This is a genomic window from Bacillus sp. EB106-04-02-XG92, assembly GCF_058791995.1.
Genome location: NZ_JBYTEA010000007.1, coordinates 1 through 52079, shown reverse-complemented (window position 1 = coordinate 52079; position 52079 = coordinate 1). Strand labels below are relative to the sequence as shown.

The following is a 52079-nucleotide window of genomic DNA, read 5'->3' as shown; positions in this document are numbered from 1 at the left end:
GGTTTCCTCCGTTTCCGTTATCTGTCCCCGTTCCGCCTCCTGGGTTTCCTCCGTTTCCGTTATCTGTTCCCGTTCCGCCTTCTGGGTTTCCTCCGGTGTTATTATTATTCTGTTCTGTCTTTTGAATGATAGGCTTTTTAACAGTGTTTACTAGCGGCATGATTCCATACTGCGTTTGATTAACTACATTTTCTACCTTGCTATTTTCTGTTTTTGTTCCTTCATTCTCTTTATTTGGTTCTTCTTTTTTAGGTTCTTCTTTTCCGGTACTGGTTTCTTTCTCGTAATTACCATTCAATTTCCATTCCCACGTTACTGGAGAGAAAACATCTATATTGATACTTGGATCTACTAACTTCACATGAAGGCTAATTTTCAAATCTCCCTCATTACGTGCTGATATTGCAACTGCTCCGTTTTGCAAGAATTCACTTGTACGGTCCACACCATCAATTAATAGTGAATCTGTACTACCATATAACTCAAAGCCACTAGGAATAGTTATATTCATAGTTTGCGAAGAATCCATTCCAATTACTTTCGCTGTATCACTGAATGTAATTCCATCTTTAGCCAAACTTTCTTTTACTTCTTTAATTGAGTTTCCTAAAGATATTTTATTGACTGGATTATAATTAAAATTATTTTCTTTATTATATTTATTCGTAAATTGGATTACGTTTTTCAGTTGTAATTTCGTTACATCAGGCAAATCACTTTGAACGATTTCTTCCATATTCATACTAGGCAACTTTGTAATTAAATTTTCAATTTGTTGCTTGATACGAATATCTGGTTGTTTCATTAACGAATTTATAACTACTTCGTGTTGTCCATCATTTGATATAGACTTTTGTAATCGTTTAAGGATTGTCGCTTGTATGTCACTCTCTAATTTCCCTGCAAGTTCTGTATCATATTCTGACACTTGCTTTTTTACATCTGTTAAATATTTTTGTATTGCTGAAGCATCTGCTAAAATATTAGGATCTTTCTCTGAAAGCGTAAATTGATTTGCGATAATTTTATTTGCAGATTCCAATGCGCTTAACTGCTTTAAAGTATCCCCTGAATTCATATCGCTCATATACTGATTAAATTGATTTGTAAAATTATTTGCTAACAGATTATTATCAGTTTGCATTTTTTGAAAGTTATTAAATCCTTCTAAATACGTATTATTAGATTTATTCCCTTCATCTAAAGCTTGACCAAACCCTTTTAAAACATCTTGGAATCCTTTAAAACTATTAACAGAAATACCAGTGTAATCTTGTACCGTTTTAAATTGATTTGTGTAATTCGCTAACGGGCTATGTACATCTTTTTTATACATAGTCGTTTGATTAGTCCCTTTTTCAATTATTTTACCTATATTATCTTGTGCACCTTGCAACTTACCGATAATACTTGCAAAATAAACATCGATGATTTGCTTATTAAAATCTTCTAAAATAGCAGAAGCTGTATTTTCTGCCTCAGCTTTCAAATCTTTATTTCCAGTTGCATTTACCTTGTAATTTAATGTTAATTTTTCTGGAAGTTCTGAATCAATCGCAACAGCCTTTCTTGAAAAATCGTTAGGTATTACAATCATCATATTGTAATTATTATTTTTCAAGCCACTTTCTGCAACCCCGCGACTCACTACGTACCATTCTTGTTTCGTATTTTTATTTACATTTTTAACAAATTGATCTCCAAACGCTATTTTATTACCTTCAAATACAGTACCTTGATCTTCATTTACCAATGCAACTGTCATTTTGGGCGTGGTGTTCTCATTTGCTTTCTTAACATTTTGGTTTAACGCTAAATAGGAGACCCCTGTTGATAACACAAGAGCTAAAATAATAAACAACAAGATGCTCCACTTGAACTTTTTCACTACTTATCACTCCTGCGACTGCGAGTCTATTAAGTTAAAGACTTCGTATCTTACTCTAGTTTTAAAGTAATTTAGCCATACAACAGATCGTTGCATGGCTAAATTATATAGTTCTTTTTTATCTGTCTTATTGTAGACCGAAATTACGAGAAAGATCTTCGTCATGTCTTGCAACAGCTTCTGCAGTTTTGTTAAGCTGCATATTAATTTCTTGTAATAACTGTGCGAAGTTTTGTACTTTTGGCTTTAATTGATTGAACTGTTGATCAAAACCTTCGAAAGCACGACCTTCCCATTCTCCTCTTAATTCATTTTGTAAGTTTTGTAGTTGACGTAAAATGTCCTCAATTTGATTTGCACCTTGTCCATATCGAGTCGCTTTCGATTTAAGCTCCTCTGGTGACATGCGAATTTGTCCTGCCATGAATAAATCCCCCTTAAAATTTAAAAATAGTAAAATTAACCAAAAATCAATTCTACAAATTGATTATATCAATAATTTATAAATTTCTAAATAAAAAAATGATATTTTTCCAAAATTTCTCTTTTACTATAAAAACATTATATTATATAATACTAATTTACTTATTTTTTAAGCATACTCTATAAATCTACTATTTTATTTCTAATCAAAATTTTTCAATGCTTTTTCATATTCAGGAAAATGGAATACTATCTCATCATTTATAATTAATACATCAATGTTTTATCCTATTTCATTTATGTAAGTTGATACTATTTGTAATGCTGGATACACCCCTTATAAATACGAAATATATTCTCTTTCTTTTTTCATTTTTCTTTTCTCCCACCCACAATATTGTTCTCACTTCAAAGTCATAATTACCTGCCTTTCAACAAAACCAAACTCTTCGTACATCTCTTTTGCAAAATTTCCAGCGAATACATTCAAACGAATTTCTGAATAATTCTTTTGTAATTCCTTAATACCAGCCTCCATTAATTTTCTTGATAATCCTTTCCCGCGGTACTCTGGAAAAACATACAATTCGTATATAAACCCTAGTTTTTCATGAGAAAAATAGTCCGTATTTTCCCCTATTAATATCCATCCCATCATTTTGTTTTCTTCCTTAACGACTAGATAATATGCTCCCTTTTCCACTATTGGCTTTGTAATTTCAATCGCTTTCTCTATACTTAACCGACAATTCCCTCTTGTCCCTTCAAAAAGCGATTGAGCTGCATATTTTAATATTTCATTTGTATCTTCTTGATTTGCCTTAATTATCACTTCTCACAACTCCCCGGCATTAATATTGCTCGTTCAAGTTCCTCCGACTCAATCACAATTGCCATCAATCCCTTTTCCGTACTCGTTTCATGAAATTCGCCCTTCTCCCAAAACACAGCTTGTCCCGCTTTCACCTTCACTTTTTCTTTATCTTCCCCACATACATATCCTTCGCCGTCCACAATAAGAAGCAGTTGCGATACAACTGCTTCATGATATCCAATTATTCCATTCTCTCGTAAATGCATAGCACCAATATGTACATTTCCTGTATGTTTTAATATTTTCGACATTATGAAATTAGATTGAAATGCTAATATGTGTTTTCCTACTTTTTCACTAAAATCAAATATCTTCATTTCTAGTCCTCCTTATACATATAAAACCATCCTTACGGTCTGCATCATATGTCCTTCAAAATCTTCTTCAAATTCCTCTAATTGTGCAAAACCTTTCGCTTCATAAAAACGTTTTCCTTTTTCATTCGCTGCTTCTACATGAATGTATAATTTTCGAATTCCTTTTAATGCCGTTAACCCTTTTTGTAATAATGCACTTCCTATCCCTTTTCCTTGCTGATCTGGTAACAAATAAATCGCGCCTAATTCTGCTTCGTTTTGTAATCTAACAGGAGAGAAATTTGCAAAGCCAATAACTTCTCCTTCTTCTTCCGCAACGAATAAATGTGTATTTTCAAGACGATATTTCATTTTTTCATCAGAATAAGCCTCATCTAAGAAACTGTCTTGAATCTTTCTCGGGATAATTCCTTCGTATGTATCGTGCCAAGCTATTTTCGCTACTGATTGTACAGCGTGAATATCTTCTTGCTTCATTTCTCTAATTACATATGTCATCTCGTTGTCTCCATTCTCTTTAACTTATATTCTGCTAATATACTAGAAGAAATGGCAGAACCATTTTCATAATTTACCTTAATTAATTTTAATTTCTCAGTGCTTCCCATTCTTCACGAATCATTCCCATTCGAATAGAATCATAGTACGTCCCGTTATAATAACGACATTTTCGCATTCTACCTTCTAAAGTCATTCCTATTTTCTCAGCTACTTTCATCATTCGTTCATTGCCAGACCAAGTCGTGATTCCTACTCTACCAATCTCCATATTTTCAAATAGTAAATCTCGATATAACGTTAACGCTTCTGTACCGTATCCACCATTCCAGTAATCTGGATTATAAATAACAATTCCCATCTCCAACCAACGCGTCGGTTTATGCTCCCAATAAAATCCGACCGTACCTATAATTTGTTCGTTATGTTCTATAATTAAATTAGATAGAGGTTCTTCTTTTAAACGCGTTTGCATCCTCTCTTTATAAGACGGATATTCTTGCATTGAAAACGGAAAATATGGTGCATCCCATTTTTTCCATTCTGGATTCTCTTCTTTAAATACGAGACCCCATAATGTTTTTATATCTGATTCTTCAATTGTACGAATTGTAACTTTATCCCCTTTTACTATTACGTTTTGCATAATTTCCTCCTACACTCCTCTTTATTTCATATATAATTATAATATTTTTTCAGAAAAATCAAAACAAATATTGATTATAAAAAAATAGAAGGCTCCATACCTCCTATTTCATCGTTTCTATCTCAACTAAAATCCCTTTCTCTATCCATCCTTCTATTCCACCTCTTTTAACTAAATCATATCCTGGAATATCAGATATTACGATTACTCTAACATCATTAGAGATTGATAGTTTCTTTATTTTTTCCGAGTGTAAGCGCTCCAATCATTCTCTGTATTATTTACAAAAAAATAATTCAACGACATAAATTATAAACCTTTCTAAATGAAATAGGTTCTATATATTATGTCATATAGAACCTTTCCTTCTTTATAATTCTTTATAAAAAGAAAAACTTACCTTATCATAGCCTTCTCTTTCATAAAAGCGGTGAGCTTCTAATCTAGGAAACGCTGATGTAAGAGCGATGGACTCACATTCGTTTTCTTTTCCCCAGTTCTCTATATAGGAGAGTAATACATTCCCATACCCTTTTGAACGATGTGCTTCTGCTGTAACAAGGTCATATACAAAAACATGTTTCTCATTATAAAAATTCGTACAAATCGCTACACCGGCTAGACTCACAACTTCATCCTCTTCATTACGTAGCGAAAACAGTTTATAATTTTCTTCTTTCATTTTTTGAAATAAAGAACTCGCTTCTTCTTTTGATAGTTTTGTTCTTAACTGCTGTAATACGGGAAATACATCATGTAAATCCACTTCTGTTACTACTTCTTTAATATGCATTATGCTTCTCCCCTTACTATTTATAAAATTTTCTAAATGTTATATCATCATTATAGAAAGCAACTTCCCTTAGCTTAAGTGACAGTTCTATTCTTTTTTATAAGGCCAGTTTAAAAAGGAGCGTCTATACATGGATCTGACTATCCCATTAGTATTACAAAGTAAAACACCCATTTACTTACAAATTTATCAATATATAAAACGAGAAATCTCTCATGGGTCACTACTTGCCGGTACACGCCTACCTTCTCACAGAAATTTAGCTATGCAACTTAATGTGAGCCGTATTACAGTTGAATCTGCTTATCAACAATTACTAGCTGAAGGATATGTAGAAAGCAAACCGAAACGCGGGATTTTTGTTGCCAATGTCGATATTGATGTCATTCAAAAGAAACAGCAAATTACGTCAAACAGTGCTAATAATAAAGAAAACGAACAATATGATTATGATTGTAGCCAAGGGCTTATTGATCAACAAGCTTTTCCGATAACAAGCTGGAAAAAAGCATTACAGGAAACTTTATTTCAATATGAAAATGAATTATTTGCTAAAGAAGATCCACAAGGTGAGCTCATTCTACGAGAACATATTTCAAAGTATTTATATCATGCTCGCGGGGTACATTCTTCGCCTGATCAAATTATAATTGGAGCAGGTACGCAGCCTCTTCTTTGGCTACTAATTCAACTACTTGGTTCAAAAAAAGAATACGGAATCGAGAATCCTGGGTTTCACCGTATACCTGCTATGATTCAAAGTTCTAATCTTCCCGTTCACCCTATCCCTTTAGATGATAAAGGTATTCATATTTCTAATTTACGTGAATCGGGTTCTAATGTAGCGTATGTCACTCCATCTCACCAATTTCCACTTGGAATCATAATGCCGTTATCTAGAAGACTCGAGTTATTAAAATGGGCGGATGATTGTAAGGGCTATATTATTGAAGATGATTACGACGGGGAATTTCGTTATATAGGAAAACCTATCCCTTCTTTACAAGGACTAGATTCAAATGAACGTGTTATTTACATGGGAACTTTCTCGAAATCTTTTTTACCTTCTTTACGAATGGGATATATCGTTTTACCACCTCACCTTTTAACAATCTATAAAGAACTTGGTGGTATGTTTAAACAAACAGTTTCTATGCTGCAGCAACTTACCTTTTCCACCTTTATTCAAAATGGTGATTGGGAACGTCATATTAACCGAAGTCGTACGTTATATAAAAGAAAACATATTTCTTTAATTAAATGTATTACAAACGAGATGGGACATAACGTTCATATACTAGGTGAACAATCCGGACTCCATATTGTACTTCACGTTCATAACGGGATGAACGAACAAGAACTTATTCGTGTAGCTGCAAAAGAACGCATTAAGTTATACCCTCTCTCCACATACGATTCTGTTCATAATGTAAAGGACGATTCTTATGTATTGCTCGGTTTTGGTAGTATTCCAGAAGATCGTATCAAAACTGTTGTCCAACTACTGAAAAAGGCCTGGTTTCCTAAATAAAAATAGCTCCACGCAAGTTATACTTACGTGGAGCTATTTTTATTTACTATTTTTCTGATTTCGCAGCCCTTCCTGGACGCTTAACACCAGTTGTTTCTGTTGAATAAGAAGCTTCAATTATAGCAGTTGGATCTACAGAGAGAACGAGATCTTTCATTTTTGGATAAATGAAACGGTTTGTAATACAGTAAATGATTCTCTTATGTTCTCCTAAAAAACCACCTTCTCCATGTAGATACGTAACGGATAATTGCAATTCTTTCATAAGTAGATCGCCAATTTCTTTATTTTTACCAGAAATAATCATAACGCTCTTTCCTTGATTAATACCATCTAATATGAAATCAATCATCTTCGTAACAATATAGAAAATTGCTAATGAGAACATCGCTTGTTCGATTGAAAATAAAATCGCTACAAATGTGAAAATAACTGCATTTACAGCAAGTAAAAATGTACTAATCGGCACTTTAAAATGTTTGTTCATCCAAACTGCTAACATTTCTGATCCGTCTATTGCTCCGCCCATTTTTACTACGATCCCTACACCAACACCAAATAGGACTCCTCCATAAAGAACAATTAACAATTCAGAAGTTGTAATTGCTGGAAATGGTTTTAAATAGATTAATCCGAGTGTTGTAACTACATTTGCATAGGATGTACGGATAAAGAACTTCTTTCCCATTACTTTTGCAGTAAATAATAAAATCGGGATATTAATTCCTAAGAACACCCCGTAAAGCGGTAATCCAGCAACTTTATTTGCCATAATAGCAATAGCCGTTACCCCGCCATCTACTAATCCATTAGGAGCTAAAATAAGCTCTAATGAACCGGCTACAATAATCGATCCAATCGTTAATAATATGTATTCAAATACTCTTTTCATCCATTACCCCCAAAACTTATATATTTTCTTAGTATTATTTTAACGTAATTTTACTACTAATTCAAAGATATGAGTTTATATACACAAAAGTTTCACCTTTACAGTGATTTTTTATGTAATTTATTTATAAAAACACACTTACATATTACAGTAAGTGTGCTCCAAACATTTATTTAAGTTTTGAGTATGAATTCATTTTCATTTTTAAGATTTCATCAACTGCCCTATTATACCCACCAGCATTTCGAAGTGACTCTCCAACTTTACGACTATTTTCCTTAAACGTTACATCATACATTACTTTCCCTACAGCTTCACGTAACGATTCAGAAGTTAATTCTTTACGATTAAGCCTTATTCCAGCTCCTACTTCACTCACTCGTTTCGCAACTAAAGGCTGATCTCCTGTTACCGGAATTACAACTAACGGAACACCGTAATATAGCGCTTCACTTGAACTATTCATACCACCGTGTGTCACGAATACATCAGCATACTGTAATAGTTCTAATTGCGGCACATAATTAAACAACCTAAAGTTATTTGGAATATTTTCAAATTGACTTATATTTATCTTTTTACCAACAACTAAAATGACTGTCGCTTCTACATCTTTAAACGCTTCAAAACATTTTTCATATAGCTCAGGTTGTTCATTAAAAACTGTTCCCATAGAAATGAAAATCAATTTTTTATCTTTTAAATCTTCCATAGGAAAGCTGCCTACTTCTTTACGCGTAGCAATTGATGGGCCGACAAACTTATACGATTCATCGAATACATCTGAACGCGGCTGATATTCCTTTGAAGTATATACAATCGTAATATCACCAGGGTGGTTCATAATATCATACATACTATTACATTTCATTCCATACTGTTTGTTCCATTTTTCCATTCCCGCTAAACAAGATTGATACAATGGATTCGTTTCATCTACTTTTCTTGATTCATGTTCATCGTTAAAAGTAATGTATTGATTAAAAGCAAACGTTGTACAAGAAGAAACGCTAGGTAATTTTAAAACATTAGCTATAATACGTCCTACTGGAAAATGATTATCATATATCAAATAATCGTACTTTTCCCCTTTTGTTTCTTCTACAATTTGAGTAACAATACGTTCTGATGCTTCCATCATATGAGACAGCATCGTCAAAGGACTCCCACCTTCATTTACTCGCTCCATAATATTAATTTGAGAGAGGAAATTCTCAAACACTCGGAATTGTGCACCTGTTGCTTCAATCTTCTTTCTATAATCTTCAATACAATACGAAACAACTGTCTCCCCTCGCCGAATTAACTCACTTACAATAGCTAAAGTCGGATTTATATGACCTTCTCCAGGGAAATTTATTACGAGTACGTTTGCCATCATATTCTCTCCTATCTAATATTATTAATAATTAATTATATTAATTAATTTAAAACTATTATAAAGGAATCTATTCTATCTCTTCACACTTTTCTCTTCATTTTATTATTGAGAAATATTTTTCATAACCTACATTGTAACTCTCATAAAAGAACACTTAACTCTTCATTTACTGAAAAATAAGAGATTTACATTCGGGTATTTTTATAGATTTATTAACAGGAAATTATTTTGATAATTCTCACAAAAATAGAAAAATATAATTTACACACTGATTTCTCACCATGAATGTATGTAAGTTCAATGCTATTCCTATCATTATCCACTTGGAACATATTCTGTTATATAATGAATTTATAGAATTTACAGAAAAAGTAGTGACTTCATGCTACAACATCTATTCACTTCACCTATTTTATCTGTTCAAGCTTTACACCCAGGTTATGAAGACCATGCAAGCGATGTGTTTCTCGTCCGAACAGAAGATGCTGAAGTCATCGTTCGTTCTTCTAAAATGAATGAAGAACCAAATAATGATTTTTGGTGGGGATGCAAAAAACTATTTGGAATTGATCCAAGGAATGTCCATCATTTAGAAGCAGTTCATACATTGCTGCAAGAATATACGAATCTCCCCATCCCAACAATATTAGAAAAACATATTTTAAATGGCCGTGAATTCGTTGTGGTCGAAAAGTTAACAGGTAGTACAGTTCAATCTTTTATCGGACAACCAGATTCTGTTTTAATTAGTCTCGGAAAAGGGCTTGCAGAAATACATAAATGTAATGCCGATTATATAGGAAATCCATCATGTACTTTCCAAGTTCCACTAGAAGAATTTAAGTCTCACATATTAAAAGTCAGTAAAGAGCTTGTAAATATGTTTTATTCCGATAATGAAAGCATACAAAATGCATTTCCTACTTTCGAATCACAACTTTCTTCCTTACCAGCACCAAAGGAATCAACGCTCGTTTTAATTGATATGGACCCTACTCAGTTTTTATCAGATGGTACAACTATTACAGGTTTAGTAGATACAGAAGCTTACGCAGTTGCTCCCCGGGAGTTTGATTTTATCGGCTTAGAATATGTGCTTACAAAAAAAGAAGCTCGCGCTTTTAAACAAGGATACGAAACCGTTATGCCCATTCCTCATCTTGTAGAATGTAGACGTCCCTATCGATATTTGTACCGGTTATTATCTGTTCAGGGCAGTGTGGAGTTAGAAAAGTGGCTAAGTCATCCAGCCTATTTTTAAATAAGAATGAGAGGGATTATGAAATGAATATTGAACAAAAACAATCTTTAACAGCGAACGAAATTCAGCAAATGAAAGATTTAGCTCATATTTGCAGCCAATACGATCAAATTGATTACTCTTCAGATTTATATGTAAACTTTTTAACCGCTCGCAATAATGAAGATATATATGATTTTCTATTTTATGATAATACTCAATTAATTAGTGCATTAAGTATGTATGACTTTGAAAGACCGACAAAACTAGAATTAATAGGGTTTGTTCATCCGGACTATAGGAAACAACATATAGGCACCACTCTTTTACAATCTGCAATGAAAGAAATACGAAAAAGAGAGGCAGATGAAGCACTTCTTATTATGAATGGGGATTCTGCTTCTGGGAAAGAATTTGCAAAGCGTATGAAGTTACCTTATTTATATAGTGAATATAGTATGGAGTTCAAAGCAAAAGAAGTGCAAAAACCAACAAAGAATACTATACAGCTCACTCTTGCATCTTCAGAATCACTTCTTGATCTTATTGACCTTTCCAGTCAAGCCTTTGGAGATTCAGTAGAAAATACCTCTATATGGTTACAAAAAATGATGAATTCACCTTCTCATCAAGTATATAGTGCTCTTATCGACGAAAAAGTGATAGGAACGATTACAGTTTTTAAGCAAGAGCAATCTACTATACTATCAGGATTCGCCGTTCACCCTTCATATCAAGATAAAGGGTACGGAAAAGATATTCTTAGTTATATGGTACATACCCTTATTACAGAAGGAATTTCAACAATTGAATTAGACGTCGAAACGAAAAATAAAAATGCTTTAAAACTATATACACAATGTGGTTTTGAAATGAAAACAAAGCATGACTATTATAATATAATGAATCTTGAGGTGAATACATATGTGTAAAAAAATAATTTATTCTGATTATGATATTTTTGCAGACATCTATAATAAACATTGGGGACATTTTGCTGAACAGTCCTATCTTCTTTTGGAAAAACTCGTTTTACAATATGCACCACCACATTCTCATATTTTAGATCTTTGCTGCGGGACTGGTCACCTTACTAAGAAATTAATTGATAATACTTTTGTAGTAACTTGTATAGATGGTTCTGCTCAAATGATTGAATACGCACGTCAAAACGCGCCAGACGCAACCTTTATCGTCGATGATGCTCGTTATTTCAATATAAATGATCAATTTCACTATGTTATCTCTACTGGCGATAGCTTAAACCATATTTTAAAATTAGATGAATTAAAAAATGTTTTTCATAATGTTTACTCCGTATTACATAGCGAAGGTATATTCGTATTTGATATGAATATGGAGAAAGGTTTTCTTGAAAATTGGGTTGCTTCGTTTCATATTTCAGCGGAAGAATATGTCTGTACGATTGATTCTACATATGATAATGAAAATAAAAAAGCAGTAATGAACTTTATACTATTTCAGCATGACATAGATACTACTTGGACGAGAAGTGACTTTTCTTTTGAAGAAGCTTGTTATACCAATGAAGAAATAATATCTTCGTTGGAATCTGTAGATTTTAAAAACATTCAACTACACGGTACAAATAGAGCATTTTTCATTTGTCAAAAATAAAAAAACTGAATCATAACGATTCAGTTTTTTCTTAGTATATTTACGATAGCAGCCGTTTCATTATTTTCTTTATAAACTCGCGGAATTCTTCTGTCTAACATACATGTAACTTCATAGTTAATTGTACCTAACATATCCGCTACTTCTTCCACCGCAATTTCTTCTTCACCTTGTGTACCGTAGAATACTACTTCGTCTCCTACTTGTACTGGCATTGCTTTTGAAACGTCTAACATGAGCTGATCCATACAAACACGTCCAATAACAGGTACTCGAACTCCATTTATTAATGCATGCCCTTTATTAGATAACTGACGATTATAGCCATCAGCATAACCAATTGGTACAGTTGCAATCCATTCTTCACCAGTCGTTACATACGTATTCCCATAACTTACACCACGATTCTTCTTCGCATGTTTAATATGAGCAACTTTTGATTTTAACGACAACGCAGGCTGTAAAGAAACGACTGCATGATCTACCTCTTTTGAAGGATACATTCCATAAATTCCAATACCTACACGAACCATATTTTGAAATGTATTGCTAAGTTCCATCGATCCTGCACTATTTGAACTATGAATATATGGAATATGAATTCCTAATTCTTTTGCTGCATTGACAGCTTTCTCAAATAAACTTGTTTGCATATTCGTATAGGATTTATCAATTTCATCTGCCGTAGAGTAATGTGTAAACATTCCTACTACCTCTACATACTCCATACGGTTTAATTCTTCTAAAAATGGTTTAACCTCTTCTTCTTGTAAACCGATACGACTCATTCCTGTATCAATTTTCACCTGAATTTGCGCTTTCTTTTGAAGACGGTTTGCGATTTCATTTATACCTTGTAAATCTTCACTTCTATAAACAGTCATCATAACGTCATATTGAATTGCCTCTTCCGCAGCTGCTACTGATGTATAACCTAAAATTAAAATCGGCACGTTAATTCCTGCTTCTCTTAACTCTATCGCTTCATCTACAAATGCAACTGCAAGCTGATTTATTCCTGCTTCAATAGCAGCTTTCGCAACTTCAACTGCCCCGTGGCCATACCCATTTGCTTTTACAGCAGCCATCATTGCAATATTTTCATCATTCACTCGTTTTTTAAATTCTTTTACATTATGTTTTACTGCATTTAAGTCAACTTCAACAATTGTATCTCTTCCATATTTCAAACTCATTGGTCTAACTCCTAACTCAATAATTGCATTCCATTCTATTTCACGTTTCATATGACCTTTTACAATATAATACTTTTCAATATGCTAGTCAAACTACTAGAATTTTCGGAATTTTAAGTATGATATAATACCCTTAAGAAATTATTATATACGGAGATGAGGAGAATTACAATGTTTGTAGAATCTGCCTTGCATCAACTTAAAGTTGCTGTTGATACTTCTATTCAAATGTTTAACCAATATAATGAAGCCGATTTAAAAATACAGCCCATTCACGCAAAGCGATCTGTATTTGAAATGTGTGCACATCTTTCTCTTATTTGCCATGCAGATCTACTCATTTTAAATGGTATTACAGAAAAACAACTACATACTTTCTATAAAGAACAAACACCCGAAACAATTACGCAAATGCAACAAACGATGATACAGGGCTACGATTTACTTTCTAAAACTTTTTTATCCTATTCCAATGAACAATTAGCAGAAATTAAGACTGCTTATTGGGGTATTTCTTATTCATGCTTTGAATGGTTGCTTGAAATTGTTGCGCACTTTTATCATCATCGTGGGCAAATTCATATTTTACTATGTGAGCATATGAAAGATCCTAACATACCTTTATTTCAATAAAGGTATGTTAGACAACATGAAATTTCTCTAAGGCACACAAAATACCACCTTCGCTCGCCTTCTTTGTAACGAAATCAGCTCTTGTTTTTAACTTTTCTCCGCTATTCCCCATCGCAATACCTAATCCTACATACTGCAACATCTCAATATCATTTCTACCGTCACCAAAAGCAATCGCTTCTGATTTACAAATATTTAAATGCTCCAATACTTTTTGAATTGCAGTTAGCTTCGATACTTTACTATCTTCCAATACATTTATCACATAACCATGAAAACGTTCGAATGTAAGCATTGGATACTTTTCAATAAATTTTTGAGATTCCATTTCATCCGCATACAGACATAAACAATAAATCTCTTTAGACAAATCCTTGCTTTTTTCAGGGTACTCCTTTAAATGTAACGTCTCGCTAAGCGCTTGTATTACACGCTCATTATTTGAAGCTATTCCGTTCATTGCAAAACCTTCAGTAAAATAAGAAATACTGTGACCATGTAATTCTGCAAACTCTGAGATATCATGAACGATTTCACTTGAAAGTACCGATTTATGTATAACAGTTTCTCCACACTTAATATGCGCACCATTTGCTGAAATAATTGTATGTATGCCCATCTCTTTAAATTGCGCGCATAAGCTATATGGTCTCCCTGTTGTAACAACTACGTGAATCCCTTTTTCTATTAATCTTTGTATCGCTTCTTTTGTACTTTCGTGCATACTTCTGTCAATCTCACTTAAAAGAGTACCATCAACATCAAAGAACACTACTTTATACATTGATCTTTACATCCCGTCTAAATGATTCTTATCATTAATAAAATGTACCGTTTTTTGTTCGCCATCCATTTCAAGTAAGCTGATTCCCGTATCTCCCATTTTAAAATAATAATCCATTGAAATGGGCATTTTGAAAAACGCACGTAATAGGCTATTTATTACACCGCCATGTGCAACAATAGCAATTCGTTCATATGTATTCTCTGTCACGATTTTAGAAAAGATTCCTTCTATTCTCATTCTAAATTCAATAAACGATTCCCCGTTTTCATAACGATCATGCAGAAACTTTGGCTCTGGATATTTCTTTGCTTCTTCAAATGAAAGACCTGCTTGTACTCCATTATTGAACTCCATTAATTCCTCTTCTAATTGAATTGGACACCCAATTCCTTCCGCTAATGTTTCACCCGTTTCACAAGCACGTTTTAATGTACTTGCCCAAATGAAATCTGGCGGAAAATCTGCTTTCACCTTCCGTACAAGCCTTTGCACTTGTTGCCTTCCCTTTTCTGTTAATTCAAAGTCAGCTCGTCCTTCATGTACGTTTAAGATATCAGCTTCTGATTCTCCGTGGCGTATTAGTAGTATTTGCATGTATTCTCCACTCCCCTGTTCAATATCCATAAAATCTCATTATACCATATTCTTAATCTTCCGAAACAAAATAGCTTTCTATAACAGTTGTTCAACTTAACATTTCCAAGCAGTCTAAACTTATTATTCTTTCAAACGGGCCATACAAAAAAGTCCTATCCATAGTAGCAAAGATGCTACTATTTTTTATTCAGCTCAAAAATAAAAAGAGAAACGGCTTACCATTTCTCTTTCCACTCTTATTGTTCGTTTGGTGTATCTGACGAAGGCAATCTCTTCGCCTGTTTTTCTTTAAAAATTTCTCCAATTGCCCCGAGAGTACCAAGTGTTTCAATTGCATTAGATGGAATAAAGACTTTATTTGCTGGCCCTTTCGCAACCTCAATCAATGATTCAAATGATTTATAAGCAAGTACACGCTCATCTAAATTCGCTGCACGAAGTAATTCAATTCGATTTTGTTCTGCTTTTGCAATTTCCTCAATCGCTCTCGCTTCCCCTTGCGCTTCTAATTCTTTTGCTTCTTTAATACCTTCCGCTTCTCGAATACGTGCTTCTTTATCCCCTTCAGCCATTAGGATTTTACTTTGCTTTTCACCTTCAGCACGAAGGACTTTATCTTGTTTTGCGGCTTCCGCTTCTAATATGATTGCACGTTTATTACGCTCTGCTTTCATTTGTTTTTCCATTGATGCTTGCACATCTTTCGGCGGATTAATATCAACAACTTCAACACGTTCAATACGAACGCCCCATTTTTCTGTTGCTTCATCAAGTGCTAAGCGAATTTCTGTTGAAATTTTTTCACGACCTGATAACGTTTCATCCAGTTCCATCTTACCAATGATTTGACGCATCGTTGCAGAAGTAATGTTACGAACACCATATTCATAATTCGAAATACCATATGTCGCAAGTTCCGGTTCCACAATTTGATAGAAAATAATTGTATCAATCTCTACTTGTACATTATCTTTCGTAATTACCTTTTGCGGTGGTACATTCGTTTGTTGAATACGTAAGTCATGGTATACACGAACTCGATCTACAATCGGGATTAATAAATTTAATCCTGGCTGCATAACACGTTGAAACTTACCAAATCTTTCAACGACTCCAACTTTTTGCTGTGGAATAATTTTAATTGTTAACGCGATAAATGTAACAACAATTAGTGCGAAAATAATGGTTAATGTTAATCCTACTACCATATTTATTCACTCTCCTTTTTTACTTGTAATATAGTACTATGCCTCTTTATAACAATAACTTTTTCTCCAGCATCAATTGGATCATCTGCGGTAGCTGTCCAAGTATCTCCATCCACCTTCACAATACCATTCGCCTTATTTGTAATCGCTTGCATGACAGTCCCTTTTTTACCGACTAGCATATCTACCGTATCTGTAAAACCTTTTGCTTCTCGAAAGTTTTTTGAAATTCTTTTCGTAAAGAAAGTCAATGTTAAACTTACAATCGCACCGACAATAACTTGTAACAGTAGTGCTTCGGGAGCAAACAAAGCTATTAGACCTCCGACAACAGCCCCAATTCCAAGCCAAAGCATATAAAATGTAATCGACAACATTTCTGCAATAAATAAAATACCAGCTATTATAAACCATATTACCCAAGCAGCCATATGCAACCCTCACTTTCTTTCTCATTTTCTATATGTATATGAAGAAAAGAATGGTTTATCCGCCCTTTCTAATACGTGGGCGCTTACTACGAGCTATTGTACATATTCACTGTTATAATGAGTATTATTAAAATACTATATTAATATATTCTTCATTATACATGAAAATTCCTTTCAAAAAGTGACAAAAAATGAAATTCTTCCGAAAATTTAATTTTCAAATTATAATTATTTTAAATACTGAAATATTATTTTTAGGAAGGCGGTGTGCTTATTGCAAAATCGTTCATTAACTTACTATTTAGGATCGAAAATATGTATTACTCTCGCTGACATCGTATACATCATGATTATTACAACCCATATGTATATCACAACAAAATCAGCTACATTAACTGCTCTGTTTCCATTACTCCAGGTCATAACTAATCTTATAGCAAATACATCTGCACCACTTATCATGAATCGTTTTTCATCTTATTCATTACTTTTTACACTACAATGGACAAAAACAGCTCTCTTATTTTTATTAATGATATTATTCCCATCCCTGTCCACAAACATTGTATCGCTATTCATTTTCATTTTTTTCATTTCATTATGTAGTGGCTGGAGCGCTCCATTACTTTACGGTATTCTACCGCGCCTTACACCACAAGAAAATTTAGTAAAAGTAAATAGTGTTTTTTCCTTTTCCACACAAATTGCGCAAGCCGCTGCTTATTCATTTACAAGTGTTATCGTTCTCCTTATCGGCGCTACCTCTACACTCATGATGAATAACATTTTGATGATTTTTGGATGTATTGCACTACACGTTTCATTGCGTTCCATACATAATGAACGAGTAATAGAGCCTTCTTCTTCAAAAGGTGCTGCTTTATTGGAAGGTTGGAAACTCTTATTTCAAAACCCATCTCTCCGTACCGTCACATGTATGGACTTAATGGAAACTTTTGCAGGGACGATTTGGATTGGCGCTATTACGATGGCTTATGTAACGACTGTCCTTCATAAAGGAGAAGAATGGTGGGGATATATTAATACAAGTTATTATGTCGGAACATTAATTGGAGGAATTTTAGCGTGGAAAATGAGTACATACATTCAAAATAATTTAATACGTTCTATGGCGATAGGCTCTCTTCTGTTTAGTATTCTTACATTTTTATATGGTATGACGAGTAGTGGGTTTATTGCGCTATTCCTATGTGTTCTAATGGGTCCATGTTATCAAATTAGAGATATCTCTCAAACGACCGTGCTACAAACAAGTGTCGCTCCTACTTTACTATCAAAAATGTATACAGCTCATGGTGCACTCCTCTCGACAGCTTCTGGTCTTTCTATGCTGAGTGTTGGCATTATTACCGATTTGTTCGGTGTTCGTACGATTTATATTCTCGCTTCACTCCTTATATTGTGCTCTGCTTGTTTATCATTTAACTTATTAAAATATGATAAGACAAAACAAAAAACATTTCACTTTAATGAACAAAATAAATAGGACAGGATTTCCTGCCCTATTTATTTTATTTATGATAAGTTAGGAGATTTCCGATGCTTTGTCGCTTGTTCAAAAGCGTATGCGAGTTTAATTAAAGTCCCCTCCGAAAAAGCAGTGCTTGCAAGCGTAACTCCAAATGGTCTCCCGTTATCCATATATCCCGCTGGTATCGCTATAGATGGATAACCTGCTTTCGCACATATAGTGGATCCGATATAAGAAGGGAATAGAATTGCATCAAGATTATATTTTTCCAATGCAAAATCAATACCTTGTTCTTGTGAAAAATATATATCTTCTAATCGTGCATTTAAATATTCTGGAGTCCTTAACGTATTAGGAAAATCTTTTCTTCTCTCCAACTTAGTTTGTCCATATTTCAAAGCTCGTTCAGCTATGTTTTCATTAAACGCCATTAACTCTGAAATAGAATGTACTGGCATAGTAGAAGGTAATTTAGAAAGATAGTTATCTAAACTATGCTTTAGTTCATAAAGCGATACTCCCCAGCTCCATTCTCTATGAAAAGACGGAATATCAATATTTTCTACTACTGTTGCTCCCTCACTACGCAATACTTCAATCGTTTCCTTAAACAATTTTTCATCATACTCACCAGTTTCATAATAATCTTTTGGTGCATTACTATATACTCCAATCTTTGCTCCATGTAAACCGTTAACATCAAGATATTTTGTAAAATCACGTTCTGCTATCCCTTCACTTTTATGAGTAGCTACATCTTTCTCATCTACTCCAGTTAAACTCCCTAGCAAAATAGCTGCATCTGTTACTGTTCTAGCAAATGGCCCCGCTGTATCTTGCGAATACGTAAACGGAATAATACCTCTACGACTAATTAAACCGACAGTCGGTTTAATACCTACTACAGAGTTTTGAACAGCTGGACTTAAAATAGAACCATCTGTTTCAGTTCCAACAGATACTACTGTAAAGTTAGCAGCAACTGCTATCGCAGATCCTGTACTTGAGCCTCCAACAAACATGTCATCCTCACCTGTACCGTAAGCGTTTATTGTTTGTCCACCTCTTGCACTATATCCAGCCCACATTTCAAAAGACATTGCATTTGCTAATTCTGTCATATTTGTCTTTCCTATTATGACTGCTCCTGCTTCTCGCAGTTTCGTCACAAGAAATGCATCTTCACTACTAATATTTTGTTCTAAAGCAATCGTGCCTGCGCTTGTATGCATGGAATCATTCGTCTCAATATTATCTTTAAGTAAAACAGGTATACCATGTAATGGACCTCTTATACCTTTTATCTTTCTTTCATAATCTAACGCTTCTGCAATAAAAATAGCGTCTGGATTGATTTCTAAAATAGAATTAATTTTTGGTCCATCTTGATCATACTTTGCGATTCTATGAAGATAATACATAACTAATTCTTTTGAAGATAATTGCCCAGCTTCCATTGCTGCTTGTATATCATGAATTGTTAATTCTTTTTTTAATTGTGCATTAAATTGAATCTCCATCGTCACTCTCCTTCTATAAAGTGAAACTTTAATCAGTGGGGGTTTTCTTCATCCCCCACTGATTATTAGTTGAACCAATCGGACTTTTATGGGCAGTTGATCCCCCACCTAACTTCTTTGCTTTCGCTGCATTTTGAGGTGGAGGTCTTACTGCCCATTAAAGTGGGATAAAGCCTTTTATTGATTACATGTACCTATTCGTTTTCATTTTCTCCGCTCCTCGCATATACAACTACAATCCCTTTAAAAGAATTCAATTTACCAGTGTAAAAACCTTTTATTTCCTGAAAAATAAAAAAAGTCTGAAATGAGTTCACCTTCGCTTCAGACCCAATTATTACTGCACGTATACTTCTTCTAACAGATGTAAAAACTCCCCTTGTTTCCCGGCTAATTCAGGACATTTTGCAATATCAATCCATTCGTAGCAAAATACTAAACCTTCATCTTCCTCACCGGCACTTACAATATGTTCCCACGTATCCTTTACATCTGTTAGTAATGTTACGTGAAAAAAGTGACGTTTTTCATATTCCTGTTTGTCCTTCACATGTATAATATAATCTGCTAGAAAACGCTCTATACATAAATGACGTAATCCAGACTCTTCTTGTACTTCACGTAAAATCGCTACTTCTAACGTTTCCCCTTCGTCAACCGTCCCCCCTGGTATTTGTATACCAGCTTCAGGTATATCACGATGTTTAAAAACAAGTAATTGCATAACTCCCTCTTTTTCTCTTGTCACATATGCGTGTACTTTTTTCTTATATAACATCGTCATAATCCTTCTCTCCCCTCAATTGTTCACTCTGTTACCTCTTCAAGCGTCAGTTGATTTTCATATAAATATGTAGCTTGTGGATTTCCCACATACCTCACGTGCCATGGTTCAAATCGATAGCCCGTAAGAGATTCTTTCTCTTTTGTATATCGAATAACAAAACCAAATTTATGGGCATTTTCAGAAAGCCACTGCCCTTCTTTCGTTTCACCAAAAACGGTCTCTAACTGAAACTTAGCAGATTGAGATGTAATATCCATAGCAAGCCCTGTTTGATGTTCACTCGTTCCAGGAACTGCACTAGACATCGCTGTTTTTGCTTCTCCATCTTGTTTTTTGTACATCGTATTTAATGCTTTTTGTCGATCAAAAGATCTAAATCCAGAGACTGCAAATAAGAAAATGCGCTCCTTATCAGCTTGCTGAAACATTTCCTCTAGCGCTCCTGCTGCTTCTTTCCTCATTTTTTTCTTTTCTTGATCACCTTCACTTGAGTAGCGCACTTTCGGAATAACTAAATCTGGCGGTCTGTACCCATCTGGCAAACGCCTACTTTTATTCACAAGGACAAGCATCGAATTCGGATTACTAATTACTGCAATATCACCATCCATATTCGCAATCGTTTCTTTTGCTTTCGGAAATATATTATTTACATTTACCTCGCGCGCCTGCTTATCCTTATACATTTTATAATTGATTCCTGCTACTCCAACAATAAGTACCATCGCTACGATACCAAGTAGTGTCCATCTTTTTTTCATATAACGACCTCTTATTTTAATAATTTGGCCATTTCATACTCATCGATATTCTCTCCATCGATAATAAGAGAAGCTCTTTTGACACCTTCTTTCTCAAATCCAGCTTTTTTATATAGTGCCTGAGCTCTTGTATTGTGGGCCATTACCGTTAATTCTAAACGCCATACATCATGTAATCTTGCCCACTTCTCAGCCTCTTTAAACAACCTCGTGCCAATACCTCGCCCGCTATACTCTTGCAAAATACCAATTACAATACTTGCTACATGTCTCTTTCTTTGAATATGATTTCCATTCACTAAGATAAACCCTACTATCCTCTCTTCTTCAACTGCTACCAATATCGTTGCATACTTATTTTCTATAAAGCGATGAATCATTTTTTCTTGTTGCTCGGCTGTAAATTTTCTTTCTCCTGGTTCGTATAACATAAATTTCGTTTCTTCGTCTAGTTGCTTACTTAATTGCAAAAATGGTGCTGCATCTTCTATTTTGATCTCCCTAATCACTTCAATCACCCTACCAGTTTTAGAATAAAAAGTTTTCCTTGTAAAAAGATTTTCTCTACTTTCTCGAAAATCCCTTTGTAAATCCCCCAGTATAATTTGACAAATTTCGATATTACTATAACATCGATAAATTATGTCTTTTCTGTGACGTCTCATCAATTACAAAAAAACGTAAGCACTACACTTACGTTTTTTCAGACTCTCCCACTCATTTTTGTTTTACTTTACCCATTCACCTTTTCGGCCTGCCAGAAATATTCACCAAACGCTTTAGCAAGTGCATCAATCGATCGATTTAGTTCTTCCTCTGTATTATCTACACCACCAACTTCAATTAATATTGCTTGCCCTGACAAATCTTGATTATAGACTCCATTGCCTGTTTGGAACCCTTTTTGAATGACACCACGACTAACTCCTGGATATTTCTTATTAATTGTCTCGTGTAATGCCGTTGCTAATTGTAAATTCTTTTCATAGTTTTTATTTCCTTTTCCTATTACGAAAGCAAGCTTTGCATATGATTTATCTCCAATTGTTTTTGTCGTTACATTTTTCCGAGCACTATCACGATGTAAGTCAAAGAAGTATTGCAGTTCTTTATTGCCAGTCATTGCTTCTTGTACAATTTCTCGTGACATTTTATAAGAACTATTACTATTTAATCCTTTACTAATCAACTTTTGACCGACATCAGTCTTGTCGTTAGTAGCTCCAATCCCTTCACTTGCTAATTGTTCACGAAATCGGTCGCCGACTATTGAAATATTCGTTACGGAACTTGTCGCTTTATTCGGATTTGGATCATTTGTTAAATTCAATAACGGCAAATAAGATTCCCAGCTATGCGAATGATAAATAAATGCAACCTGGCGTTTTCCTGTCGTTTGAGCTGGTTGCTTTTTCTCTTTATTCGTATCCTGCTTTTGAGCCTGTCCACCTTCTCCAGTCCGTTCTTTTACTACTTCTTCAAGTGGAACGCTCGACTCTATAGGCAAGTTAGAATAATTTGTTCCTTCACCCGCAATAACAATTTCTGTATCGTACTTACCGAAACCAGGTAACTCTTTGCCGACAAAACTGCGTACATCGTTAAAACGAATATTCGTAGCCATAGAAAAGAGAAACGAAGAGATTGAAAAATCTTGATTTAAATTTCGATATTCCTGTGTAAAATAATGATTCTCTTTCCCAAGAACGTACATGTAACCATTCATCGATAACTCATTTAACCAATTATATAAATACGTTGACTTTGTCTCTTTCATAGAGGTTACCATCATACTAATAAGAAAAAAAGTCGCTAGTACTGTAGCAATAATAAATAATACTAACTTACGTACACTCGTGAATTTCACATAAAAAAAGCCTCGATTCATACTATCACCTCTCTATTTCAAGTTATGTACAAGCTCTAGAGAATAGACCGTCTAAATTCCGGCTATATTGTTAATGAGGTGAAATGAATTGAAGCTACTAATAGGAACATTACCCATTGTACTATCATTTATTTTTTATTGGCTCGCTAAGCATCCTACAGCCCGCGTTGTGTTACATATTTCAGCGTACTTAACACTTTATGTACTCGGTACAATTATTTCTATTCATATATATGATGTTTTAATGCAAGATTTAGTTTTTATGACAAGCATTCATGGAATTTTATTAAATCCATTTTTTCTTATTTCAGGAGCATATATAGGGATATACACCTTATACCTACTTTTGTCTTACATTATTAAAAATATAAAAAATGGAGCGTAATGAAATGCGACCACCGTTCATCTGTCATAACTGCAAAAAAAGAATTACGCGAAAGAAAGATCTTATTACTACCACATGGTACTTCCGCTTTTATGTATTTCATAGTGATTGTTTTAAACGACAGCAAGTTTTCATCTCACGATTTATCCCTGTGAATACACTTATTAATTTCTTTCTTATTATATATGGGCTGATTGTTGGTAACATTCTTATGACTGCAGAGCCATCTATCATTTGGCTTATTTTCTTACTTCCAATTTTATATCGGTTTCTTTCATATTATTATGTTGAACGTTTTTTCTCTAAATGAAAGTTAGACTTCCCTCTAGGAATACTTAAACATTCCCAATCATTTTCTTTTAACATTTTACCGACATAAATCATTTGGCCTATGTGCAAAGCATAATGAGAAATTTGTCTTTCAATTGCTTGCATAACAGTTTGCGCTTCACCGCGAATATATACCGTCTGTAATAAATGTTCCGGCGTTAGCATATTCATCGTTTTAAAAACATATTCCCATCCTTCATGCCACGCTATGAGAACCTCTTCCTTAGAAGAATAACCACCTTCAAATTCAGCATCTCGGTTACGATCTACTTTTTCACCATCAGATGTTAAAAAATCCGTCCATCTAGAACGCATATTACCGTGCAAATGCTTAATTATAATTGCTATGCTATTTGTTTCTTCATGAGAAGACCATTCAAGCTGTTCATATGATAATTGTGACAGCACCCGTTCCCCTTGTTTCTTTGTTGCTTCAAAATTCGAAATGGCACATTGTAAATATTCTCGTCCGATATCCATGTTACCCCTGCCTTTACATTAACTAATTTTTGTTCCATTTGGTAATTCCATATTAGGCTGAAGCAATACTACATCACCCGCTTCAGGTACTCCGCCAAGCACAAGTACTTCTGATTTAAAACCAGCCACGCGCTTCGGTGGAAAGTTTACAATTGCAACGATTTGTTGTCCAACTAAATCTTCTGGATTGTATCTTTTTGTAATTTGAGCACTTGACTGCTTACTTCCAAGCTCTCCAAAATCAATTTCTAGTTTAATCGCTGGAACTCTCGCTTCCTTGAATTCCTCTGCACGTGTTACCGTTCCAATTCTTACATCCAAATTTAAAAAATCTTCAAAATTAGCCATTTTTTCATTCCTCCCAATTATTACTTAGACAAAACAAAAAAATTCCCTTTTAAAAAAGAAAGGCGCCTAAGCACCTTTCTTTTGCAATTCACTTGATTCATTTGATTTATAGAAGAAGAAACCGAGAATCCCGCCAATACATGATGGGATTAACCATCCTATTCCTTCTTTATATAATGGTAACATTTGTAGTACGTTAGAAATCGCGTCAATTTTAATATTTGCACTTTCTAAACCGTTAAAGAAACTAATTAACAATGCACCTAAAATAGCTCCAATATAAATGGTATTACGCTTTCCAATCCATTTATGGAAGTAAGAAAGTACGATTAATACGATTGCAACTGGATAAATGATCATTAACACTGGTAATGTAACTGCGATTAATTGTGTTAAACCTAGGTTAGATACAATTAAACTAAACACACAAACCATTGTTACAATCGCTTTATGCGAAAGTTTAGGGAATAAATTTGTAAAGAAGCCCGCACAAGCTGATGTTAATCCAACCGAAGTTGTTAAACAAGCAAGGATAATAACGAGCCCTAATAAAATTTTACCACTTGTTCCATATAACTCATTTACAACATTCGTTAAAATAAGTCCACCATTCTCTGATACTCCAAGTGATGTACTTGTTGAACCAAGATAAGCAAGTGATAAATAAATTAACGTTAAACCAAGTACTGCAATAATACCTGATACTACTGTTATTTTTGCAATTTGACTACTTTCTTTTATTCCTTTAGAGCGAATAACTTGTACAACGACAATTCCAAATACAAGTGCACTAATTGCATCCATCGTTAAATATCCTTGAATAAATCCACCAAAGAAAGCATTTTCTTTGTAAGCTGCTAGCGGCGCAGCCGGTTCTCCAATTGGATCAATAATTGCCTTTCCGACAATTACAGCAACAATCAATACTAACAATGGTGTAAGAAATTTCCCGAACCAATCCACTAATTTAGATGGATTTAATGATAAATACCACGTTATTCCGAAGAAAATTATAGTGAAAAGAAATAGCATGTACCACTCGGAAACCAGTGCCTCTGATAAAAATGGCTTCATACCCATTTCAAATGAAACGGCTCCAGTACGCGGAATCGCGAAAAATGGTCCAATTGCTAAATAACTAATCAATGGGAAAATAAACGCGAATAAAGGGTGAACTCTAGAAGATAGCGCTTTCAAGTCCCCCTCTACAAACGCGACAGCTGTTACAGCTAATAGGGGTAATCCGACTCCCGTTACTAGGAATCCAATTGTAGCAATCCAAACATTCTCTCCAGCTTGTTGCCCTAAAACTGGTGGGAAAATTAAATTTCCTGCTCCTAAAAATAGTGCAAATAACATTAAACCAATTGCTACCGTATCACCTGGCCTTAAACGTCCCTTCATACTTTTCATTTGCATAGCACTTTTTCATTGTTTATCTTTATTTTCACAATATGCTATGCATCCTCCTCTCTGCTCAAGCTGATAAAATATGCCCCTTACAAAGCAGTGTCTTTCTCCATAATTTCTCCATTCCCCTTATTCTTACTCCAACTATTTTTTTGATTTTTTTGAATATTTAACTCATTAGAGTGGTATTGCGTGGAGTATAGTTGTCAGACCTCTTTGTTTTTATCACACATATAGTAACATATTTAGTTGAAAAATAAAAACATATTTTCAAATTGATTTTTTTGAAAATCAAAATTATCTACTTTTTTTATTCTTTTACACAAATTTTGTTACAATCTCAATTTTTACCTCATCATTATTTTTAAATAATTTTATACACGTAACATGCAAAAGCCATCCAACATAATTAGATGGCTTTTGCATGTTACTCTATCGTTTCAATTTCACGTGGATTTTTCATCTCTTCCACATATACAACTCTAAATCCGTGATCTTCTAAATCTTTCAATAACGTCTCTAATTCATCGTCGTTAAACTCTTCTCCTAATGTAAACATAATTCTTCGAACTAATAAGGCATCATTATCAAAAGTCATCAAACTTTGAATACCTGTATATTTTTTTAATACAGTGGATAATTTTTGAATGGCCCCATTATAATCCTGCGTCCCAATCATGACAGAATATTTACTAGAATGAACGCCCCAAGCATCTTCTAATAACTCGAAAACTTTTTTATGTGTTAAAATTCCAAGAAAGATTCCTTTTTCATCAACTACTGATAAATAAGGTAATTTTTTTATTGTAAAAAATACTTTAAAGAACGAAGAATCTTCTCTAACATAACCTTCTTTATCGTTTAATAATTGTATGACGCTCTCTTCCAGCGAACCTTTATATTCTAAAATATCTACTTTGTATACATTCCCTAAATATTTCTCTTTTTTTTCATCTAAAACCGGTACACAACGATAACCAGTTTTATTTAAATGCTCCAGTGCCTCCCCTATTGTAATTGAACTTGAGCAAAATAAAACTTCCCTTTTCGGTACATAATTCCCTTTAATCCTCATAAACAGCCTCCTTATGTTAAAATACTTTCTGTGCCATAACTATATTATATTTTCAGAAAAAAATAAATAATTTATTTTACTTTTCTGAAAATTATTCATTTTCTTGTCATAATTTATTCACGTTTCATTCACTTATATCCCGTACAATACTAAACTTCTTTAAGAAAAATATATTGTAACTTACGCCGAAAAAAGCTAAAATAAGAATAATAATTTTCTGAATATTCAAAGAGTAGGTGATTACATGTCTTTATTGCGCTCACATATATATAAATTTATCGTTGGTGTTCTCATTATATTTATCATCAGTCCTATTCCGGCATTATTCATTACACATAAATACTCTTACATAACTGGCTTTATAAGCATTTTTCATAACTTCGCACAACTTTCTTCTATGACAGTTCCAAAGATTGATTGGATGCACGAATCTATCTTTTTCTCAGTAAATCAGATGGTACATACTTCGAATCATTCAACACCGTTATTCCCTTACATATGGGAAATATATTTTTTATCGATCGTTCGTTTTACCTTTACTCTTGCAATCGGATTCTTCATCAGTTTAGGGATCGGCCATTTATTTTTTAAAGCACCTCATTCGGTTAAAAAGTTCGCTTCCTTATTAAGATGGATACCTTACTCTTTTTGTACTGTATTATTGCAATGCTCAGTCTTATTACTACTCCTATACATAGCAAACTTTATAAAACTTCCTTACTACTCATCTTTTATCATCGTTTGTAGTACTTCCATGATTATCGTTATGCAAGCCATAAAAAAATGGATTCCGTTCTTAAGTAACACAAATGAATATGAAATAAAACAATCTTCTTTCCTTGTAGATACATTGTTTTTAGCACTTACTTCGAATCACAAATCTATTTTAGGTTCCATTATACTTTCATTCGTTTTTATGGAATGCGTTTTTCATGCAAGCGGACTACTGCAATTTATCGTTCAATTCGGCGGGAATGCACCTATTATTATTACAATTAGCTTATTGCTTTTGTATATCCCGTATTGCATACTCTCGTTCCTTCAAACACTGTGGACGACAAACCACGTTAAACAACAATCATACGCTTTAACGAGAAGTATTCCAAAACCTTAATTTGAAATAACCCTCTATAATCTGAAAGTAGGGGGTTATTCCTTTTGTATAGCGGACAAAATAACAGCACATTCAAAAACTATTGCAGAAACATACCAATATTTACCCTTTTTCTTTGACTATTCTTTTCGTTTGGATTTATTATAAAAGTATAACATAATCGCAGGAGGTGACATCTTTATTCCCAAATACGGAATAGAGAACACACTTGGACATATTAAATATTTTTCTCATCTTTGTACTTATCCTTATTTCCGGCTTTTTCGTTGCATCAGAATTCGCTGTTGTAAAAGTACGAAAAAGTCGAATTGACCAACTTGCAAATGAAGGTAACAAACAAGCTTTAGCTGCAAGAAGTGTCATATCTAATTTAGATGTTTATTTGTCAGCTTGTCAGCTCGGGATTACAATTACTTCTTTAGGACTTGGTTGGCTTGGTGAACCAACTGTGGAACATTTACTACGACCGCTCTTTGAAAAGATTAATATTACTGGAACAATGGCGAATACTTTATCCTTTATTATTGCTTTTAGTGTGATTACATTTTTCCATGTTGTATTAGGTGAATTAGTTCCAAAGTCTTTCGCAATTCAAAAAGCAGAAGCAATCACACTTAAGTTTGCACGACCACTTATTTTATTTGATAAAATTATGTATCCATTCATTTGGCTACTGAATAGCACAGCTATCTTTTTCACAAAACTACTCGGTTTAGAGCCTGCTAAAGAAAATGAACTTGCTCATTCTGAAGAGGAACTACGACTCATTTTAGGAGAAAGTTTCAAAAGTGGCGAAATAAATCAAACCGAATATAAATATGTAAATAATATTTTTGAATTTGACGACCGAGTTGCAAAAGAAATTATGGTCCCTCGTACAGAAATGATTTGCTTATCTACTGAAAATACGTTAGAAGAAAATATGGATATCGTAGCAACTGAAAAGTATACACGCTATCCGATCATCGAAAAAGATAAAGATGATATTATCGGTATGATCAATACGAAAGAAGTATTTCACGATCAAACGAAAGGCATTCATAAGTCACTTGAATCATACATACATCCAGTACTTACTGTATTTGAAACTGTTCCCATTCGCAAAACGTTAGTACATTTACAAAAGAATCGCGTTCAGATGGCAATTGTTATGGATGAATATGGTGGAACTGCTGGACTTTTAACAATGGAAGATATTCTTGAAGAAATTATTGGAGAAATTCAAGATGAGTTTGATGCGGATGAATCACCTATGATTGAAAAACGCACGCCGAAGCTAACTGTTTTAGATGGGAAAGTGCTCATTTCTGAAGTAAATGATATGTTTGGCCTACATATTGATGATAGCGATTTAGATACAATTGGAGGCTGGCTCCTCTCCCAAGCAGTAGACTTAAATATTGAGGCTGGTTATTTCATTGAATTTGCAGGTTTTCAATTTAAAGCACTAGAACTTGATGGACATCAAGTGAAAAAAATTGCGGTACATAAATTAGACACAAAAAAGGAGTTATAAAGTGACAGTATTATTAACAATCTGTATCATTGCCTGTTTCATTGTTTCATTTCTTGCCTTTATTTACCCTATCATCCCAGGCATCCTTGCTGTTTGGGCTGGATATTTCATTTACCATTTCGGTATAAATGGTGGAGAACTAACAATGTCCTTTTGGATTATTCAAGTCATTTTCACACTATTCATTTTCGTTGCTGATTTTATTGCAAATGGATATTTCTTAAAAAAATACGGGAGTTCTAAATGGGGAGAACGTGTCGGCATGATTTCTATCATTGTCGGATCTTTCTTCTTCCCACCATTCGGTTTAATTATCATACCGTTCTTATCGGTATTTATTACAGAACTCATGCATAAAAAAGCACCAAAAGATGCCTTTCTAGTAGGAGTTGCTACTGTAGTTGGTTTTTTAAGCAGTACAGTAGCGAAAGCCATTCTCCAAATCATTATGATTATCATATTTGTATGTTATATCGTCTTTTAACCATCCCAGTTTCGGGATGGTTTTTTAATAGGAAATACCTACTCGGCTATTCTCATATTTATTTTCACTACATAGATTCCACGTAAATTGTGCTGTATCACCAACTGTTATTTTCGCTCCCCCTTCTGGTAATACATCTTTTTCAGTTCGATATACTCCTGTTACATCACCGTCTATTAAATGCGTCGGACAAACGACCGTCCAACATAAATTACTACTACTCAGTAATTTATATGCAGCTAAATGATCTTCTGCTGCGGTTGTTGTCTTCCTTTTTGATTCCATTGATTGAAAACGATATAAATTTAGATTTGTTCTCGCTTGTAAAATACCTGCTGTTCCTATTGTAATGATTTTATAAACCCTTTCTTCTTCCATTTGCCTTATAATATGTGGCATACTCTTCGCTAACGTGCCACTTCGATCCGTGCCAAGTGCACTTATTACTATATCGCTTCCTTCTATCGCTTTCTTTATATCATTTTCATTTAGTACATTACCTTCTATCATTCGTAACCTTTCATCTTGTATTGCTATTCTCTTTACATCACGGGCTAACGCAGTCACTTCAGCTGAATCCTTTAATGCTAATTTAATTACGGCTGAACCTACTCGACCTGTTGCTCCTAATATACATACTTTCATTTGTTTCCCCCCTCTTTCATTCTTCCTCTATTTTTCAATAATCTCAATCAATTTACAACAAAAAAGCTTCCTCATATAAGAGGAAGCTCTATTATTTTTATTTCTTTTCTTTAGAATCCGTAGACTTCTCAGTTCCACTTGTTTCTTTATCCTTTTTGTCCTCTTGTTGTGTTGTTGTATCGTCTTCTTTCTTCTTGTCCTCACCTTTACTACAACCTACCATTAATAAAGAACTTGCAAGTGCCATAGCAGTTAATGATTTAACCCATTTGTTCATTTGCGTTTCCTCCTTTAGATAGAATATGTACAATCTCATATTACTCTCTATTTTTAAAGGAAAGATTGAAAAATAGTAAATAAACGGTAAATATTTGTAAATTTTCTGATAATGGATATGTACATATAGTTATTTTTTCTCCACGAAAAGCAAAAAACTAAGGCGCCTTTCTTTCCGCCTTAGTTTTTTATGCAAACTTCTCATTTTCATATTCATGTTTAATCTTATACTCTTTCTTCACGACATATTGCCATACACTATAGGCATAACGATTCATTTTCAGGAAGCAGTTTTCTAAAAACGAGCGAAATTCTGGATTTGCAACTTCAACTGCCACTTTAGCAAACTTTAGCGCTAACCGTTTTAAATGCGAAATATAACACGTTGCAATATAAATATCCCCTGTATATTTACTATCAGTTTCCTTTTCCATCTCATGAAAATGAAATGGAATTGGTTCACAAGTTATATGCTGTACATTTTCTCCTTCTTGAAAATTCACTTGTTCATTATATGCTTGCAACATATATGGTAAATGATGCTGTAATAGCTCCTTTAATTCTTCGTCTCTTACCTCTCCAGTATACTCCCCCACCTTATATATAAGCATATAACTATACCTCATCAATTCTTTCATACAATCCATGAAAGTGCCTCCTTCCTTTTGTCTATATGCTATAAATATGATGCTATAACATTTGCTATTCTTGCTAAAAACCAATCCCATTTACTAATTTTCTCAAAATCTTCTTCCGAAAATTTTTTTGATTTATGAAAGTCTTCTTTTAATCGGTTCCATACGTCCGCTGTTACTCCCTTATCATAGATAATACAATTAGACTCCGTATTTAAATAAAAACTTCTATTATCAAAGTTTGCGGTACCAATATCAACAATTTCCCCATCAATGATTGTTACTTTCCCATGAAAAAAACCATTATGATATTGATAAATCTCCGCTCCAGCATGTAACATGTTTTTCAAATACGGATAAGCAGCTTGTTTTAACAATACGGCATCACTTTTAAATGGCACCAGAATTTTCACATTGACACCGCGGTTTAATGCATCTTTTAGCTCTTTCATCATTTCTTTACTTGGTACAAAATATGGCGTAGCAATAATTAAAGACGTTTTAGCCTGCTTTAAAAGTGCTCCATATTTTTCCCATAACCCTTTTCCATCTGAAAATAAATATTGATATTTTACATTCCCAATTGCAGGTAAACTTTCATGTACAGGCATTTTTTCTCCCGTATCTTCTTTCCAGTCAGCAGCGAATTTTCTTTCCATATCCGTGGCACCATTCCCAATGACTCGTACATGATAATCACGCCACGGGCCAAATTTCGGATCTTGTCCAAGGTACTCCTTTCCAATATTAAAGCCGCCGATATATGATATTTTTCCGTCAATCGTAACTATGCGTCTATGGTTTCGTTGATGCAACGAATAGAATAAATGTTTCAATTTAGGTTTTTTACTAAACGTAAACTGGACACCATTGCTTTTTAGTTGATGAATTATCTTTTTCTTCAGCTTATATCCACCTATTCGATCGACTGACAATTTTACTTCTACTCCACTAGATGCCTTTTTCTCGAGCAACTGCAAAAACTCTTTACTTATTTCATCTTTACCTACAATATAAAAATGGATATATATGTACTTTTCTGCATTACGTATATCCTCAAATAATTTCGTATATAACTCTTCACCGTTCGTATACAGTTGAAATTCACCTAATCGAACTTGTCCTACTTCATATTCACTAGCCATTTTTTTCCCCATTTCCACATCGATGTTCATCCAAATGAATACACCTATTAAACAAAGGATTACAACGAAAAAGTGTTTCATGGATATTTTCCTTTCTCCACTTACTGTTATTTCTATATCTTCCCTTTTTTAATACAATATCATTCAAGAAAATATGTCATTACATGATATATGTCCATATCAAACGATAGCTCATTTGCATATTGTATGTTGTATCTTAAAATAAAAGGAGGAAATAACAATGGGCTTCGCACATGGTAATGGATTCGCGCTATTAGTCGTATTATTTATCCTCTTAATCATCGTCGGTGCTGCTTGCTTCTGCTAAGTAGTTATCGTCATATGATATGTGGATGAAAAAACTATAAAAGCGGACACCTATTTTTAGGTGTCCGCTTTTCATATGAAAAACATTTCAGTCCGTTATAATATCTTTAACGACTAAATATTCAACTCAAAAAGTTAATAATGTGGCTACTTTCTTACTCTCCGCCTTACGTATATGACGTTGTTCTGCACGCAACACAGCAATGCGATGTAATTCTTTCTCTTCTTCTGTTTCAGGAATTACTCGAGGAACTGGAACTGGATTATTATCCTTACTAAGTGCAACGAAAGTAACAAATGATGTTGCTGCGATACGTTTCTCACCTGAAATTAAATCTTCTGCTACTACCTTCACAAATACTTCCATAGAAGTTCTACCCGTCCAAATTACAAAGGATTCATAACTAACACAATCTGAAGAGCGAACAGGATGTAAGAAATCTACCCAATCCATAGATGCTGTGACACATTCTTTCCTTGCATGCCTCGTTGCTGAAATGGAAGCAACCATATCCATCTCGGCTAATATCTTTCCACCAAATAGCGTATTATGATCGTTTAAATCTGTTGGAAATACGCGGCTCGTTTTAAACACTCTAGACTCATTAGCTGTTTTTCCCTTTACTTCAGTCATTGTTATCACCTCTTTGATAATTTCATCCGCTATTTGCAGACAGTAAGACTCCCACCACAAAATTCGGCTGGAGCAAAGAAGTTCGGTAAGAGTTCCATTTTTCATTAACACTAGGACAGTATGAGCTTACTATCACTACACGTTTAATATTAACAACATTCAGAACTCTTAGTCCACAAAAAAGAACCGATGTTATCAATCGGCTCCTCTAAATACATATTGTTCTTTCGGCTGTTCAACTTTATTCCATTTCGTTACTTCTAAAACAGGAATGTTCGCATGGAATGGCTGATAAAATTCTGTTGATATTTCTCCTTCAACTTGAATCCAATCATCATTGTTCCATTCTACCCCTTCTGGTTTTTTCACTAACATACCATATACACCAGAATCCGCTACACAATGTATAATACCGAAACGGAATAAGAAATATTGTTCTTTTTTAGAAGAATCATCTTTGAAAACAAACCCTTTATAGGATAATTTTTTTCCAGTAAACTCGCCAGGATAATTATAAATTGTCTCCATCCCTTTTAGGAAATCTTCGTCTTTTAAAGTAATACTATCTTTCGTAACGAACTCTTTTTTCCCTTTTTCCATTACACCACGGTATCCTTCTTTCCCGTAATAAATGCTCGTATCAGGTCTTAGAAATTGCCTTGTCATAAATGGATCTTTACTTTCTGCTTGTGCTACTGGAAAATGAAATCCCTTCGCCTTAACAATGTCGGAATCTAATGTTGCAATCGGGAAAAACAATCCTGATACAATAGGAAAGCAGAACAATGAGTACGAAAATACTTTTTTCAACCATGTATTCTCATCTTTTGAATGGTCATGCCCGCAATGGCTATGATCACAACTACAATCCTGTTTTCCTTGTTCTTTCTGATGTTCTTTTTGGAAAACGATAATAATTTGAACGATCGTTAAGAAACCTAAAATAATAGCTGCTGTTGTTGATAAATAGGCATACTTCATATTGATATACTTCGTAATATTACCTGAAATATGAAGCTGCGCGATTAAGATTGTAAAACCTAATAATATATATGCTCGAAACATAACCTACCACCCCATCGCATAAATGAGTAGTGAGCTTGCATAAACAACAAGTGTAACTGTAACTGTAACGACAATTACAAATTTCGTTTTAAATGTCGCAAGCATCATAAACATATTTTTAATATCCACCATCGGTCCATATACTAGGAACGCGACAAGTGACGCTGTTGAAAATGTACTTTGGAATGACGAAGCAATAAACGCATCTGCTTCTGAACAAAGTGATAAAATATAAGCAAGTCCCATCATAACAGCTGGTGAAGAAAACGGACCTTGTCCTATAGCAAGAAGTGTAGAAGTTTGTACGAACGTTTGAACTGCAGCTGCAATTAACGCACCTAATACTAAATATTTCCCCATCGAGAAAAATTCCTCAACAGCATGTGTACATACATCCCACATTTTTTTACGTAACGGACGCTTATGATTCACTTCTGGGAAGTGGTCATCTCGTAATTGATGTTCTTTAAACATAAATGATAATATAATTCCAACGATAATTGCTACGATAATCGCTACAATAGAACGATACCATACCATGTGCATACTACTTCCAAAGGCAACGTATGTTGCAAATAATACGACCGGATTAATAATTGGCCCAGTTAACATAAATGCAATCCCGGCATATGGCGGAACCCCTTTTCCAATTAATCGCCTAACAATCGGAACGATTCCACATTCACAACCTGGAAACATCATCCCTAAAAAAGTAGCCATTAAAACAGACAGAAATCGGTTTTTCGGCATCCATTTTGCTACCATATCTTCTGTCACAAACATTTGAATGAATCCTGAAATAAATACACCAATGAGCACAAAAGGAAGTGCTTCGATTAATATGGAGATAAAGATTGTATTCATTTGCAGGAATGCTTTCGGTAATTGAAACAATTCCATGATGTATTTCCTCCAACTTTTCATTAACAATATGTAATTTTAACCCCATTTTATTAATTGGACAAGACTTATACGGAATTCATCCCTTTCATATACATTACATTTTATAAGTTATATTCTATTCAAAATTTGGGATTTCATAGCAAAAAAGCTGCTCTAGCGCAGTTATACAACTATGCTAGAGCAGCTTTCTTATCGTTAAAAGTAACGTTTCTTCCAAAATACAAATGCTAAAGCGCAAGATAATGTTGCACATATTATGAGTACAATTACAAAACCTTGAGCCTCACCTTCAAATGGAACCTTTACGTTCATTCCGAAGAAACTAGAGACCATTGTTGGTAATGATAAAATGATTGTAATAGACGTTAACAGTTTCATAACACTGTTCAAATTATTCGATATAACAGAGCTAAAAGTATTCATCATTCCACTTAGAATATGACTATATATTTCCGCCATTTCAATAGCCTGTTTATTTTCAATTAATACATCTTCTAATAAATCTTGATCGTCTTCATACATTTTTAAAAATGTACTGTTACGCATTAATTTTTGAATTACAATTTTATTCGCCTTCAATGATGTTGTAAAGTATACTAAACTTTTTTCAAGACCTAGCAATGTGAAAATCTCTTTATTTTTCATCGACTTATTTAATTGATGCTCTAAATCGATTGTTTTTCTGTTAATTTGCTTTAAGTATCTTAAATAATAAGTAGAAATCGTATATAAGAGCTGAAGTGCAAAGCGTGTCTTTTTAAACGTATAAAATTCTTTAATACGTTGATTAATAAAACGTTCAAAAATTGGATTTTCTTCTAAACAAATTGTCACAAAACAATCTGGCATTACAATCATACCTATTGGAATCGTGTCATAAATCGAATTTCCTTCTTCATCATGTCTAACTGTTGGAATATCCACGATTATTAAAGTATTATTGTCTTCCTTTTCAATACGAGAGCGTTCTTCATCATCTAAAGGGTCTTTAATGAAATCTAAGTCTACATTTAAAGTTTGTACTAGATATTGAATTTCTTCTTCCGTTGGATGAAGTACATTAATCCAGCAACCCTTTTGCATTTCCTCAACCTCTTGTAGTTTTCCGTTTCGGTCTGTTAAATAAATATTTAACATACTATCACCCCGATTCTTTTTACATGTAGGAATCTACCTCTCTTACAGAACAGTTTTTGAACCGCCATTCTCAGCATATGAAACATACGTTTAAATTTCAATAGAAAAATTATTTTGAAAACGTTTTTATAAGAAAAATATTCTAAACAAAGAAAAAGACAGAGTGCTCTCTGCCTTAAAAAGCTTATGTTGCCTTTATAACATATTTAGAAAGCATCCACAAGTTAAAGCCAACTGAAATCGTATAACCAGCGTATGTTGAAATAATAAAACTTACATAATCGAAATACGGAAGCAATACAATATTTAAAACTATCTTCACAATAATGCCAATTACTAATCCTAGCACAGTTTTCTGTTGTTGATTAATTCCTTGTAACATCGCAGCTGTTACTGTAAAAAGCGAAAAGAGTATACAAACAGGAGCATAATACTGTAAAATCACTCTCCCCATCTCCGGATCATTTCCGGCACCAAATAAAAGAGTATATACTGGTTTTGCTAACAACATCATTCCAATTGCCGCAGGTACCGTAATACCTACTACCAATAGATTTGTCCTTGTAAAATGTTTGTACAGTAACTTCACATTTCCTGCTGTATAGGCTTTTGTCATCTCAGGTACGAGAGACATACTAAAAGCAGTCGCAACGGAAACTGGGATAAGTACAACCATCTGAACAAGACCAATTATTGCATTGATTTTCTCCGCTTCTCCTTGCATATATCCTATTTGTATTAGTAGTTTATTAATTGTAAATGTATCAATCGTCTGATACAACGGAATTGCTAAACCTACCACAACAAACGGTATTGAATATGTAAAGAGTTCCTTATACAGCGAAAAGAAAGATTTCGTTGTTTGCGGTATACTTGCCATTTCTTTTTTCTTTAAGTGCTTTCTCCTTTTTATATAATACGCACTTAAAACTGTTAACCCACCTATCGCTCCCATAAAGGCACCGAACGTTGATATACCAACTGCTAGCGAGACAGACGCTTTTAAAATATATAAAACGACAAAGCTTCCTATTAAAATGGTTAAGACTCGGAAAAATTGTTCTACAACTACACTTAAAGCAGAAGGCCCCATCGATTGGAACCCTTGAAAAAATCCCCTTAATAAACTCATTACTGGTACAAGTATTAACGCAAAACTTACAATTTGAATATTAGTAGTGACCGCTGTTATACTATTCCCCGTTTGATCATTTCCATCGATTACAAGTTTAGCTAAATGCGGAGCTAATATATATAGCGTTAAACATGAGATGACTCCCATTATTAACATAAAAAAGATACCGCTCTTTAGCACTCTTTTAACCGTATGATAATCATTCATTTGATCATATTTTGATACCATTTTTGAAACGGCCAGTGGTAGTCCCATCGTCGCAATGCTGAGCATAATCGTATATGGACGATATGCATATGTATATAAAACATACCCACTCGTACCTACCATTGCTGTAAATGGTATAACATATATAAATCCTAACATTTTAGATATCATCGTTGCCATCGTTAAAAATATCGTTCCACGTATAAACGGTGACCCTTTCATCACATTCCTCCGCTACGCTTTATTATTACACATTATGGACAACTCCTTTTCTTTAGAACCGAAACAATAAAAAAAAGCCAATGAAAGATCATTGACTTTAACGCGCTGCTTTTTTCTTTTTGAAATACTTTAAACCGAAGTATAAAGCAACAAAGAGAACAGCTCCTATAATTATGTAATGTGTGTAATCAGATGCATACTCTTTAATGTGTCGCCAATTTCCACCAAGCTTTTCACCTAAGTATATAAATAGTATTGACCATGGAATAATCGCAACTACAGTATACATTGTAAATAGTTTTAATGGCATTTTAGCTAATCCCGCTGGAATAGAGATTGCGTGACGTACGACTGGGATAAAGCGCGCAGAAAAGATTACTCCTGCTCCGTAACGCTTAAACCAACCTTCCGCTATGTCTAAATGGTGTTTATTAATAAGTAGATATTTCCCGTATTTCTCTACAACTGGACGGCCTCCATAGTATCCAAGCCAATATAAAAATATTTGAGCTAACGTACCACCGATTGTTCCAGCAATAACTGCACCGACAAAGCTAATTTTACCATCTGCAACTAAAAAGCCCGCATACGAAAGTACAATTTCACTCGGGATAATTTCAATCATTAAAGCTAGCGCTACTCCAAAGTAACCTAAGCTTGCAAAAAATTGCAATAACTGATCTATTATGCTTGCTAACATTTTATTTTCTATCTCCTTTTTTCTTCACATACCATCCCATTATTACATAAACGTTGCATTCTGCCAATATCTTCATTCCAACAATATGATCGGCATAAGCACTATTAATCTATTAATATTTCTTTCATAGGTTCTTTCATATAAGCAAACATTTCTTTAATTTGCCCTTCTGTATTTCTAGCAACTGATAAATTAGGTAATTCATCCTCACCAAAAAATTCCACATCTTCTGTTTCAATACTCGTCTTCTTTTCACCACCGACAATCTTACAACCTATAAAAATTTTATATACATGTGTTACTGAAGGTGATGGTTGATGTTTTTCTTTATCAAATATAGCGAATAACTTAAAATCATCTACTTCATAACCCGTCTCCTCTAAAACTTCTTTTGCTGCTACTTCTGTCGGCGTATAACCGATATCAGCCCATCCACCTGGCAACGCCCATTTCCCATCACTTTTTTCTTTCACAAATAATAACTTTTCATTTTCAAAAACAACTGCTCTTATATCGACTTTAGGTGTTTGATAGCCTGTCTCACTTGCAAATAACTTCTCTACAACTTCCCAATCTGTCTTTGTATAATGTGACATCATCGAAATGGAAATATCCCGTAATTGTTGGAAACGTTCTATATCATACACATCCTTAGAATACGTTAAACCTGCTTGAGCTATAGATTGTATTTGTTTTACCCAATCAATCCATTTTACCGTCATGTTTCCACATCTCCATCCTTTATTAAGTATATATTACGCCAATTCTACCAATACATCTTTATTATACAAAAAAAGAGATTGATAATGTTTCAATCTCTTTCAAAATTAATCCAATTCATGTAAATGATCTTGTATATACTTTCTTCTTTTATTTATATATTCCTCAATCATATCAGCTTCTTGATCAAATATTTCTAATTTTTCTTTCATATATGGATCTTGTAGTAAATAAGGACGAATCGACTCACACAAACTTTTTACTTTCGGCATCATAAATGAAACGGTAAATTGTTCTTCTAATATTTCTTCCAAAATACCTCGGTATTGCTTTCTAAATACAGGTATATCTAACAATCTTGCACTTAATGTGTTATAACCTTGAATACGAATATACTCATGATTAAGTGGTCTCCCTTGTACATCTCGCCCCCAAGTCGCATCATAATCCCACGGTATCACTTCAAATAAGTTCGTTTCATCGTTATGATATAGTGCATAGTTATGAACAAAACCATCAAAGTTTTGCGTAAAAATGACGCCAGCTAACCACCTTAAATATTTATCTACATGCAAAAACTTTCCAATTTCTTTTTCATAAGCTTCCCTTGACAAAGTATTTGCTTGAAATACAAATTCACTTAATTGTTCTTCACTGTTTTCATTGGAATATTTAAATTCATAACCCGCAAAAAGCTCAGTCTTAACATCTTTATCTCTCTCACTCATTAAAGAGAAATTTGCATCATCATCTATCGCATAATAAATAGAACCACTCGGTAATCCTCTATTTTTCAAAAAGTTTTCATCTACTGATTCTAACTGTAAATATACACCTTGAATTTGACCATTAATTTTTATAAATACATGTTGTGATTTCGGTGAAAGTACACCAATATCATGAAAAAAATCTAAAGACAATTTATTTCGTATGAGAGACGGATCCATAAATTCAGAGTTTAAATGAAACTCTTTCGCACCTTGAAACTTTTTCGGTTTATAAAACATAACATGATAAGACTTTTTCTCAAATTCACGAATATGAGCCCCTCGGTATACGATATCAATATCATACTTCTTTTTTCCATAAGTTAATTTTGCTGGGACTGGACTGTCTGACCAAATTTCTTTTTTCAATTCCACTAGGTTCATTGGATGAATAAAAAAATCATATGAAGGTAGCATATTTTCACATCCCTTCTCAGTTCTCTTCATTCAATGTATGCACTTCGCCTTGTCCATACATCCGCTATCAACCATTTATATAAAATTACACTCTTGTCCTGTTCAGAAATATACCTACATACATATCCTGTTAAGGAAAAAGAATACCTTTTCACCTGAATACATGATAAGGAGGATTTCTATGAAACGTGATATTAGAAAAGCTGTCGAGGAAATCAAAAGTGCTGGGATGGAAGATTTCTTACATCAAGATCCAAGTACGTTTGATTGCGATGATGATTGCACTACTAAAATAGAATGTAGCGACGATTGTAACTGTCCAAGAACAAGATGTACTCGCGTGAAACATTGTACGTTCGTTACAAAATGTACTCATGTAAAAAAATGGACATTTGTTACAAAATGTACTCGTGTTCGCGTTCAAAAATGGACGTTCGTTACGAAAGTAACACGTAGAAAAGAATGTGTGTTAGTTACAAAACGCACTCGCAGAAAGCATTGTACGTTCGTTACAAAATGTGTACGCTTTGAAAAGAAATTTTACTGGACAAAACGATGTTACTGTAAAAAATGCGAATTCTTCCCTAATGGACACGGTGGCTCTTGCGACGATTCGTGTGATGACGGAAAGAAATGGAACGACTGCAAAGGTGGCGGACATAAATTCCCATCTTGCAAAAACAAGAAATTCGATCACTTCTGGTACAAAAAACGCAATTGCTAGTTTTTCATACAAAAAAGGCCGTTTTCACGGCCTTTTTTGTATGCTTACTGAAAATGACTTATATCTGCAAATTGCTTCACTTCACCTTTATCTCCTTCAAATTCTATAATACTTAGACTAGCACTATGCATAAATGGATCATCCCACACATTTTCTATTTCAATACCCGCGAAATGTCCTACAAGTAGCTTTGCCGCTGCCGCATGAGAAACAATTAATATACTTTCTCCTTTATGCTTTTCTAAAAGAATCTGTATCCCCTCAATTACCCTTTTATAAACAGACTCAAAATTTTCTCCTGATGTTGACTGAAAAAGATGTGGCTCATACCAAAATAATTGTATTTCGTCTGGGTATTGCCTTTCTATATCATCGACTGTCTGTCCTTCCCATATACCCATGTTAATTTCATAGAAATGCTCATCCGCGATTATCGGTATATCACGTTCGCCCTTTATTAACTCTGCAGTATGAAGGGTCCTTTCACTCGGACTACTATAGATCGCATCGATAGATAAATCTTTCATTCGACCTCCCAATTGCTTAGCTTGTAACATACCATTTTCGGTTAAAGCAGAATTTTTCCTGCCTTGCATTCGTTTCTCTACATTCCATTCCGTCTCACCGTGCCTCGTTACATATACAGTTGTTTTCATTTGCCATTCCCCCTTACCATGTTGGCCGCAATTCCCACGGTTCTACTCGCCCTACAATCCATTCATCACATTTACTCTCAATTCCTTTTATTACCCCATCCGATATTTCTTCATGAGTAAGCCATCTGCCGTATGTACCGTCTAATATAAAACCTAATATTATTCTATGGTAGCTACACCGCGTACCTCCTATTTTTTGGACGGTCATGCGAGATGCTTTACTACCTAAAACATGAAAAACACTGTATGTTTCAGACGACAAGTCTAATTCTTTACAAATGAGTGATAATGTATCCTTCGCACTTGCATGTATCCATGCGACAACTACTGTTATTGGGCCATTCCGCTCAATTGTGCTTTTTATAGCTAACTTTACATCGTCTTCATTATGATAATCTAACGATAGACATGTGATACTTTCTGGTACAGCACTCTCTCGCTTAACTCTTTCTAATTTCACTTCATCTCGTCCGATAATAGAAACATGAACCCCTTGCTCACAAAGCCACATCGACACCCTCTTTAGCATTCCTGTTCCACCAATTACTAGCGCATGCAACTTCTTCCCCCCTTAGTAAAATGTCATATGAGGTTTATCTTCCTTATAATAATTAATTCGGTCTTGCAATGTCCCTGAATGAAACTCAAACTTATGTCCATCAGGATCAACAAAATATATAGACTCACAATCTCTTACATCCCGTTCTCTTCCTTGTAAAATGTGAACATCATTTTCTTCTAATCGCTGCAGTAGACTTTCAAAGTCTTTCTGTTCAACTGAAAACGCAATATGCGTATAAGATTGATGAATCTCATTTCTCGAAATATTTGCTTCTTCATTAAGTGCTATCCATACCCCGCATACATGAAAATATGCAAGTTTTCTCCCTTTAACTAATAATTCTCCTTCTAACACTTTTTCGTAAAATGTAATAGAGTTTTCTAAATTAGACACTGAAAAACAAAGATGATTAATTCCTTTTAACAAAATTAGCTCCTCCTTAAACAAACGAAAAGATGAGCGAAAATTCACTCATCTTCCATTATACTATTTCTTTGTAATATATGCCCATTTATAGCTGAAGTCCCCGCCAAACGTATGATTTGCAATACCTTTTACATACGGTTTCTCTAAATATGCCGTACTTTGTTGGTACGCAGGAGAAATGGCTGCATCTTCACCAATTAAGATTTTTTCAGCTTCTGCAAGTGCATTCCAACGTGCTTTATCATCTTTTAATAGCTCTCCTTTTGATTTCGCCACTAAATCATCGTACTTCGGATTAGAATAATCCATTTCATTAAATGAACTTCCAGTAACGAACATATCAATATAAGTCATTGGATCTGGATAATCCGGACTCCATGCAGATAATGAGAATTCATATTCAAATTTCTTTTCTAACTCTAGCTTCTGCTTATATGGTTGTTGTTTCAAATTCACCTTAATGCCAGGTAAGTTTTTCTCTAACTCCTCTTTAATAAAATCGCCCACTTTTTTACGGCTACCATTATCATCATTTAAAAATTCTACTGTAATTGTATCTTGGCCAAGTTCTTTCTTTGCTTCTTCCCATAATTTTTTTGCTTTTGCTGCATTATCTTTACTGTCACGGAAATTTTTATTTACAGTACGGAAATCTTTCCCATCTGGTCCTGTCGTAAATTTTTCAGGTACTAAGAAATATGCTGGTAATGATCCGTCATTTAAAATAACATTTGCAATTCCTTTTTTATCATATGCTAGATCAATCGCTTCACGAACTTTTTGATTTTTAAATGTTGCATTTTTCTGGTTAAAACGTAAGAAGTACATACGTGGATCTAACTTCGTTTTAAATTCATCTGGCTTATTCTTTTTATATTTATCAACAAATTCAGAACTTAAAATAACACGGTCTGCTTGATCACTATCATATAAATTTACTCCCGTGCTCGTTTCCTTCACTATATTTACATTAATTTCTTCTAATTTCACTGTATCTTTATCCCAATAATTAGGGTTTTTCTTTAATTGATAACTTCGTTCATGCTTCCATTCACTCATCGTAAATGGACCATTGTATAATAGTTTATCTGCTTCTAATGCATATTTATCCCCTTGTTCTTTCACATATTTTTCATTCAATGGGAAAAATGTCGGGAATGAAGTAAGCTCAAGGAAATATGGTGCTGGTTGTTCTAGTTCTACTACTAACGTTTTATCATCCTTTGCTTTTACTCCTAATTGGTCTAACGGTAATTCTCCCTTATTTACTTTCTGTGCATTTTTCACATCAAATAAAATAAATGCATACTCAGCTGCTGTTGCTTTATCTAGTGCACGTTGCCATGCAAATACAAAATCTTGCGCTCGAACTGGATCACCATTAGACCACTTTGCGTCTCGTAATTCAAATGTATATGTCGTTTTATCTTCACTAATCTTCACATCTTTTGCCATACCGGGAGTTGGTTTATTATCCTTATCTAAACGATATAACCCTTCCATTGCATTGACAAAGGCACGAAATGATACAGAGTCTGTCGATTTTGATGTATCCATTGAAGGAATTTCTGCTGCTTCTAGTAAGTTTAATACTTGCTTATCTGCTGCCCCCTTACTTGCCTCTTTCTTTGTTGTAGATGCCTTCTCCCCATTTCCGCAACCTGCAACTAATACACTAGTTGATAATGCTACTGCAGCAATCGTTGTTACCTTTCTCTTCATTCTTCCTTCCCCCAATCTATATGTATAAATGAAAGCCAGTATAATATATATTATTATACAAAAGATTCAGATTATTTCAAATATTATTTTCATACATTAAAAAAAGAAGCGGATAGAGAGTCTTTCCATCCGCTTCTTTTTCTATTTCTTTTACTTGTAATCCATCGTCTATATCAAATGGATTTTGAACTTTAAATATTTCGTCCATTATCTTCAAAAATTCTTCCTCATTTTTAGATTCGCCGTTAATCGAAATTGAGTACGGCTCAATCTCACCCAATTTATAATCAACAATAAATTGGATATTCACCTTTTTCCTTGGCATATCAGGACTAATCCCTTGGAATTCTACTAATTCTAATCCTTCCGTTCCACGATAATATACCCAAACTGGATTTCTAAAATAACTTTCAAACGATTCACCAATAGAAAAGAATGGATATTCATAAAGCGAGCCTGTACGAACTTTTTGAATAATATCTCGATCAGTTGGGAAGAAGAAATGGCTGAAAAAAATACTAGCAACCGCTAAAATCGTAACGATGGTTGCTCCCATTTTACTCGTTCCACCACTATCACGAATGAGGTACTTCTCAACCGATTCATCTTGAATTTCTCGTGCTTTTATTCGATATATACGCCTTTCTGCAAATTGATAATATAATCCATTCGCAAAAATCGCCATTCCAAATAAAATAAAAACGAGTAATAGAAACGTCAGAGGCACCATATTAATGATTGGTAATGCTACGTTGAAACCCATATAATAAGAAAACGCATCGCACGCTACTAATAACAATACAAATAATGCTGCTGGTAAATAGTACTTACGATACCCAAGCCATCCTACATTGAAAATGGCTGCCCAACCATTCCAGCTCCACCTAGCAATCCGTTTTTCCTCAAGCTCCCATTTTCTTTTGTAATACGGATATTGTCTCCCTACATACACTTCTAATTCCTTGTCTATTAGTGAGCTTCCTTCACCTTGTTCAGTATGCAAAGTCCGCTTACAACTTTCACAATTCAACTGGTTTCCCTCGCAAAGTTGCCCACAATTTATACATCTCAAAACAATCCCTCTTCCCGTCCATACGTTATTTCAATATACCTTCATGTTTTAATAACCACTCTTTCCTCCATAAACCACCTGCATATCCAACAAGCTTCCCGCTCTTTCCTATTACACGATGACACGGAACGATAATTGAAATCGGATTCCGACTATTTGCTCCTCCTATCGCTCGTACAGCTTTCGTATTTCCAACTTTCTCTGCAATATCTAAATATGAAGCACTTACGCCATACGGAATAGTATAGAGCGCATCCCATACATTTTTTTGAAATGCTGTTCCCTCGGCAGACAGCGGGACTGTGAACTCTTTTCTATTCCCCTTAAAATATTCATCTAGCTCATTTATACATTGATCTATCATTTCATTTGTAATTCCTTCTTGTCTCTCATCAACAAATATAACTGACGTAATTCCTTTATCGTTCGCTTTAATTTCAAGCAAACCTAATTCACTTTCATAATAAGCCTGGTACATATGTCAGCCTCCAATTTAATTCATATTCATTATTGTAACACGAATAGACAAAATTTTTCGTATAAGCGTTTTATTAGGGAAACAAAAACGAGAATGATACAATGTAAGAAAATTCAATTTAGGAGGCTATTGGATGAATTCCGAACTTTTTTCACCTTATACAATTAAGGAAGTTACATTAAAAAACCGTATCGTTATGTCACCTATGTGCATGTATTCATCAGAAAACGAAGATGGCCAAGTAACGAATTTCCATCTCGTTCATTACGGAACAAGAGCTGCTGGTCAAGTTGGTTTAGTTATGGTCGAAGCAACAGCCGTGTTACCTGAAGGGAGAATTTCTAATAAAGACCTAGGGATATGGGATGATAGCCTAATTGAAGGCTTACATAAAACGACAACTTTTATACATGATAACGGCGCAAAAGCAGCGATTCAACTTGCTCACGCCGGAAGAAAAGCTGAATTAGAGACGGATGCTCTCGCTCCATCTGCAATTCCGTTTAATGAAACTATGAAAACACCAGTAGAAATGAGTATACAGCAAATAGAAAAGACCGTATTAGCTTTTCAAGAAGCTGCAATACGATCCAAACAAGCCGGATTTGACGTTATTGAAATACACGGTGCTCACGGTTATCTTATTAATGAATTCCTTTCTCCACTTTCTAATAAACGGACTGATGAATATGGAGGTTCACCTGAAAATCGCTATCGTTTCTTACGTGAAATTATTGACTCAATAAATGAAGTTTGGAACGGACCGTTATTTGTTCGTATTTCAGCAAACGATTATCACCCTGACGGTTTAACGGTTCAAGATTACGTTCCATATACAAAATGGATGAAAAAACAAGGAGTAGATTTAATTGATTGTAGTTCTGGAGCTGTTGTTCCGGCACACATTGATGTATATCCTGGGTATCAAGTACAATATGCTAAACATATTAAAGAACATGCTAACATTGCAACTGGGGCTGTTGGTTTGATTACGACTGGAGTACAGGCAGAGCGAATTTTAAATCATAACGAAGCAGATTTAATTTTTATCGGACGTGAGTTACTTCGCAATCCTTACTTTCCACGAATAGCCGCTAATGAACTTGGCTTTGAGTTAGAAGAACCGTATCAATACAAGCGAGCACCGGGGAAAATCCATACGAATAAATAAAACCGAGAAGGGATTCTTCTCGGTTTTATTTATTCTATCGTTGTAATTTCATTAGAGTTATAAATATAAATACCCGTTTCTTCTCGTAATGCAGTGATATACATCCCTTTCGCCACATCTTTCGCTGAAATTGGTTTATACTTTTTGAAAGCCCCCTTAAATATAAAAGGAATGATACGAGATAACTTTTCAGCCATTCGTTCACCGAAACGAAATTCTTGTCGATTTCCTACTAATAAAGATGGCCTAAAAATGTGGATGCCACCTATGACTAACTTTTGTAATTCCTCTTCCATTCTCCCTTTCACTTGTGAATAAAAGAAAAACGATTTAGGATTTGCTCCCATTGAAGACACAACAAGAAAATTTTGCACACCTTGTTTCTCCGCTAGACACGCGGCTCGTAACGTATATTCATAATCTACCTTTTTGAAATTTTCTTTTGTTTTTGCTTTTTTGATTGTTGTTCCTAGACAACTAAATACGTCATCTACAGCAAAAAACTCTTTATATTCCTCTAATACCGAATAATCTATTTGCTTTTGCTGTAACTTCTCATGTTGCCATTGCATTGGTTCTCTTACAAAAATAGTAACCGAATCGTAGTAATCTGATTCAAGTAATAGACGCGTTATCTCTTGTCCAACTAAACCACTTGCACCAAGTACTAACGCTGTTCGCTTATTCATATATGCATATACCTCTTATTTTACTTTTCTCTCCTCCAGTAAAATACAACTTTCAGGAGTTTCCTTCTCTCATTTTACCACAAGTAAAGCACTATGCGTACGCATAGTGCTTTACTCACTCTTTTTCTCATCTTTCTCTCGTATTTTCGTTACTGTTGACGCATCCCCTAAATTACTTATTAATCTTCTTAAAAAAATTAAGACTAAAGCTAATGGTAATACTACCGCTAATATCAATAAAATAGCTTCCATTAAGTAACCCAAACACTCATCCCCCTCTACACCCTCCTTTCATATATATGAACTCAGCGTTGTCACATATGCATGTATTCGCAAAAATAACACATCTATATTTGACAACTTTATAACAAAATCAAATCGGAATGATTATTATTTATTGCAACTTTATAAAAGATGTATTATACTAAGTTCGCAAACTAAAACGTAATTATTCCGTTTTGTATTAAAATGATATTTTTCTTCTAAAATTGGGGAAAATATATCCGTAAAAAAGAAAAGAGGAGAACTTCATGCCTAAAAAATTGACTATATTTTCATTCTTACTTATTTTCACTTTAATTTTCACTGGCTGCTCAAATACAAAAGAAGGTAATGCCAAGAAAGACGGAAAGCTAACTGTTTATACAACTATTTTTCCTCTTGCTGATTTCGCAAAAAAAATTGGTGGCGACTATGTAACGGTTGAAGCAATTTATCCACCTGGTGCAGATTCTCATACATTTGAACCCAGTCAAAAACAAACAGTAAAAGTTGCAAAAGCCGATTTATTCGTTTATAACGGGGCTGAATTAGAACCATTTGCTGAAAAAATGGAAAAATCATTACAAAAAGAAAATGTTAAAATTGTAAATGCATCAAAAGGTATTGAACTGCGTACTTCTACTGAAGAAGAGCATCATGATCACGGAGACGGCCATAAGGAAGAGGAACATCATCACGATAAAGACCCACACATTTGGTTAGACCCTACTCTAGCAATGAAACAGGCAGAAAAAATTAAAAATGCACTTGTAGAATTACAACCTCACCATAAAAAAGAGTTTGAAAAAAACTTCGCAGCACTTCAAACGAAATTTACTGATTTAGATGATCAATTTAAAGCAGCTGTTGCGAATGCAAAAACGAAAGATATTTTAGTTTCTCATGCTGCTTATGGATACTGGGAACAACGCTATGGTCTGAAACAAATTGCTATCGCTGGTATTTCAGCTTCTGATGAACCATCTCAAAAACAGCTTGCTGATATTACAAAAACAGCTAAAGAACATAATCTACAATATATTTTATTTGAAACATTCTCTACCCCAAAAGTAGCATCTGTCATTCAAAAAGAAACAGGTACAAAAATTCTACGCTTAAATCACTTAGCCACTATTTCTGAAGACGATGCGAAAAATAATAAAGATTACTTCACTTTAATGGAAGAAAACGTAAACACATTGAAAGAAGCTACTAACTAATCAATTTTTAATAAGAAGAGGCTGTCTCAAAAGGTCTTTAAATAAGACCTTTTGGAGACAGTTTTTTATTTTAACTTTAATATGGATGAGAAAATGCCCGGTTATAGTAGAAAATCTGTTGATTTTCTACTATAACCGGGCATTTTTCGCTTTGGATTGAGCACTTGTTGTCCATTTCCGTAAATTATGGGCAACACAAATAAAACCCCATTCCAGTCAATTTTTAGAAAGGCCTTGTAAGGAAAAACGTTGGAAGAAGCGATTGTATTTAATATGACCGAATACGGGTTCTACCTCTATTTTTTGTTTTACATATAATTCTTTACCTTCTTTTGTACGTAAATGTTCTCTTACTTCTTTTCGCTGTTTTTAATTTTTGACAGAGACGCTGATAGATTTTGTTTCGTTTCCTTTATATTATATTTACAATATCAATGTTTTATTACTATTACATACTAAATAGGCTAACCTGGATATCCCCTCTTACATATTAACTATTTAGTTGAAAAGGAATGCTATAAAATGAAAAAAGATGATGATGAAATATCAAGCAATATTTTCACTTAATTTCCCCATTTCTATTTCCTATAAGATCCAAAAATAGTGCCATACTAGCTCCAATAAATACTGCAATTAGTCCTATAATAATTAAACCAATAATGTTGAAAGTCAAAAATACACATTAATTCATTTGTATATACTTATTATTTATATTAAGATTTAATTTAATATTTGTTAAATTAAGTAAAATCATTGCATTTTACTTAATTAATGATTTATAATAAAAAACCGATAAAGATAAAATTCAGCGGAGTTCTTTTCTGTTTCACCTCTGTAATTATACAAACTAAAGGAACAGGGACATATTTAGCGAAGTTCTTACCCATTCACCTTCGTAATGATATAAATTAAAAGAATGGTGATTAATTTTTTTATGCCCTACTATAATGAGCACAAAAAACTGCCTCCCAACTGTTAGACATATCTAACGATTGGGAGGCAGTTTTTTCTATAAAGAAATATAAATACTCTTTGTACAAAAAATCAATGACTAAGAAAATCTTTATGAATCAAGAGTAGTTCATTTTAGAGATGTATTTTCAATTTCTTTATATTGAAATCCACCATGTAGCGTCATTCTTGAGTCACTAATGAATTCTATAAATTGAGGGATTATTATAGATAAATATAATATAACGGTAACAGAACGTTACATTGATATTAGAAATAATTATATCCACCACATCGCTATCAATTTAAAAGAAGGAACTATCACAAAAACAAAAAAACAATAAAAAAGCTTATCATTAAGTGCTAAAGGATAAGCTTTTTTATCTATATTTATTAAATTTTATTGGATCTCTTCCACGCTATGACTGTAATAAGATATTGAATACCAAATAGGAAAGCGAACAGTATAATGAATTTTGCTATTGCTTCTAACCATCCACTGAAATCTTCAGGGAAGTAATATTTGTATGTAGTAGCACCTATTGCGACAAAACAAAAAATAAAGGTATTACTCATTTTTTCTTTTAATTTTTCTTTTAATTGCTCTTTATTATTAATATCTGTTTCATAAACTCCAGTTAGAATAGAT

59 protein-coding genes and 3 pseudogenes are annotated in these 52079 nt (G+C 34.0%); 15 read left to right on the top strand and 47 right to left on the bottom strand.

The features are described from left to right. From esaA to AC3WVA_RS18435, 9 genes and pseudogenes are all read right to left on the bottom strand, one after another. A partial coding sequence (gene esaA / locus AC3WVA_RS18475) for a type VII secretion protein EsaA (protein WP_492322078.1) occupies positions 1–1888 on the bottom strand: 1888 nt, incomplete at its 3' end. Between the two features lie 127 nt (positions 1889–2015). Beyond that, a complete protein-coding gene (locus AC3WVA_RS18470; protein WP_000918601.1) occupies positions 2016–2312 on the bottom strand; it encodes a WXG100 family type VII secretion target in 297 nt (98 codons plus the stop codon). Positions 2313–2714: 402 nt separating this feature from the next. Beyond that, a complete protein-coding gene (locus AC3WVA_RS18465) occupies positions 2715–3143 on the bottom strand; it encodes a GNAT family N-acetyltransferase (RefSeq protein ID WP_341013650.1) in 429 nt (142 codons plus the stop codon). Continuing rightward, entirely contained in the window at positions 3140–3502 is a 363-nt protein-coding gene (locus tag AC3WVA_RS18460; protein ID WP_341013651.1) for a cupin domain-containing protein, read from the bottom strand. Before AC3WVA_RS18460 ends, AC3WVA_RS18465 begins: the two co-directional genes overlap by 4 nt. A 12-nt stretch (positions 3503–3514) precedes the next feature. Further along, positions 3515–4000 carry a GNAT family N-acetyltransferase gene (locus tag AC3WVA_RS18455; protein WP_063261365.1) on the bottom strand — a complete coding sequence of 162 codons (486 nt, stop codon included), beginning with the start codon at positions 3998–4000 and terminating at the stop codon, positions 3515–3517. Next, positions 3997–4110 (bottom strand): annotated as a pseudogene (locus AC3WVA_RS18450) (2'-5' RNA ligase family protein); the annotation flags it as partial. The pseudogene AC3WVA_RS18450 and the gene AC3WVA_RS18455, both read right to left, overlap by 4 nt. Continuing rightward, positions 4089–4646, bottom strand: a complete 558-nt coding sequence (locus tag AC3WVA_RS18445) for a GNAT family N-acetyltransferase (RefSeq protein WP_341013652.1) — start codon at positions 4644–4646, stop codon at positions 4089–4091. The pseudogene AC3WVA_RS18450 and the gene AC3WVA_RS18445, both read right to left, overlap by 22 nt. A gap of 103 nt (positions 4647–4749) precedes the next feature. Next, a complete protein-coding gene (locus tag AC3WVA_RS18440) occupies positions 4750–4911 on the bottom strand; it encodes a hypothetical protein (protein WP_492322104.1) in 162 nt (53 codons plus the stop codon). A 105-nt stretch (positions 4912–5016) separates the two neighbouring features. Further along, positions 5017–5439, bottom strand: a complete 423-nt coding sequence (locus AC3WVA_RS18435) for a GNAT family N-acetyltransferase (protein ID WP_341013654.1) — start codon at positions 5437–5439, stop codon at positions 5017–5019. Positions 5440–5569: 130 nt separating this feature from the next. On the opposite strand from AC3WVA_RS18435, the gene pdxR reads away from it, so the two are divergent. Then, the gene (gene pdxR / locus AC3WVA_RS18430) at positions 5570–6970 is read left to right on the top strand and encodes a MocR-like pyridoxine biosynthesis transcription factor PdxR (RefSeq protein WP_429603705.1); all 1401 of its coding nucleotides are present in this window, start codon (positions 5570–5572) and stop codon (positions 6968–6970) included. Positions 6971–7016: 46 nt separating this feature from the next. Here the strand turns inward: pdxR and AC3WVA_RS18425 are convergent, their stop codons facing one another. Together AC3WVA_RS18425 and AC3WVA_RS18420 are read right to left on the bottom strand one after the other, a co-directional pair. Further along, positions 7017–7862 carry a YitT family protein gene (locus tag AC3WVA_RS18425; RefSeq protein WP_098881017.1) on the bottom strand — a complete coding sequence of 282 codons (846 nt, stop codon included), beginning with the start codon at positions 7860–7862 and terminating at the stop codon, positions 7017–7019. Between the two features lie 169 nt (positions 7863–8031). Next, positions 8032–9240, bottom strand: coding sequence for a macrolide family glycosyltransferase (locus AC3WVA_RS18420; protein ID WP_098881016.1), 1209 nt, complete (start codon positions 9238–9240; stop codon positions 8032–8034). Positions 9241–9625: 385 nt separating this feature from the next. Between AC3WVA_RS18420 and AC3WVA_RS18415 the strand changes: the two genes are divergently transcribed. Genes AC3WVA_RS18415 through AC3WVA_RS18405 form a run of 3 tightly spaced genes read left to right on the top strand, consistent with a single transcriptional unit; the run spans position 9626 to position 12121 of the window. After that, positions 9626–10504 (top strand): aminoglycoside phosphotransferase/kinase family protein, encoded by an 879-nt coding sequence (locus AC3WVA_RS18415; RefSeq protein WP_341013655.1) that lies wholly within the window; start codon positions 9626–9628, stop codon positions 10502–10504. A 23-nt stretch (positions 10505–10527) separates the two neighbouring features. Continuing rightward, positions 10528–11415: a GNAT family N-acetyltransferase gene (locus tag AC3WVA_RS18410; protein WP_341013656.1), complete on the top strand. Its 888-nt coding sequence runs from the start codon at positions 10528–10530 to the stop codon at positions 11413–11415. Further along, positions 11408–12121: a class I SAM-dependent DNA methyltransferase gene (locus AC3WVA_RS18405; RefSeq protein ID WP_098881013.1), complete on the top strand. Its 714-nt coding sequence runs from the start codon at positions 11408–11410 to the stop codon at positions 12119–12121. Before AC3WVA_RS18410 ends, AC3WVA_RS18405 begins: the two co-directional genes overlap by 8 nt. A 20-nt stretch (positions 12122–12141) precedes the next feature. Here AC3WVA_RS18405 and alr read toward each other — a convergent pair whose 3' ends face one another. Next, entirely contained in the window at positions 12142–13317 is a 1176-nt protein-coding gene (alr, locus tag AC3WVA_RS18400; RefSeq protein ID WP_098346489.1) for an alanine racemase, read from the bottom strand. A gap of 171 nt (positions 13318–13488) precedes the next feature. Between alr and AC3WVA_RS18395 the strand changes: the two genes are divergently transcribed. Continuing rightward, positions 13489–13950: a DinB family protein gene (locus tag AC3WVA_RS18395; RefSeq protein ID WP_098346488.1), complete on the top strand. Its 462-nt coding sequence runs from the start codon at positions 13489–13491 to the stop codon at positions 13948–13950. A gap of 7 nt (positions 13951–13957) precedes the next feature. Here AC3WVA_RS18395 and AC3WVA_RS18390 read toward each other — a convergent pair whose 3' ends face one another. The 4 genes from AC3WVA_RS18390 to AC3WVA_RS18375 all read right to left on the bottom strand — a co-directional run bounded on the left by AC3WVA_RS18390 (position 13958) and on the right by AC3WVA_RS18375 (position 16973). Further along, positions 13958–14734 carry a Cof-type HAD-IIB family hydrolase gene (locus tag AC3WVA_RS18390; RefSeq protein ID WP_071717006.1) on the bottom strand — a complete coding sequence of 259 codons (777 nt, stop codon included), beginning with the start codon at positions 14732–14734 and terminating at the stop codon, positions 13958–13960. Positions 14735–14740: 6 nt separating this feature from the next. Then, positions 14741–15331: a histidine phosphatase family protein gene (locus AC3WVA_RS18385; protein ID WP_492322077.1), complete on the bottom strand. Its 591-nt coding sequence runs from the start codon at positions 15329–15331 to the stop codon at positions 14741–14743. 239 nt (positions 15332–15570) lie between these two features. Then, positions 15571–16542, bottom strand: a complete 972-nt coding sequence (locus AC3WVA_RS18380; protein ID WP_048527451.1) for an SPFH domain-containing protein — start codon at positions 16540–16542, stop codon at positions 15571–15573. A gap of 2 nt (positions 16543–16544) precedes the next feature. Beyond that, positions 16545–16973: an NfeD family protein gene (locus AC3WVA_RS18375; protein ID WP_048527450.1), complete on the bottom strand. Its 429-nt coding sequence runs from the start codon at positions 16971–16973 to the stop codon at positions 16545–16547. Positions 16974–17247: 274 nt separating this feature from the next. Between AC3WVA_RS18375 and AC3WVA_RS18370 the strand changes: the two genes are divergently transcribed. Next, on the top strand, positions 17248–18480 hold the full coding sequence (locus AC3WVA_RS18370) for an MFS transporter (RefSeq protein ID WP_142321046.1): 1233 nt from the start codon (positions 17248–17250) through the stop codon (positions 18478–18480). Positions 18481–18509: 29 nt separating this feature from the next. Here the strand turns inward: AC3WVA_RS18370 and AC3WVA_RS18365 are convergent, their stop codons facing one another. The 5 genes from AC3WVA_RS18365 to spoIIP all read right to left on the bottom strand — a co-directional run bounded on the left by AC3WVA_RS18365 (position 18510) and on the right by spoIIP (position 23421). Continuing rightward, positions 18510–19985 carry an amidase family protein gene (locus AC3WVA_RS18365; protein ID WP_098346486.1) on the bottom strand — a complete coding sequence of 492 codons (1476 nt, stop codon included), beginning with the start codon at positions 19983–19985 and terminating at the stop codon, positions 18510–18512. Between the two features lie 337 nt (positions 19986–20322). Continuing rightward, the gene (locus tag AC3WVA_RS18360; RefSeq protein ID WP_071757948.1) at positions 20323–20769 is read right to left on the bottom strand and encodes an NUDIX hydrolase; all 447 of its coding nucleotides are present in this window, start codon (positions 20767–20769) and stop codon (positions 20323–20325) included. A 23-nt stretch (positions 20770–20792) separates the two neighbouring features. Continuing rightward, positions 20793–21533, bottom strand: a complete 741-nt coding sequence (locus tag AC3WVA_RS18355; RefSeq protein ID WP_098346485.1) for a M15 family metallopeptidase — start codon at positions 21531–21533, stop codon at positions 20793–20795. 11 nt (positions 21534–21544) lie between these two features. Then, positions 21545–22042, bottom strand: coding sequence for a GNAT family N-acetyltransferase (locus AC3WVA_RS18350; RefSeq protein WP_048527447.1), 498 nt, complete (start codon positions 22040–22042; stop codon positions 21545–21547). A 224-nt stretch (positions 22043–22266) separates the two neighbouring features. Beyond that, positions 22267–23421, bottom strand: coding sequence for a stage II sporulation protein SpoIIP (spoIIP, locus tag AC3WVA_RS18345; protein WP_071757946.1), 1155 nt, complete (start codon positions 23419–23421; stop codon positions 22267–22269). 88 nt (positions 23422–23509) lie between these two features. Here spoIIP and AC3WVA_RS18340 point away from each other — a divergent pair, with 88 nt between their 5' ends. Together AC3WVA_RS18340 and AC3WVA_RS18335 are read left to right on the top strand one after the other, a co-directional pair. Then, positions 23510–23806 carry a hypothetical protein gene (locus AC3WVA_RS18340; protein WP_098521141.1) on the top strand — a complete coding sequence of 99 codons (297 nt, stop codon included), beginning with the start codon at positions 23510–23512 and terminating at the stop codon, positions 23804–23806. Positions 23807–23810: 4 nt separating this feature from the next. Next, positions 23811–24116 (top strand): permease, encoded by a 306-nt coding sequence (locus AC3WVA_RS18335; RefSeq protein WP_142321045.1) that lies wholly within the window; start codon positions 23811–23813, stop codon positions 24114–24116. Here AC3WVA_RS18335 and AC3WVA_RS18330 read toward each other — a convergent pair. The 4 genes from AC3WVA_RS18330 to cbpA all read right to left on the bottom strand — a co-directional run bounded on the left by AC3WVA_RS18330 (position 24089) and on the right by cbpA (position 27449). Further along, positions 24089–24616 (bottom strand): DUF1572 domain-containing protein, encoded by a 528-nt coding sequence (locus AC3WVA_RS18330; RefSeq protein ID WP_098346482.1) that lies wholly within the window; start codon positions 24614–24616, stop codon positions 24089–24091. The genes AC3WVA_RS18335 and AC3WVA_RS18330 overlap by 28 nt on opposite strands. 18 nt (positions 24617–24634) lie before the next feature. Next, complete coding sequence (csaA, locus tag AC3WVA_RS18325; protein ID WP_048527442.1) at positions 24635–24964, bottom strand: chaperone CsaA; 330 nt, start codon at positions 24962–24964, stop codon at positions 24635–24637. Positions 24965–25030: 66 nt separating this feature from the next. After that, positions 25031–26368: a branched-chain amino acid transport system II carrier protein BrnQ4 gene (gene brnQ4, locus AC3WVA_RS18320; protein ID WP_408613116.1), complete on the bottom strand. Its 1338-nt coding sequence runs from the start codon at positions 26366–26368 to the stop codon at positions 25031–25033. A gap of 433 nt (positions 26369–26801) precedes the next feature. After that, on the bottom strand, positions 26802–27449 hold the full coding sequence (gene cbpA, locus AC3WVA_RS18315; protein WP_492322076.1) for a cyclic di-AMP binding protein CbpA: 648 nt from the start codon (positions 27447–27449) through the stop codon (positions 26802–26804). Between the two features lie 244 nt (positions 27450–27693). Between cbpA and AC3WVA_RS18310 the strand changes: the two genes are divergently transcribed. From AC3WVA_RS18310 to AC3WVA_RS18300, 3 genes are all read left to right on the top strand, one after another. Beyond that, positions 27694–28563 (top strand): hypothetical protein, encoded by an 870-nt coding sequence (locus AC3WVA_RS18310; protein WP_098346481.1) that lies wholly within the window; start codon positions 27694–27696, stop codon positions 28561–28563. A gap of 208 nt (positions 28564–28771) precedes the next feature. After that, entirely contained in the window at positions 28772–30079 is a 1308-nt protein-coding gene (locus tag AC3WVA_RS18305; protein ID WP_098346480.1) for a hemolysin family protein, read from the top strand. Between the two features lies 1 nt (position 30080). Next, complete coding sequence (locus AC3WVA_RS18300; RefSeq protein ID WP_071757938.1) at positions 30081–30563, top strand: DUF456 domain-containing protein; 483 nt, start codon at positions 30081–30083, stop codon at positions 30561–30563. A gap of 24 nt (positions 30564–30587) precedes the next feature. On the opposite strand, the gene AC3WVA_RS18295 is transcribed toward AC3WVA_RS18300, so the two are convergent. The 4 genes from AC3WVA_RS18295 to cls form a co-directional block, all read right to left on the bottom strand. After that, a complete protein-coding gene (locus tag AC3WVA_RS18295; protein ID WP_098346479.1) occupies positions 30588–31208 on the bottom strand; it encodes an NAD(P)-dependent oxidoreductase in 621 nt (206 codons plus the stop codon). Between the two features lie 97 nt (positions 31209–31305). Beyond that, a complete protein-coding gene (locus AC3WVA_RS18290; protein WP_001045960.1) occupies positions 31306–31485 on the bottom strand; it encodes a hypothetical protein in 180 nt (59 codons plus the stop codon). A 187-nt stretch (positions 31486–31672) separates the two neighbouring features. Beyond that, complete coding sequence (locus AC3WVA_RS18285) at positions 31673–32131, bottom strand: spore coat protein (protein ID WP_048527435.1); 459 nt, start codon at positions 32129–32131, stop codon at positions 31673–31675. 29 nt (positions 32132–32160) lie between these two features. Continuing rightward, a complete protein-coding gene (cls, locus tag AC3WVA_RS18280) occupies positions 32161–33345 on the bottom strand; it encodes a cardiolipin synthase (protein ID WP_128805580.1) in 1185 nt (394 codons plus the stop codon). Between the two features lie 160 nt (positions 33346–33505). On the opposite strand from cls, the gene AC3WVA_RS18275 reads away from it, so the two are divergent. Beyond that, positions 33506–33592, top strand: coding sequence for a YjcZ family sporulation protein (locus AC3WVA_RS18275; protein ID WP_000505094.1), 87 nt, complete (start codon positions 33506–33508; stop codon positions 33590–33592). A gap of 126 nt (positions 33593–33718) precedes the next feature. Here AC3WVA_RS18275 and AC3WVA_RS18270 read toward each other — a convergent pair whose 3' ends face one another. From AC3WVA_RS18270 to cotH, 8 genes are all read right to left on the bottom strand, one after another. Beyond that, positions 33719–34225 carry an acyl-CoA thioesterase gene (locus AC3WVA_RS18270; protein WP_000141166.1) on the bottom strand — a complete coding sequence of 169 codons (507 nt, stop codon included), beginning with the start codon at positions 34223–34225 and terminating at the stop codon, positions 33719–33721. Positions 34226–34420: 195 nt separating this feature from the next. Continuing rightward, on the bottom strand, positions 34421–35290 hold the full coding sequence (locus AC3WVA_RS18265) for a TIGR03943 family putative permease subunit (RefSeq protein ID WP_048527433.1): 870 nt from the start codon (positions 35288–35290) through the stop codon (positions 34421–34423). A gap of 3 nt (positions 35291–35293) precedes the next feature. Continuing rightward, positions 35294–36190 (bottom strand): permease, encoded by an 897-nt coding sequence (locus AC3WVA_RS18260; RefSeq protein ID WP_000418724.1) that lies wholly within the window; start codon positions 36188–36190, stop codon positions 35294–35296. Between the two features lie 198 nt (positions 36191–36388). Further along, a complete protein-coding gene (locus AC3WVA_RS18255; RefSeq protein ID WP_000932394.1) occupies positions 36389–37330 on the bottom strand; it encodes a magnesium transporter CorA family protein in 942 nt (313 codons plus the stop codon). Between the two features lie 184 nt (positions 37331–37514). Then, the gene (locus AC3WVA_RS18250; RefSeq protein WP_098346476.1) at positions 37515–38894 is read right to left on the bottom strand and encodes a putative polysaccharide biosynthesis protein; all 1380 of its coding nucleotides are present in this window, start codon (positions 38892–38894) and stop codon (positions 37515–37517) included. Between the two features lie 97 nt (positions 38895–38991). Then, a complete protein-coding gene (uptA, locus tag AC3WVA_RS18245; RefSeq protein WP_492322075.1) occupies positions 38992–39594 on the bottom strand; it encodes an undecaprenyl phosphate transporter UptA in 603 nt (200 codons plus the stop codon). Between the two features lie 104 nt (positions 39595–39698). After that, positions 39699–40316, bottom strand: coding sequence for an NUDIX hydrolase N-terminal domain-containing protein (locus AC3WVA_RS18240; protein WP_071757936.1), 618 nt, complete (start codon positions 40314–40316; stop codon positions 39699–39701). A 105-nt stretch (positions 40317–40421) separates the two neighbouring features. After that, positions 40422–41498, bottom strand: coding sequence for a spore coat protein CotH (cotH, locus tag AC3WVA_RS18235; protein ID WP_098346475.1), 1077 nt, complete (start codon positions 41496–41498; stop codon positions 40422–40424). Between the two features lie 181 nt (positions 41499–41679). Between cotH and exsB the strand changes: the two genes are divergently transcribed. Further along, positions 41680–42222 (top strand): exosporium protein ExsB, encoded by a 543-nt coding sequence (gene exsB / locus AC3WVA_RS18230; protein WP_098346474.1) that lies wholly within the window; start codon positions 41680–41682, stop codon positions 42220–42222. 44 nt (positions 42223–42266) lie between these two features. On the opposite strand, the gene AC3WVA_RS18225 is transcribed toward exsB, so the two are convergent. From AC3WVA_RS18225 to AC3WVA_RS18200, 6 genes are all read right to left on the bottom strand, one after another. Continuing rightward, the gene (locus AC3WVA_RS18225; protein ID WP_098346473.1) at positions 42267–42878 is read right to left on the bottom strand and encodes a phosphoserine phosphatase 1; all 612 of its coding nucleotides are present in this window, start codon (positions 42876–42878) and stop codon (positions 42267–42269) included. Between the two features lie 13 nt (positions 42879–42891). After that, positions 42892–43437 carry a short-chain dehydrogenase gene (locus tag AC3WVA_RS18220; RefSeq protein ID WP_098346472.1) on the bottom strand — a complete coding sequence of 182 codons (546 nt, stop codon included), beginning with the start codon at positions 43435–43437 and terminating at the stop codon, positions 42892–42894. A gap of 12 nt (positions 43438–43449) precedes the next feature. Further along, positions 43450–43866, bottom strand: coding sequence for a FosBx1 family fosfomycin resistance bacillithiol transferase (gene fosB, locus AC3WVA_RS18215; RefSeq protein ID WP_492322074.1), 417 nt, complete (start codon positions 43864–43866; stop codon positions 43450–43452). 60 nt (positions 43867–43926) lie between these two features. Beyond that, positions 43927–45588 (bottom strand): peptide ABC transporter substrate-binding protein, encoded by a 1662-nt coding sequence (locus tag AC3WVA_RS18210; RefSeq protein WP_098346470.1) that lies wholly within the window; start codon positions 45586–45588, stop codon positions 43927–43929. 76 nt (positions 45589–45664) lie between these two features. Further along, positions 45665–46660 (bottom strand): DUF2628 domain-containing protein, encoded by a 996-nt coding sequence (locus AC3WVA_RS18205; RefSeq protein WP_048527424.1) that lies wholly within the window; start codon positions 46658–46660, stop codon positions 45665–45667. A 25-nt stretch (positions 46661–46685) separates the two neighbouring features. Continuing rightward, positions 46686–47138 (bottom strand): methylated-DNA--[protein]-cysteine S-methyltransferase, encoded by a 453-nt coding sequence (locus AC3WVA_RS18200; protein WP_048527423.1) that lies wholly within the window; start codon positions 47136–47138, stop codon positions 46686–46688. Between the two features lie 133 nt (positions 47139–47271). Between AC3WVA_RS18200 and namA the strand changes: the two genes are divergently transcribed. Further along, the gene (gene namA, locus AC3WVA_RS18195) at positions 47272–48309 is read left to right on the top strand and encodes an NADPH dehydrogenase NamA (protein ID WP_098346469.1); all 1038 of its coding nucleotides are present in this window, start codon (positions 47272–47274) and stop codon (positions 48307–48309) included. A 29-nt stretch (positions 48310–48338) separates the two neighbouring features. Here the strand turns inward: namA and AC3WVA_RS18190 are convergent, their stop codons facing one another. Then, the gene (locus AC3WVA_RS18190) at positions 48339–48998 is read right to left on the bottom strand and encodes an oxidoreductase (protein ID WP_098346468.1); all 660 of its coding nucleotides are present in this window, start codon (positions 48996–48998) and stop codon (positions 48339–48341) included. A gap of 111 nt (positions 48999–49109) precedes the next feature. Next, positions 49110–49262 (bottom strand): hypothetical protein, encoded by a 153-nt coding sequence (locus tag AC3WVA_RS18185; protein ID WP_048527421.1) that lies wholly within the window; start codon positions 49260–49262, stop codon positions 49110–49112. 266 nt (positions 49263–49528) lie between these two features. On the opposite strand from AC3WVA_RS18185, the gene AC3WVA_RS18180 reads away from it, so the two are divergent. Continuing rightward, the gene (locus AC3WVA_RS18180; protein WP_098346467.1) at positions 49529–50479 is read left to right on the top strand and encodes a metal ABC transporter substrate-binding protein; all 951 of its coding nucleotides are present in this window, start codon (positions 49529–49531) and stop codon (positions 50477–50479) included. 129 nt (positions 50480–50608) lie between these two features. On the opposite strand, the pseudogene AC3WVA_RS18175 reads toward AC3WVA_RS18180, so the two are convergent. Then, a pseudogene (locus AC3WVA_RS18175) lies at positions 50609–50893 on the bottom strand (transposase); the annotation flags it as partial. Between the two features lie 930 nt (positions 50894–51823). Beyond that, positions 51824–52079, bottom strand: a pseudogene (locus AC3WVA_RS18170) (DUF6773 family protein); the annotation flags it as partial.

What these genes read in the sequence shown, in the direction of transcription:
- AC3WVA_RS18470 (WP_000918601.1), bottom strand. Translation starts at nt 2,312, where the DNA reads ATGGCAGGACAAATTCGCATGTCACCAGAGGAGCTTAAATCGAAAGCG.
- AC3WVA_RS18460 (WP_341013651.1), bottom strand. Translation starts at nt 3,502, where the DNA reads ATGAAGATATTTGATTTTAGTGAAAAAGTAGGAAAACACATATTAGCA.
- AC3WVA_RS18455 (WP_063261365.1), bottom strand. Translation starts at nt 4,000, where the DNA reads ATGACATATGTAATTAGAGAAATGAAGCAAGAAGATATTCACGCTGTA.
- AC3WVA_RS18445 (WP_341013652.1), bottom strand. Translation starts at nt 4,646, where the DNA reads ATGCAAAACGTAATAGTAAAAGGGGATAAAGTTACAATTCGTACAATT.
- AC3WVA_RS18435 (WP_341013654.1), bottom strand. Translation starts at nt 5,439, where the DNA reads ATGCATATTAAAGAAGTAGTAACAGAAGTGGATTTACATGATGTATTT.
- pdxR (WP_429603705.1), top strand. Translation starts at nt 5,570, where the DNA reads ATGGATCTGACTATCCCATTAGTATTACAAAGTAAAACACCCATTTAC.
- AC3WVA_RS18425 (WP_098881017.1), bottom strand. Translation starts at nt 7,862, where the DNA reads ATGAAAAGAGTATTTGAATACATATTATTAACGATTGGATCGATTATT.
- AC3WVA_RS18420 (WP_098881016.1), bottom strand. Translation starts at nt 9,240, where the DNA reads ATGGCAAACGTACTCGTAATAAATTTCCCTGGAGAAGGTCATATAAAT.
- AC3WVA_RS18415 (WP_341013655.1), top strand. Translation starts at nt 9,626, where the DNA reads ATGCTACAACATCTATTCACTTCACCTATTTTATCTGTTCAAGCTTTA.
- AC3WVA_RS18410 (WP_341013656.1), top strand. Translation starts at nt 10,528, where the DNA reads ATGAATATTGAACAAAAACAATCTTTAACAGCGAACGAAATTCAGCAA.
- AC3WVA_RS18405 (WP_098881013.1), top strand. Translation starts at nt 11,408, where the DNA reads ATGTGTAAAAAAATAATTTATTCTGATTATGATATTTTTGCAGACATC.
- alr (WP_098346489.1), bottom strand. Translation starts at nt 13,317, where the DNA reads ATGAGTTTGAAATATGGAAGAGATACAATTGTTGAAGTTGACTTAAAT.
- AC3WVA_RS18395 (WP_098346488.1), top strand. Translation starts at nt 13,489, where the DNA reads ATGTTTGTAGAATCTGCCTTGCATCAACTTAAAGTTGCTGTTGATACT.
- AC3WVA_RS18390 (WP_071717006.1), bottom strand. Translation starts at nt 14,734, where the DNA reads ATGTATAAAGTAGTGTTCTTTGATGTTGATGGTACTCTTTTAAGTGAG.
- AC3WVA_RS18385 (WP_492322077.1), bottom strand. Translation starts at nt 15,331, where the DNA reads ATGCAAATACTACTAATACGCCACGGAGAATCAGAAGCTGATATCTTA.
- AC3WVA_RS18380 (WP_048527451.1), bottom strand. Translation starts at nt 16,542, where the DNA reads ATGGTAGTAGGATTAACATTAACCATTATTTTCGCACTAATTGTTGTT.
- AC3WVA_RS18375 (WP_048527450.1), bottom strand. Translation starts at nt 16,973, where the DNA reads ATGGCTGCTTGGGTAATATGGTTTATAATAGCTGGTATTTTATTTATT.
- AC3WVA_RS18365 (WP_098346486.1), bottom strand. Translation starts at nt 19,985, where the DNA reads ATGGAGATTCAATTTAATGCACAATTAAAAAAAGAATTAACAATTCAT.
- AC3WVA_RS18360 (WP_071757948.1), bottom strand. Translation starts at nt 20,769, where the DNA reads ATGACGATGTTATATAAGAAAAAAGTACACGCATATGTGACAAGAGAA.
- AC3WVA_RS18355 (WP_098346485.1), bottom strand. Translation starts at nt 21,533, where the DNA reads ATGAAAAAAAGATGGACACTACTTGGTATCGTAGCGATGGTACTTATT.
- spoIIP (WP_071757946.1), bottom strand. Translation starts at nt 23,421, where the DNA reads ATGAATCGAGGCTTTTTTTATGTGAAATTCACGAGTGTACGTAAGTTA.
- AC3WVA_RS18335 (WP_142321045.1), top strand. Translation starts at nt 23,811, where the DNA reads ATGCGACCACCGTTCATCTGTCATAACTGCAAAAAAAGAATTACGCGA.
- AC3WVA_RS18330 (WP_098346482.1), bottom strand. Translation starts at nt 24,616, where the DNA reads ATGGATATCGGACGAGAATATTTACAATGTGCCATTTCGAATTTTGAA.
- csaA (WP_048527442.1), bottom strand. Translation starts at nt 24,964, where the DNA reads ATGGCTAATTTTGAAGATTTTTTAAATTTGGATGTAAGAATTGGAACG.
- brnQ4 (WP_408613116.1), bottom strand. Translation starts at nt 26,368, where the DNA reads ATGAAGGGACGTTTAAGGCCAGGTGATACGGTAGCAATTGGTTTAATG.
- cbpA (WP_492322076.1), bottom strand. Translation starts at nt 27,449, where the DNA reads ATGAGGATTAAAGGGAATTATGTACCGAAAAGGGAAGTTTTATTTTGC.
- AC3WVA_RS18310 (WP_098346481.1), top strand. Translation starts at nt 27,694, where the DNA reads ATGTCTTTATTGCGCTCACATATATATAAATTTATCGTTGGTGTTCTC.
- AC3WVA_RS18295 (WP_098346479.1), bottom strand. Translation starts at nt 31,208, where the DNA reads ATGAAAGTATGTATATTAGGAGCAACAGGTCGAGTAGGTTCAGCCGTA.
- AC3WVA_RS18290 (WP_001045960.1), bottom strand. Translation starts at nt 31,485, where the DNA reads ATGAACAAATGGGTTAAATCATTAACTGCTATGGCACTTGCAAGTTCT.
- AC3WVA_RS18285 (WP_048527435.1), bottom strand. Translation starts at nt 32,131, where the DNA reads ATGGATTGTATGAAAGAATTGATGAGGTATAGTTATATGCTTATATAT.
- cls (WP_128805580.1), bottom strand. Translation starts at nt 33,345, where the DNA reads ATGAAACACTTTTTCGTTGTAATCCTTTGTTTAATAGGTGTATTCATT.
- AC3WVA_RS18275 (WP_000505094.1), top strand. Translation starts at nt 33,506, where the DNA reads ATGGGCTTCGCACATGGTAATGGATTCGCGCTATTAGTCGTATTATTT.
- AC3WVA_RS18270 (WP_000141166.1), bottom strand. Translation starts at nt 34,225, where the DNA reads ATGACTGAAGTAAAGGGAAAAACAGCTAATGAGTCTAGAGTGTTTAAA.
- AC3WVA_RS18265 (WP_048527433.1), bottom strand. Translation starts at nt 35,290, where the DNA reads ATGTTTCGAGCATATATATTATTAGGTTTTACAATCTTAATCGCGCAG.
- AC3WVA_RS18260 (WP_000418724.1), bottom strand. Translation starts at nt 36,190, where the DNA reads ATGGAATTGTTTCAATTACCGAAAGCATTCCTGCAAATGAATACAATC.
- AC3WVA_RS18255 (WP_000932394.1), bottom strand. Translation starts at nt 37,330, where the DNA reads ATGTTAAATATTTATTTAACAGACCGAAACGGAAAACTACAAGAGGTT.
- AC3WVA_RS18250 (WP_098346476.1), bottom strand. Translation starts at nt 38,894, where the DNA reads ATGAAAGGGTCACCGTTTATACGTGGAACGATATTTTTAACGATGGCA.
- uptA (WP_492322075.1), bottom strand. Translation starts at nt 39,594, where the DNA reads ATGTTAGCAAGCATAATAGATCAGTTATTGCAATTTTTTGCAAGCTTA.
- AC3WVA_RS18240 (WP_071757936.1), bottom strand. Translation starts at nt 40,316, where the DNA reads ATGACGGTAAAATGGATTGATTGGGTAAAACAAATACAATCTATAGCT.
- cotH (WP_098346475.1), bottom strand. Translation starts at nt 41,498, where the DNA reads ATGCTACCTTCATATGATTTTTTTATTCATCCAATGAACCTAGTGGAA.
- exsB (WP_098346474.1), top strand. Translation starts at nt 41,680, where the DNA reads ATGAAACGTGATATTAGAAAAGCTGTCGAGGAAATCAAAAGTGCTGGG.
- AC3WVA_RS18225 (WP_098346473.1), bottom strand. Translation starts at nt 42,878, where the DNA reads ATGAAAACAACTGTATATGTAACGAGGCACGGTGAGACGGAATGGAAT.
- AC3WVA_RS18210 (WP_098346470.1), bottom strand. Translation starts at nt 45,588, where the DNA reads ATGAAGAGAAAGGTAACAACGATTGCTGCAGTAGCATTATCAACTAGT.
- AC3WVA_RS18200 (WP_048527423.1), bottom strand. Translation starts at nt 47,138, where the DNA reads ATGTACCAGGCTTATTATGAAAGTGAATTAGGTTTGCTTGAAATTAAA.
- namA (WP_098346469.1), top strand. Translation starts at nt 47,272, where the DNA reads ATGAATTCCGAACTTTTTTCACCTTATACAATTAAGGAAGTTACATTA.
- AC3WVA_RS18190 (WP_098346468.1), bottom strand. Translation starts at nt 48,998, where the DNA reads ATGAATAAGCGAACAGCGTTAGTACTTGGTGCAAGTGGTTTAGTTGGA.
- AC3WVA_RS18180 (WP_098346467.1), top strand. Translation starts at nt 49,529, where the DNA reads ATGCCTAAAAAATTGACTATATTTTCATTCTTACTTATTTTCACTTTA.